At 35.7% G+C, this 57,671-nt stretch carries 60 protein-coding genes, 1 pseudogene and 1 riboswitch (1 of these 62 running past the window's edge); of the genes and pseudogenes, 31 read left to right on the forward strand and 30 right to left on the reverse strand.

Features of this window, described 5'->3' with window-relative positions; translation table 11 throughout:
* Positions 1–19: 19 nt before the first annotated feature.
* Together B2145_RS00530 and B2145_RS00535 are read right to left on the reverse strand one after the other, a co-directional pair.
* Positions 20–721: a hypothetical protein gene (locus B2145_RS00530; RefSeq protein WP_291097041.1), complete on the reverse strand. Its 702-nt coding sequence runs from the start codon at positions 719–721 to the stop codon at positions 20–22.
* Positions 718–3,813 (reverse strand): Eco57I restriction-modification methylase domain-containing protein, encoded by a 3,096-nt coding sequence (locus B2145_RS00535; RefSeq protein WP_291097043.1) that lies wholly within the window; start codon positions 3,811–3,813, stop codon positions 718–720. The genes B2145_RS00530 and B2145_RS00535 overlap by 4 nt, the downstream gene beginning before the upstream one ends.
* A 360-nt stretch (positions 3,814–4,173) precedes the next feature.
* On the opposite strand from B2145_RS00535, the gene B2145_RS00540 reads away from it, so the two are divergent.
* The 9 genes from B2145_RS00540 to B2145_RS00580 all read left to right on the forward strand — a co-directional run bounded on the left by B2145_RS00540 (position 4,174) and on the right by B2145_RS00580 (position 11,882).
* The gene (locus tag B2145_RS00540; RefSeq protein ID WP_291097045.1) at positions 4,174–4,734 is read left to right on the forward strand and encodes a DNA-3-methyladenine glycosylase I; all 561 of its coding nucleotides are present in this window, start codon (positions 4,174–4,176) and stop codon (positions 4,732–4,734) included.
* Positions 4,735–4,834: 100 nt separating this feature from the next.
* Positions 4,835–4,931, forward strand: a riboswitch (TPP riboswitch).
* 61 nt (positions 4,932–4,992) lie between these two features.
* Positions 4,993–5,199 carry a sulfur carrier protein ThiS gene (gene thiS / locus B2145_RS00545; RefSeq protein WP_291097047.1) on the forward strand — a complete coding sequence of 69 codons (207 nt, stop codon included), beginning with the start codon at positions 4,993–4,995 and terminating at the stop codon, positions 5,197–5,199.
* Between the two features lie 84 nt (positions 5,200–5,283).
* On the forward strand, positions 5,284–7,107 hold the full coding sequence (gene thiC / locus B2145_RS00550) for a phosphomethylpyrimidine synthase ThiC (protein WP_291097049.1): 1,824 nt from the start codon (positions 5,284–5,286) through the stop codon (positions 7,105–7,107).
* Positions 7,108–7,212: 105 nt separating this feature from the next.
* Positions 7,213–7,806 carry a thiamine phosphate synthase gene (locus B2145_RS00555; protein ID WP_291097051.1) on the forward strand — a complete coding sequence of 198 codons (594 nt, stop codon included), beginning with the start codon at positions 7,213–7,215 and terminating at the stop codon, positions 7,804–7,806.
* Positions 7,779–8,534 carry a hydroxymethylpyrimidine/phosphomethylpyrimidine kinase gene (locus B2145_RS00560; RefSeq protein ID WP_291097053.1) on the forward strand — a complete coding sequence of 252 codons (756 nt, stop codon included), beginning with the start codon at positions 7,779–7,781 and terminating at the stop codon, positions 8,532–8,534. Before B2145_RS00555 ends, B2145_RS00560 begins: the two co-directional genes overlap by 28 nt.
* The gene (locus B2145_RS00565) at positions 8,527–9,165 is read left to right on the forward strand and encodes a thiamine phosphate synthase (RefSeq protein WP_291097055.1); all 639 of its coding nucleotides are present in this window, start codon (positions 8,527–8,529) and stop codon (positions 9,163–9,165) included. The genes B2145_RS00560 and B2145_RS00565 overlap by 8 nt, the downstream gene beginning before the upstream one ends.
* Complete coding sequence (locus B2145_RS00570) at positions 9,152–9,922, forward strand: thiazole synthase (protein WP_291097057.1); 771 nt, start codon at positions 9,152–9,154, stop codon at positions 9,920–9,922. Before B2145_RS00565 ends, B2145_RS00570 begins: the two co-directional genes overlap by 14 nt.
* A gap of 107 nt (positions 9,923–10,029) precedes the next feature.
* Positions 10,030–11,160, forward strand: a complete 1,131-nt coding sequence (gene thiH / locus B2145_RS00575) for a 2-iminoacetate synthase ThiH (RefSeq protein WP_291097059.1) — start codon at positions 10,030–10,032, stop codon at positions 11,158–11,160.
* An 11-nt stretch (positions 11,161–11,171) separates the two neighbouring features.
* A complete protein-coding gene (locus B2145_RS00580) occupies positions 11,172–11,882 on the forward strand; it encodes a HesA/MoeB/ThiF family protein (RefSeq protein ID WP_291097061.1) in 711 nt (236 codons plus the stop codon).
* 3 nt (positions 11,883–11,885) lie between these two features.
* Here the strand turns inward: B2145_RS00580 and aat are convergent, their stop codons facing one another.
* Positions 11,886–12,524 carry a leucyl/phenylalanyl-tRNA--protein transferase gene (aat, locus tag B2145_RS00585; RefSeq protein ID WP_291097063.1) on the reverse strand — a complete coding sequence of 213 codons (639 nt, stop codon included), beginning with the start codon at positions 12,522–12,524 and terminating at the stop codon, positions 11,886–11,888.
* A 100-nt stretch (positions 12,525–12,624) separates the two neighbouring features.
* Between aat and B2145_RS00590 the strand changes: the two genes are divergently transcribed.
* Positions 12,625–13,362 (forward strand): phosphatase PAP2 family protein, encoded by a 738-nt coding sequence (locus B2145_RS00590; RefSeq protein WP_291097065.1) that lies wholly within the window; start codon positions 12,625–12,627, stop codon positions 13,360–13,362.
* A gap of 57 nt (positions 13,363–13,419) precedes the next feature.
* Here B2145_RS00590 and B2145_RS00595 read toward each other — a convergent pair whose 3' ends face one another.
* Together B2145_RS00595 and B2145_RS00600 are read right to left on the reverse strand one after the other, a co-directional pair.
* Positions 13,420–13,794, reverse strand: coding sequence for a DUF3127 domain-containing protein (locus tag B2145_RS00595; protein ID WP_291097067.1), 375 nt, complete (start codon positions 13,792–13,794; stop codon positions 13,420–13,422).
* Between the two features lie 34 nt (positions 13,795–13,828).
* The gene (locus tag B2145_RS00600; protein ID WP_291097069.1) at positions 13,829–14,707 is read right to left on the reverse strand and encodes a flavin reductase family protein; all 879 of its coding nucleotides are present in this window, start codon (positions 14,705–14,707) and stop codon (positions 13,829–13,831) included.
* A 280-nt stretch (positions 14,708–14,987) separates the two neighbouring features.
* Between B2145_RS00600 and B2145_RS00605 the strand changes: the two genes are divergently transcribed.
* Positions 14,988–16,142: a sensor histidine kinase gene (locus B2145_RS00605; protein ID WP_291097071.1), complete on the forward strand. Its 1,155-nt coding sequence runs from the start codon at positions 14,988–14,990 to the stop codon at positions 16,140–16,142.
* On the opposite strand, the gene B2145_RS00610 is transcribed toward B2145_RS00605, so the two are convergent.
* The 3 genes from B2145_RS00610 to greA all read right to left on the reverse strand — a co-directional run bounded on the left by B2145_RS00610 (position 16,134) and on the right by greA (position 18,321).
* Positions 16,134–17,306 (reverse strand): transglutaminase domain-containing protein, encoded by a 1,173-nt coding sequence (locus tag B2145_RS00610; protein ID WP_291097073.1) that lies wholly within the window; start codon positions 17,304–17,306, stop codon positions 16,134–16,136. The genes B2145_RS00605 and B2145_RS00610 overlap by 9 nt on opposite strands.
* A 94-nt stretch (positions 17,307–17,400) precedes the next feature.
* Positions 17,401–17,790, reverse strand: coding sequence for an HIT family protein (locus tag B2145_RS00615; RefSeq protein ID WP_291097075.1), 390 nt, complete (start codon positions 17,788–17,790; stop codon positions 17,401–17,403).
* A 54-nt stretch (positions 17,791–17,844) separates the two neighbouring features.
* Positions 17,845–18,321, reverse strand: coding sequence for a transcription elongation factor GreA (gene greA, locus B2145_RS00620; protein ID WP_291097257.1), 477 nt, complete (start codon positions 18,319–18,321; stop codon positions 17,845–17,847).
* Positions 18,322–18,486: 165 nt separating this feature from the next.
* Here greA and B2145_RS00625 point away from each other — a divergent pair, with 165 nt between their 5' ends.
* Both B2145_RS00625 and B2145_RS00630 read left to right on the forward strand, forming a co-directional pair.
* On the forward strand, positions 18,487–18,900 hold the full coding sequence (locus B2145_RS00625; RefSeq protein WP_291097077.1) for a Rieske (2Fe-2S) protein: 414 nt from the start codon (positions 18,487–18,489) through the stop codon (positions 18,898–18,900).
* Between the two features lie 11 nt (positions 18,901–18,911).
* Positions 18,912–19,139, forward strand: coding sequence for a hypothetical protein (locus B2145_RS00630; RefSeq protein ID WP_291097078.1), 228 nt, complete (start codon positions 18,912–18,914; stop codon positions 19,137–19,139).
* A gap of 40 nt (positions 19,140–19,179) precedes the next feature.
* On the opposite strand, the gene B2145_RS00635 is transcribed toward B2145_RS00630, so the two are convergent.
* From B2145_RS00635 to B2145_RS00660, 6 genes are all read right to left on the reverse strand, one after another.
* A complete protein-coding gene (locus tag B2145_RS00635) occupies positions 19,180–21,348 on the reverse strand; it encodes a TonB-dependent receptor (protein ID WP_291097079.1) in 2,169 nt (722 codons plus the stop codon).
* Positions 21,349–21,588: 240 nt separating this feature from the next.
* The gene (arfB, locus tag B2145_RS00640; RefSeq protein ID WP_291097080.1) at positions 21,589–21,990 is read right to left on the reverse strand and encodes an alternative ribosome rescue aminoacyl-tRNA hydrolase ArfB; all 402 of its coding nucleotides are present in this window, start codon (positions 21,988–21,990) and stop codon (positions 21,589–21,591) included.
* A gap of 2 nt (positions 21,991–21,992) precedes the next feature.
* The gene (locus tag B2145_RS00645) at positions 21,993–24,113 is read right to left on the reverse strand and encodes a DUF4301 family protein (protein ID WP_291097081.1); all 2,121 of its coding nucleotides are present in this window, start codon (positions 24,111–24,113) and stop codon (positions 21,993–21,995) included.
* A complete protein-coding gene (gene pnuC, locus B2145_RS00650) occupies positions 24,071–24,697 on the reverse strand; it encodes a nicotinamide riboside transporter PnuC (protein ID WP_291097082.1) in 627 nt (208 codons plus the stop codon). The genes B2145_RS00645 and pnuC overlap by 43 nt, the downstream gene beginning before the upstream one ends.
* 44 nt (positions 24,698–24,741) lie before the next feature.
* Complete coding sequence (locus B2145_RS00655) at positions 24,742–25,464, reverse strand: geranylgeranylglyceryl/heptaprenylglyceryl phosphate synthase (protein WP_291097084.1); 723 nt, start codon at positions 25,462–25,464, stop codon at positions 24,742–24,744.
* A gap of 60 nt (positions 25,465–25,524) precedes the next feature.
* Entirely contained in the window at positions 25,525–26,160 is a 636-nt protein-coding gene (locus B2145_RS00660; RefSeq protein ID WP_291097086.1) for a 4'-phosphopantetheinyl transferase family protein, read from the reverse strand.
* Between the two features lie 207 nt (positions 26,161–26,367).
* Between B2145_RS00660 and ahcY the strand changes: the two genes are divergently transcribed.
* Positions 26,368–27,684: an adenosylhomocysteinase gene (gene ahcY / locus B2145_RS00665; RefSeq protein ID WP_291097088.1), complete on the forward strand. Its 1,317-nt coding sequence runs from the start codon at positions 26,368–26,370 to the stop codon at positions 27,682–27,684.
* A 65-nt stretch (positions 27,685–27,749) separates the two neighbouring features.
* Here ahcY and B2145_RS00670 read toward each other — a convergent pair whose 3' ends face one another.
* Positions 27,750–27,995, reverse strand: coding sequence for an XRE family transcriptional regulator (locus B2145_RS00670; RefSeq protein ID WP_291097090.1), 246 nt, complete (start codon positions 27,993–27,995; stop codon positions 27,750–27,752).
* 297 nt (positions 27,996–28,292) lie between these two features.
* On the opposite strand from B2145_RS00670, the gene B2145_RS00675 reads away from it, so the two are divergent.
* Together B2145_RS00675 and B2145_RS00680 are read left to right on the forward strand one after the other, a co-directional pair.
* Positions 28,293–28,664, forward strand: coding sequence for an NINE protein (locus B2145_RS00675; RefSeq protein WP_291097092.1), 372 nt, complete (start codon positions 28,293–28,295; stop codon positions 28,662–28,664).
* Between the two features lie 159 nt (positions 28,665–28,823).
* Complete coding sequence (locus B2145_RS00680; protein WP_291097094.1) at positions 28,824–29,096, forward strand: hypothetical protein; 273 nt, start codon at positions 28,824–28,826, stop codon at positions 29,094–29,096.
* Between the two features lie 45 nt (positions 29,097–29,141).
* Here B2145_RS00680 and B2145_RS00685 read toward each other — a convergent pair whose 3' ends face one another.
* Together B2145_RS00685 and B2145_RS00690 are read right to left on the reverse strand one after the other, a co-directional pair.
* Complete coding sequence (locus B2145_RS00685; RefSeq protein WP_291097096.1) at positions 29,142–29,498, reverse strand: helix-turn-helix domain-containing protein; 357 nt, start codon at positions 29,496–29,498, stop codon at positions 29,142–29,144.
* A gap of 20 nt (positions 29,499–29,518) precedes the next feature.
* A complete protein-coding gene (locus B2145_RS00690) occupies positions 29,519–29,830 on the reverse strand; it encodes a type II toxin-antitoxin system HigB family toxin (RefSeq protein WP_291097098.1) in 312 nt (103 codons plus the stop codon).
* A 372-nt stretch (positions 29,831–30,202) separates the two neighbouring features.
* On the opposite strand from B2145_RS00690, the gene cysK reads away from it, so the two are divergent.
* Positions 30,203–31,114, forward strand: coding sequence for a cysteine synthase A (gene cysK / locus B2145_RS00695; protein ID WP_291097100.1), 912 nt, complete (start codon positions 30,203–30,205; stop codon positions 31,112–31,114).
* A gap of 251 nt (positions 31,115–31,365) precedes the next feature.
* Here cysK and rpmA read toward each other — a convergent pair whose 3' ends face one another.
* Together rpmA and rplU are read right to left on the reverse strand one after the other, a co-directional pair.
* On the reverse strand, positions 31,366–31,632 hold the full coding sequence (rpmA, locus tag B2145_RS00700) for a 50S ribosomal protein L27 (protein WP_035669638.1): 267 nt from the start codon (positions 31,630–31,632) through the stop codon (positions 31,366–31,368).
* A gap of 23 nt (positions 31,633–31,655) precedes the next feature.
* Complete coding sequence (gene rplU, locus B2145_RS00705; protein WP_290867283.1) at positions 31,656–32,081, reverse strand: 50S ribosomal protein L21; 426 nt, start codon at positions 32,079–32,081, stop codon at positions 31,656–31,658.
* A gap of 255 nt (positions 32,082–32,336) precedes the next feature.
* Here rplU and B2145_RS00710 point away from each other — a divergent pair, with 255 nt between their 5' ends.
* Entirely contained in the window at positions 32,337–33,662 is a 1,326-nt protein-coding gene (locus B2145_RS00710; RefSeq protein WP_291097106.1) for a M16 family metallopeptidase, read from the forward strand.
* A gap of 13 nt (positions 33,663–33,675) precedes the next feature.
* Positions 33,676–35,091: a M16 family metallopeptidase gene (locus tag B2145_RS00715; protein ID WP_291097108.1), complete on the forward strand. Its 1,416-nt coding sequence runs from the start codon at positions 33,676–33,678 to the stop codon at positions 35,089–35,091.
* Between the two features lie 111 nt (positions 35,092–35,202).
* Here the strand turns inward: B2145_RS00715 and B2145_RS00720 are convergent, their stop codons facing one another.
* Positions 35,203–36,069: a DMT family transporter gene (locus tag B2145_RS00720; RefSeq protein ID WP_291097110.1), complete on the reverse strand. Its 867-nt coding sequence runs from the start codon at positions 36,067–36,069 to the stop codon at positions 35,203–35,205.
* Positions 36,070–36,179: 110 nt separating this feature from the next.
* On the opposite strand from B2145_RS00720, the gene B2145_RS00725 reads away from it, so the two are divergent.
* On the forward strand, positions 36,180–36,557 hold the full coding sequence (locus B2145_RS00725) for a heavy-metal-associated domain-containing protein (protein ID WP_291097112.1): 378 nt from the start codon (positions 36,180–36,182) through the stop codon (positions 36,555–36,557).
* A gap of 48 nt (positions 36,558–36,605) precedes the next feature.
* On the opposite strand, the gene gldD is transcribed toward B2145_RS00725, so the two are convergent.
* From gldD to mutY, 4 genes are all read right to left on the reverse strand, one after another.
* The gene (gldD, locus tag B2145_RS00730; protein WP_291097114.1) at positions 36,606–37,169 is read right to left on the reverse strand and encodes a gliding motility lipoprotein GldD; all 564 of its coding nucleotides are present in this window, start codon (positions 37,167–37,169) and stop codon (positions 36,606–36,608) included.
* Between the two features lie 89 nt (positions 37,170–37,258).
* Positions 37,259–38,554: a gliding motility-associated protein GldE gene (locus B2145_RS00735; protein ID WP_291097116.1), complete on the reverse strand. Its 1,296-nt coding sequence runs from the start codon at positions 38,552–38,554 to the stop codon at positions 37,259–37,261.
* Between the two features lie 23 nt (positions 38,555–38,577).
* Positions 38,578–39,018 carry a single-stranded DNA-binding protein gene (locus tag B2145_RS00740; RefSeq protein ID WP_291097118.1) on the reverse strand — a complete coding sequence of 147 codons (441 nt, stop codon included), beginning with the start codon at positions 39,016–39,018 and terminating at the stop codon, positions 38,578–38,580.
* 47 nt (positions 39,019–39,065) lie between these two features.
* Complete coding sequence (mutY, locus tag B2145_RS00745; protein ID WP_291097120.1) at positions 39,066–40,100, reverse strand: A/G-specific adenine glycosylase; 1,035 nt, start codon at positions 40,098–40,100, stop codon at positions 39,066–39,068.
* A gap of 134 nt (positions 40,101–40,234) precedes the next feature.
* On the opposite strand from mutY, the gene B2145_RS00750 reads away from it, so the two are divergent.
* Complete coding sequence (locus B2145_RS00750; RefSeq protein WP_291097122.1) at positions 40,235–40,525, forward strand: HU family DNA-binding protein; 291 nt, start codon at positions 40,235–40,237, stop codon at positions 40,523–40,525.
* 394 nt (positions 40,526–40,919) lie between these two features.
* Entirely contained in the window at positions 40,920–42,464 is a 1,545-nt protein-coding gene (locus tag B2145_RS00755) for a ribonuclease E/G (protein WP_291097124.1), read from the forward strand.
* Positions 42,465–42,695: 231 nt separating this feature from the next.
* On the opposite strand, the gene B2145_RS00760 is transcribed toward B2145_RS00755, so the two are convergent.
* Positions 42,696–43,139 (reverse strand): nucleoside deaminase, encoded by a 444-nt coding sequence (locus B2145_RS00760; RefSeq protein ID WP_291097126.1) that lies wholly within the window; start codon positions 43,137–43,139, stop codon positions 42,696–42,698.
* A gap of 83 nt (positions 43,140–43,222) precedes the next feature.
* Between B2145_RS00760 and B2145_RS00765 the strand changes: the two genes are divergently transcribed.
* Both B2145_RS00765 and B2145_RS00770 read left to right on the forward strand, forming a co-directional pair.
* Positions 43,223–44,992 carry a 1-deoxy-D-xylulose-5-phosphate synthase gene (locus B2145_RS00765; protein ID WP_291097128.1) on the forward strand — a complete coding sequence of 590 codons (1,770 nt, stop codon included), beginning with the start codon at positions 43,223–43,225 and terminating at the stop codon, positions 44,990–44,992.
* 39 nt (positions 44,993–45,031) lie between these two features.
* The gene (locus B2145_RS00770; RefSeq protein WP_291097130.1) at positions 45,032–46,057 is read left to right on the forward strand and encodes a DUF3078 domain-containing protein; all 1,026 of its coding nucleotides are present in this window, start codon (positions 45,032–45,034) and stop codon (positions 46,055–46,057) included.
* A gap of 3 nt (positions 46,058–46,060) precedes the next feature.
* On the opposite strand, the gene B2145_RS00775 is transcribed toward B2145_RS00770, so the two are convergent.
* Both B2145_RS00775 and B2145_RS00780 read right to left on the reverse strand, forming a co-directional pair.
* Entirely contained in the window at positions 46,061–47,407 is a 1,347-nt protein-coding gene (locus tag B2145_RS00775; protein ID WP_291097132.1) for a deoxyguanosinetriphosphate triphosphohydrolase, read from the reverse strand.
* A 70-nt stretch (positions 47,408–47,477) separates the two neighbouring features.
* Positions 47,478–47,939, reverse strand: coding sequence for an Lrp/AsnC family transcriptional regulator (locus B2145_RS00780; protein ID WP_291097135.1), 462 nt, complete (start codon positions 47,937–47,939; stop codon positions 47,478–47,480).
* 157 nt (positions 47,940–48,096) lie between these two features.
* On the opposite strand from B2145_RS00780, the gene metE reads away from it, so the two are divergent.
* Positions 48,097–50,421: a 5-methyltetrahydropteroyltriglutamate--homocysteine S-methyltransferase gene (gene metE / locus B2145_RS00785; RefSeq protein WP_291097137.1), complete on the forward strand. Its 2,325-nt coding sequence runs from the start codon at positions 48,097–48,099 to the stop codon at positions 50,419–50,421.
* An 87-nt stretch (positions 50,422–50,508) separates the two neighbouring features.
* Here metE and B2145_RS00790 read toward each other — a convergent pair whose 3' ends face one another.
* From B2145_RS00790 to B2145_RS17750, 3 genes and pseudogenes are all read right to left on the reverse strand, one after another.
* Positions 50,509–50,988, reverse strand: a complete 480-nt coding sequence (locus tag B2145_RS00790; protein WP_291097139.1) for an RDD family protein — start codon at positions 50,986–50,988, stop codon at positions 50,509–50,511.
* Between the two features lie 377 nt (positions 50,989–51,365).
* Complete coding sequence (locus B2145_RS00795; protein ID WP_291097141.1) at positions 51,366–51,515, reverse strand: hypothetical protein; 150 nt, start codon at positions 51,513–51,515, stop codon at positions 51,366–51,368.
* A gap of 43 nt (positions 51,516–51,558) precedes the next feature.
* Positions 51,559–52,014, reverse strand: a pseudogene (locus tag B2145_RS17750) (transposase); the annotation flags it as partial.
* Positions 52,015–52,411: 397 nt separating this feature from the next.
* Here B2145_RS17750 and pstS (B2145_RS00810) point away from each other — a divergent pair.
* The 6 genes from pstS (B2145_RS00810) to pstS (B2145_RS00835) all read left to right on the forward strand — a co-directional run.
* On the forward strand, positions 52,412–53,539 hold the full coding sequence (pstS, locus tag B2145_RS00810) for a phosphate ABC transporter substrate-binding protein PstS (protein ID WP_291097147.1): 1,128 nt from the start codon (positions 52,412–52,414) through the stop codon (positions 53,537–53,539).
* 31 nt (positions 53,540–53,570) lie between these two features.
* A complete protein-coding gene (gene pstC / locus B2145_RS00815) occupies positions 53,571–54,422 on the forward strand; it encodes a phosphate ABC transporter permease subunit PstC (RefSeq protein WP_291097149.1) in 852 nt (283 codons plus the stop codon).
* A gap of 3 nt (positions 54,423–54,425) precedes the next feature.
* A complete protein-coding gene (gene pstA / locus B2145_RS00820; protein WP_291097151.1) occupies positions 54,426–55,322 on the forward strand; it encodes a phosphate ABC transporter permease PstA in 897 nt (298 codons plus the stop codon).
* Positions 55,323–55,328: 6 nt separating this feature from the next.
* Positions 55,329–56,111: a phosphate ABC transporter ATP-binding protein PstB gene (gene pstB, locus B2145_RS00825; protein ID WP_291097153.1), complete on the forward strand. Its 783-nt coding sequence runs from the start codon at positions 55,329–55,331 to the stop codon at positions 56,109–56,111.
* 24 nt (positions 56,112–56,135) lie between these two features.
* Positions 56,136–56,813, forward strand: a complete 678-nt coding sequence (locus B2145_RS00830) for a phosphate signaling complex PhoU family protein (protein WP_291097155.1) — start codon at positions 56,136–56,138, stop codon at positions 56,811–56,813.
* Positions 56,814–56,884: 71 nt separating this feature from the next.
* Positions 56,885–57,671 carry the 5' portion of a phosphate ABC transporter substrate-binding protein PstS gene (gene pstS, locus B2145_RS00835; protein ID WP_291097157.1) on the forward strand. It continues 290 nt past the right edge of the window, so the window shows 787 of its 1,077 coding nt (coding positions 1–787); its start codon is at positions 56,885–56,887; its stop codon lies beyond the right edge, outside the window.

A 57,671-nucleotide genomic window follows, 5' to 3' on the forward strand; every position in this document is an offset into this window, starting at 1 on the left:
ATTATATCGTTTTTACTACTTATTCTTTGTTTTTTTGATTTTTTTCATCAATAATGAGATTAGATAATTTAACTGTTACTTTTCTGATAATTAACTGTGCTTTTACACTTTCAGAAACACTAATCAATGCAATAGCAATATTAGTTACTTTTATCAGATGGTCATTTTCAAAAATTTCTACCGATTTATCTATGTCAGTAATTCCATTATTGTTTATAAAAATTGATTTGCAATCTATTTTGTCAATTTCTTCGGAAGCTAATTTTTCAGGTTTCAAAGATGAAAACAGATTAAACGCAACTGGAATAAGAAACAATATGATCGAAACAAAAAGGATTATATTAAAATAAACAATCGAAATTTCATTAGATGACGGATTTTGGGTAGGAATTATTATACTTGAAAAAAATGCTACAATTATTGTTAGTACCGAAAAACTGATATAATATGCGCTTAATGAATTTATCAAAAATGATTTATGAAAATCAACTCCCGATTTTTGTTTAAAAAATTCATAAGCAACAAGAGAAACTGTAATGTAAATCCCCATAAGTGAAACAAGTGAACTAATAATCAAATTAAAAAACTCGTATGTTTTTGAATAATGTTCAATTTTGAAATAATCAGTAACAAAAGGAGGAAAACAATAACAGACAAATCCACCCATAAGAATTATGAGAATTGGATAAATGATATATTTATAATTTAAAATTTTTATCATTTTTCCTCAACAATCTTAATTTCTTCCTCACTCAAACCATACAATTCATACACCATTGTATCAATATCTTTTTCGGTGGTTTCTATTTGAGATTTTAGGGTTTGTGCTTTGGTTTTGTTTTCTTCAAATAGATCCAGCCATTCGAACTCGTCTTTTTTGGTGAGTGGTGTTTGTCCCGCTGTTTTAATGGCTTTATTAAGTTCTGTAATGAAATCAGCAAATGATAATTCTCTCCAGTTTTCTAATTTTTTAGAGAGTTTTTCAAGTTTGTATTGACCTGAAAAGTACTTTGAGAATTTTCTATTTACTGATTGCAAATCTTTATTTAAGGTTAATATTTTATCGGCGTTTTCAATAAATGGAATTTGAGAATCAGGATTTATTTTTTTGATTGGAAACTTTCTCAAATCATTTAGAATTATTTTTGGAAATAATTTCCTAACCGATTTTGCCGTGTTTTTCACAAAGTAATAAGACAACAATTTGCAATTCAAAACCGCTAAAATATATTTTAAAGAAATGTTTGAGTTTGCTTTTTCAACAATTGCGATATTACTCCTATTGTATAAATAAACACCCTCATTATATGTTGCGATTAAACATTTTGGGTAATTCCCTGTAATTTCTCTGACTATAATTTTTTTACCATCAAACAAGTTGAATGTTCTTGGTGCTGCAAGGTGCTTTCCATATCTTAAATACAAACCAGACCAACTCGTAAAATACCTTCCGACATCTTTTCCGTCTAAATATTTATGTGTGTTATCATCAAATTTATAATCATAATCATAAGGTCTATTTACAACGTCTTCAGCAGATTGTTTAGGTTCTCCCTTGTCTTTTTCGTAGGCTTGTAAGCCTGCTTTAATATCCACAAGACTATCCAATATTTCTGAATTCTTAATGATTTTTTCATTCAATTCATCACTTTCATCATCTAAAAAAACTTTGAATTCGAATCCTTCATTTTTAGAAAATTCTATTTGTTTTTTGGAATGAGATAAATAGAATTCATTTCCATTGTTTAGCAATATTTCAACAGTATTTTCCTTTTTTGAACTTTCTTTTTCGGACAATAAAATTACCGTTTCAACATTTGCTGTTTCAAAAGAAAATCCAGCCAAATTGATTATTTGGTTTATTTTATTAGTTTCTAACAAAAACTTTCTCAATCCTTCGCCAGAATACATCATTAGCCAAGAATTTGGAATAATCAAACCATAAATTCCGTTGTCTTTTATAAGATGAACTGATTTTTCAATGAACAACAAGTAAGTGTTGATTTGATATTTTGCCGAAACATATTTCGATACAAAAAAATCTTTTTCCTCTTGAAGGAAATTATCTCTTGCAAAAACATAAGGAGGATTCCCAATTATTACATCAAAACCTCCTTTTTCAAATACTTCCGGAAATTGTTCCTTCCAGTCGAAAGCTTTGTCGCCGGCAATGACTTTGCTTTCTATGAGGGAGTTGCCGCATTTGATATTGTTGTTCAGGCTGGTGAGTTTACGTTTGGGTTGGGCAGTACGCAACCACAAAGAGAGTTTTGCAATCTCGATACTTTCCTCGTTGAGGTCAACACCATAGATGTTGTGTTCTAGGATTTGGTTTTCGATATCGGGAAAGACAAAGAAACCTCCAAAAAGCTGTTTGTTGAGTTCGTCAAGGTAGGCGTGTTCCCTAATCAGGAAATCCAAGGCTTGGTTCAGGAAAGCTCCCGAGCCACAAGCCGGATCACAAATGGTGAGTTCCAAGAGCCATTCGCGGTAGTCCTTGAGTTGCTGGTCCAGTTTTATAATGGTGGTGGCTTGACGGTTCTTGCGGCCTTTGGCATATTCTTCGTCAAGGATGCCCAGTTCCTGTTTTTTCTCGGTACAAAGTTTACCAATGGTATTATCAACTATGTATTTGGTAATGTATTTCGGTGTATAGAAAACCCCGTCTTTCTTGCGTTTGGTTTTTTGCTTGTCGAAATTGGTTCCTTCAATTTCGGCATTGACACTTTCGATTTCGTTTAGTGAATGCTCAAAAATGTGCCCTAAAATATTGACATCAACTTGGCTTTGGAAATCATAAGTTGATAATTTTTTGGTATGACGATACAGCAATTCATCTTCAATAATCACGGCATCCAGAATGGTATCGGGTTGAAACAAACCACCATTGTAAGCAAAAATTTCCTCTTTTTTGTCGGTGCCTTTTCGACCTATATCCAGAAAATTAAAATATTGTTTGTAGCGGTCGTAAAGAGGTACAATCATATCCAAATCTTCCAAGGCTTTCCACTCTTTTAGAATGGTATTGATGGAGTTTGGAGCCAGCAATCCGCGGTCTTCTGCAAACAGAATGAACAGAAAACGGTCAATAAGTTTCTGTGACTTTTTAAACAAGATAAGTTTTGAAGTTTTTTCGGTTAACTCCAACAACATTACATTATTTCGGTTTTGTTTGACCAAATCTCGGTATAATTCTCGTTTGAATAGCGAATAATCGGCATAGAATTTTTTGGTTATATTTTCTTCTTCCACAACGGAAGCTTCTTTTATCGCCAAAGGTTTATTAGCAAGGATATTGTCTTTGGACAAACAGAGATAAAAGAGTTCGAATTCGCTTTGAGTCAAAGTAAACAAATTGAATTCTTCAAAATCCACGGCATTGTTGATATAAAAACGTAATTTTTCGAAGTTTGAAGTAATAATATAGGTACAACTTTCGTGATTTGCTTTGTAATCAAAAGCTTGTTGGCGAATGCTTTCGAGGTCTTTGGTATTGGTTCCTTTGAGTTCTATAACAGCTATGGCTTTGCCTTCTTTTAGAATTGCACCATCGGTTTTTTTTGCTCCTTTTAGGTTTTTGAGTTCTGTGGTTAGGTTAAACTTTGGTGCGGGATTTAGGGTATAACCCAATATGTCAACGAAAAGTTCTCGTAAAAAACCCTCTTGAAATTGTTCTTCTTTGCTGTTGCGAATGTTTTCCTGAATAGTAAAATTGTGAAAATACTTGCTGTACTTTTTATAGGCTTTCAGCACTTGGTCTGAATCTTGTTGGCTCAAATATTTTTTGAGCACGGAAGCTTGGAATAACGACATTGGCAACACTTTTATTAGAGATTCTAAAAATACGCAATTAGAAATTGATGTAAGAATTTTGTTATTAACAACTTTATTGATAAATGCCTACATATAAAATTCGTTTAAACCTAGAATTAGGGATTTTTCCATCACTGAATTTAGAGATATTTAAAAATCGAATGTCTTATAGCTGTTACAGCTTTGCAAAAGTATTACTAGGATGAAGAGATATAATATGGCTTTTTTTATGTGATTTTAATAAGTTCAAATATAATAAGTTTTTGTTCTAAATTATTTAATTTTATTGAAAACGAAGGCTGTAGTTTTTAAGGGAGATTTGCTCTATTCTTCTATCTTTGAAAATAAAAACTTAATCTTATGGAAAGCAAAACAAGATGCAAATGGTGTTCAGGAATCGATATTTATGAAAAATACCATGACGAAGAATGGGGCGTTCCGGTTTATGATGACCAAAAGTTATTTGAATTTTTAATTCTAGAAACCTTTCAGGCAGGATTAAGTTGGATAACAATATTGCGAAAAAGAGAAAATTTCAGATTGGCTTTTAATGACTTTGACTATTCGAAAATAGCCGAATATTCAGAAGATAAAATTCAGGAATTGCTGCAAAATGCCGGAATTATTCGCAATCAATTGAAAGTTCGATCAGCAGTTTCGAATGCAATTGCATTTATGAAAGTTCAGGAAGAATTTAGCAGTTTCAGTGAATACATTTGGCAATTTACAGAAGGGAAACCAATCACTAATAATCCAAAAACGATAAAAGATGTTCCAGCAACAACTCCACTTTCTGACGCTATTAGCAAGGATTTGAAAAAACGCGGATTTAAATTTGTGGGTTCCACGGTAGTTTATGCACACATGCAAGCCACTGGAATGGTAGATGACCACGTGGAAGATTGCTGGAGAAAAGAATAGTTTACAGCGGTTCGTTTTCAAAATAGAGGAGAATAAAAACTGCCATTAAAAAAAATTTGGAAATTTAGGTCCAACATATAAAATAATAAATTACTTTTGTTCTGCACTTTAGGGGTGTCTACAAACCGTAGGCTGAGATTTTACCCTCTGAACCTGACGCAGTTCATACTGCCGTAGGAAAAAGTAAGATGACTTCATTGTATCCGCATACGTTTGAGCCATTCCTAAAGTAGTATTACATACTAAATCTAAAAAGGAATGGAACTTAAAATCAACAATCAAACCAAACAATTTGCTCCTGAAAGCCTAACGGTTCAGGCACTACTCGATTTGGAAATTCCCAACAAACAAAACGGCATCGCCGTGGCCATTAACAATACCGTTATTCCAAAACCTAACTGGAATACCCATCTTCTCAACGAAAATGACGAAATCTTGATTATCTCTGCCACCCAAGGCGGATGATATTCGCTCTGTAGTCGAAGTTTTCAAAGATTCCGTTAAACGACAAACATTAAAAATACATAACTAATAACAATTCAACACAAAATGACTAACGAAGAAAAAATATCCAGAACCCCTTTTCCAAATTCGAAAAAAATATATGTGGAAGGAGAAATTTACCCGATAAAAGTAGCCATGCGAGAAATTTCACTGGCAGACACTAAATTATCCAATGGTAGAATAGAAAAAAACCCAGCTATAGCCGTCTATGACACTTCCGGCCCTTTTACTGATCCAGATATCGAAATCGACATCCGAAAAGGATTGCCTCGCCTGCGCGAACAATGGATTTTAGACAGAAATGACGTTGAAATTCTAACAGAAATCTCCTCTGATTATGGAAAAAAAAGACTGAACGACGAGAACCTAAATGAATTGCGTTTTGAATATTTACACCAACCCATGCGTGCCAAAAAAGGGGCGAATGTATCTCAATTGTATTATGCCAAACAAGGCATCATCACGCCCGAAATGGAATATATCGCCATTCGCGAAAACCAGCGCATTGAACAACTGAATGACCAAACTAAGGCGATGCAATGTCAACACGCCGGAAACAGTTTTGGAGCCAATACGCCAAAATCTAAAATTACGCCTGAATTTGTATGTAGTGAAGTCGCCTGCGGACGCGCGATTATTCCAAATAACATCAACCATCCCGAAAGCGAGCCAATGATTGTTGGCCGCAATTTCTTGGTAAAAATCAATGCCAACATCGGAAACAGCGCGATAACATCCACTATCGAAGAAGAAGTAGAAAAAGCAGTTTGGGCGTGTCGTTGGGGCGCTGACACCATAATGGATTTGTCAACGGGTAAAAACATCCATGAAACCAGAGAATGGATTATTAGAAATTCTCCCGTGCCTATTGGAACAGTACCCATTTACCAAGCTTTAGAAAAAGTAAATGGCATTGCCGAAGATTTAACTTGGGAAGTGTATCGTGACACCTTAATCGAGCAAGCCGAACAAGGCGTTTCCTATTTTACCATTCACGCAGGCGTTTTATTGCGTTACATCCATTTGACTGCCGATCGTGTTACCGGAATTGTATCGCGTGGCGGTTCAATTATGGCAAAATGGTGTTTGTTTCACCACAAAGAAAACTTCCTGTACACTCATTTCGAGGATATTTGTGAAATCATGAAACAATATGATGTAGCCTTTTCTTTAGGAGACGGATTACGTCCCGGTTCTATCGCTGATGCCAATGATGCCGCTCAGTTTGCCGAATTGGAAACCCTAGGGGAACTGACAAAAATAGCTTGGAAACATGATGTTCAAGTTTTTATTGAAGGACCAGGTCACGTACCGATGCACATGATTAAAGAAAACATGGACAAACAATTGGAGCACTGCTCTGAGGCTCCTTTTTATACTTTAGGCCCACTAACAACTGACATCGCGCCCGGTTACGACCATATTACTTCTGCCATCGGGGCAGCAATGATTGGCTGGTATGGCTGTGCGATGCTGTGTTATGTTACCCCAAAAGAGCATTTAGGTTTACCCAATAAAAAAGACGTAAAAGATGGCGTGATCACTTATAAGATTTCGGCTCATGCCGCTGATTTGGCCAAAGGGCATCCAGGTGCACAATACCGCGACAATGCGTTGAGTAAAGCCCGTTTTGAATTCCGTTGGGAAGACCAATTCAACTTGTCGTTAGATCCAGACACCGCCCGTGAATTCCACGATGAAACCCTACCGGCAGAGGGAGCCAAAGTCGCGCATTTTTGCTCGATGTGTGGGCCAAAATTCTGCTCGATGAAAATATCTCAAGAAATTCGCGACGTTGCCGAGGCCGAAAGAGGCATGAAAGAGAAGTCGGAAGAATTTGTAGAACAAGGAAAAGAGATTTATAGTTAAAAGAATATAGAAGAAAGAACATAGATAATAGAAGAAGAGATGATAGACTAAACTAAATCTATCAGTCTATTATCTATTCGTCTCTCATCTTTTATCTAAACTAATATGATAGTAATCACAATTCCGATGGCTTATGAAACCAACACAATTCATTCTCTTTTTGAGAATGGATTGGAGTTGCTTCATATTCGAAAACCTGATTTTTCAGAAGAAGAAATGAAAGCGTTTTTACGGAAAATAGGATCGGAATATAAAAATCGTTTGGTTTTGCATCAGCACCATCAGTTGGCGGAAGCTTTCGGAATTAACCGAATTCATTTTACTGAAAAAATGCGAAACGAAACATCAGAAGAAAAATTAAAATTTTGGAAAGAAAAAAGCTTTCATTTATCAACTTCAATTCACAAAATGGAGGATTTTAATTCCCTGGAAAATGTATTTGAATATGCTTTTTTGAGTCCGGTTTTTCCAAGTATTTCCAAGGAAAACTATTTGCCAAAATATGATATTCCAGTCGAAATAAAAAAGAGAAGCAATTTCACGACACGTTTGGTGGCCTTGGGAGGAATTTCTTCCGAAAACATCCATCAAGTTTTAACATTCGGTTTTGATGACGTGGCACTTTTAGGCACCATTTGGAACAGCAACAAACCAATAGAAAATTTCAAACAATGTCAGCAAATCGTCCTTTCGTATTAACAATAGCCGGTTTTGACCCAACGGGAGGCGCAGGTGTTCTGGCGGATGTGAAAACATTCGAGCAACATCGCGTCTGTGGTTTTGCCATCAATACGGGCAACACCATACAAACCGAAACTGCGTTTTACGAAATACAGTGGACTGATTTGAATTTTGTTTTGCGGTCAGTGGACACATTGCTTAAAAACTATACTGTCAAAGTTGTAAAAATCGGGATTGTTCCTTCGCTAGATTATCTAAAGGAAATTGTTTTCGCCATAAAAAAACTTTCCCCAGAAACCAAAATCGTCTGGGACACCGTTTTGAAATCGACCACCGAATTCGATTTTATGAACATCGAAAATCAATCTGTTTTGATTGCTGTTTTGAAAAACATCGATTTGATTACGCCCAATTATAATGAAATTTCACGACTGTCATCGATAAAAAACACTCCTGACGCGATTGCCCAAGACTTGTCAAAATATTGTGCCGTTTTACTTAAAGGAGGTCATAATCCGGAAGAAATCGGTGTTGATTATTTATATACCATGAAAGAAATTTTCAGGCTTGCGCCAAAAAACACTAAATGTTACGAAAAACACGGCTCGGGTTGCGTGCTGTCATCATCCATTACCGCCAATATCGCTTTGGGACAAGACCTGAAAACGGCTTGCGCCAATGCCAAAAATTATATTGAAAGTTACTTCAATTCCAACCCCACATTAATCGGATATCACTATGTATAAAAAGTTGCAATATATTTCTCAGGGAGATACGGCAGATGAACAGTTGCACAATATTCGCCAGGCTTTGGACAATGGTTGCAATTGGATACAACTGCGTTTCAAAAGCAACAATTCTCTTGCTGTTTTCACCTTGGCGGAAGCCGTAAAAATAGTATGCGATGAATACCGCGCCAATTTCATAGTTAATGACAATGTCCTTTTGGCACAACAAGTCGCGGCAGACGGCGTGCATTTAGGTTTGAGCGATATGAAAATTGAGGAAGCCCGCCTGATTTTAGGGGAAACAAAAATCATTGGCGCTACGGCAAACACTTTTGAAGATGTTGTCCAAGCTGTGGCAGAAAACTGTAATTATATTGGTCTGGGGCCATTTCAGTTTACGGAAACCAAGCAAAATTTAAGTCCAATTATAGGAATTGAAGGCTATGCAACTATCATCGAAAAAATGAAAATTCAAAATATCGAAATCCCCGTTTACGCAATTGGAGGCATCACATTGGAAGATGTTGACTCTCTTATGAAAACAGGAATTCACGGCATTGCTGTTTCGGGTTTGATTACACGAAGCAAAAATCCAACCCAACTTATCACTCAACTCAACAAAAAATTATATACAAATGTCAGAATTTAAAATAGGAGACAAAACGTTTCACTCCCGACTATTTCTAGGAACGGGAAAATTTGGTTCTAACTTCCAAATGGAAGAAGCTATTTTAGCTTCGGGAAGCGAATTAGTCACGGTAGCTCTAAAACGCATCGATTTAGAAACCGAAACCGATGCGATTTTGTCGCATCTAAAACATCCGTCAATTAATTTATTGCCCAATACTTCTGGCGCACGAAATGCCAAGGAAGCCATTTTTGCCGCACAATTGGCTCGAGAAGCATTGGAGACCAATTGGCTCAAACTTGAAATTCATCCCGATCCAAAATATTTGATGCCCGATGCCATAGAAACCTTGAAAGCAACCGAAGCATTGGCCAAGCTGGGTTTTATAGTTTTGCCTTACATTCATGCTGATCCCGTTTTATGCAAACGTTTGGAAGATGCAGGAACATCGGCAGTAATGCCTTTGGGTTCCCCAATTGGCAGCAACAAGGGATTGAAAACTATCGATTTTTTAGAAATTATTATCGAGCAAAGCAAAGTTCCGGTGATTATCGATGCGGGGATTGGCGCGCCATCTGATGCCGCAAAAGCGATGGAACTCGGGGCAGATGCTGTTTTGGTAAACACCGCCATCGCCGTAGCCGGAAATCCGAAATTGATGGCGGAAGCTTTCAAAGAGGCCGTAATCGCAGGACGAAAAGCCTATGAAGCTCGATTGGCACATCGGGTAAACCATGCGATTGCATCGAGTCCGTTGACGGCTTTTTTATATGAGTAATTTAACCACGAAGACACTAAGAAAAGCACAAAGTTCACAAAATTTTATACACTTTTATGGCAAAAACCTTTATGGTTTTGCGTCTTTGTGGCAAAAAAAATGAAAAAATGAAAACATTTAAATCGGTTTTTGAAAATTATGATTGGGAAACCATTCAAACCAAAATATACCAAACCACCGCAGCCGAAGTAGAACGGGCGTTAGCCAAAAGCAAACGGACTCTTGATGATTTTCTGGCCTTAATTTCACCGGCAGCCCAACCCTATTTGGAACCCATGGCGCAACTATGCCATGAACTGACCAAAAAACGATTTGGCAAAACCATCCAGATGTATGTTCCTCTGTATTTGAGTAACGAATGCCAAAATATTTGCACCTATTGTGGTTTTAGTTTGGACAACAAAATCAAACGAAAAACGCTTACCGAAAGCGAAATTACGCTAGAAGTCGAAGTCTTAAAAAAAGCAGGTTTTGATCACGTTTTGTTGGTAACGGGTGAAGCCCACCTTATCGTAAACATTCAGTATTTTTTAAAAGCAGTCCAGCAAATAAAAAAAGATTTTGCCACCATTTCGATAGAAGTACAACCACTTTCCACCGAAGAATACCAACAATTGCACGAGGCCGGCGTTTATTCGGTTATGGTATATCAGGAAACGTATCATCGCGATGTTTATAAACAGTATCATCCAAAAGGGAAAAAATCAAATTTTGATTTTCGCTTGGAAACTCCGGATCGAATAGGAACGGCAGGCATTCACAAAATTGGTTTGGGTGTTTTATTGGGATTGGAAGATTGGCGCACCGATAGTTTTTTCAATGCCCTACATTTAGATTATTTGCAAAAAACCTATTGGCAAAGTAAATATTCCGTTTCTTTCCCACGATTACGCCCCGCAGAGGGAATCATCGAACCCAACTTTATTATGGACGATAAAGATTTGACCCAACTTATTTGCGCCTATCGTCTGTGGAATGAAGACCTGGAGATTTCCATTTCGACACGGGAGAATGAGAAATTCCGAAATAATATTATTCCAATTGGTGTCACGAGTATGAGTGCCGGTTCTAAAACTAACCCTGGCGGTTATGTTGTTGACCCGCAATCATTGGAACAATTTGAAATCAGTGATGACCGTTCGGCTGCCGAGATTGCAAAAATAATTTCGAGTAAAGGCTACGAACCCGTTTGGAAAGATTGGGACAGGAGTTACACGGTTGTAGATTATCGATTTTAAATTGCAGAAACATGAGTATTATTCAAGATTTTTTACGTTATAACCGTCAGATGATGCTGCCAGAAATTGGCAATTCGGGACAAGACAAGCTCAAAAAAGCCAAGGTTCTGGTGGTTGGAGCCGGCGGACTGGGATGTCCTGTTTTGCAATATATAGCTACGGCAGGAGTAGGAACCATAGGCATTGTCGATTTTGACAAAGTAGAATTGCACAACCTGCACCGCCAAATTTTATATACCGAGAATCATGTTGGCAAAGCCAAAGCCACTACGGCAAAATCAGTATTGGAAACTTTAAATCCTTTGGTTGACTTTATTGCTTTTGAAGAAAAATTAACTGCTAAAAACGCAGCCCAGATCATACAAAATTTTGATGTAATAGTGGACGGTTGCGATAATTTTGAGACGCGTTATTTGGTAAACGACACTTGCGTGGCACTAGGAAAATCATTGATTTATGGCAGTATCTTGAAATTTGAAGGACAAATGGCGGTTTTCAATCACAGGGGAAATAAAAATCTCCGTGACTTATTTCCCGAACCTCCGAACCCAAAAGATGTTCCCAACTGTAATATGAATGGAGTTATGGGTACCCTTCCGGGGATTATTGGCACCATGATGGCGCATGAAACTTTGAAACTGATTATGGATTTGCCAACCCTAGAAAATGAATTAGTGCTTTTTAATACTTTAGATTGGAGTTTTACGAAGTTGAAGTTTTGAAAACTATTTGCTTTTCAGAATCTTCATGAATTCCTCTCTGTCAATTTCACGGCAACCCAAACTTTCCAGATGTTCGTTATATACCTGGCAGTCCAGTAATTTATAATTGGCTGCCTTTAATTGGTTTGCCAAAGCAATAAAGGCTACTTTTGAAGCATTCGAAACCTTAGAAAACATGCTTTCGCCACAGAAAATGTGACCCAAATCGATGCCATATAAACCTCCGACTAATTCATCGTTTTGCCAAACCTCGACCGATTTTGCAATTCCTGACTCATGCAATTTACAATAGGCTTCAATCATGTCATTGGTAATCCAGGTGCCGTTTTGACCTTCGCGTTTTATCTTTCGACAATTCGAAATTACTTCCCTGAAATTCTGGTTAAAAGTCACCTTGAAGATGTTTCGATTAATGATGTTTCGCATACTTTTTGAAACAACTAATTCGTCGAGAAACAGTACCATTCTGGGATTGGGCGACCACCATAAAATGGGATCATCTTCTTCAAACCAAGGAAATATTCCGCTTTTGTAAGCCAGCAGCAAACGCTCTGGAGACAAGTCGCCGCCAACAGCCAAAATCCCTTCGGAATTAGCTCGAGAAACAGGAGGAAAAAATAATTCTTTGGATAAATAATACATGGTTTTCGAACAAAAGTATAAATGTTTACTTGTAAATTTGGCGAAGCTAATTTACATTTTAAAATTCAATCCTATAAATTTTAAAAAAATCAAAAATACTATGAAAACCAAACTCTTAACGCTTCTATTTTCTTCGTTGGTTTTCTTGGGAAATGCCCAATCAAAAGACAGCATTTCTTCGATAAAAAATCAAGACAAAATCTCCTATAAAAAATTCATAGTTCCAGTAGCCCTTATAACCGCAGGAACCTTGATTTTAAACACAAATCTCAATAAAGATTTACAAGTAAACGCGAGAAACTTTTTTGGCAATAGTTTTCATACTTCGGCCGATAACTATCTTCAATTTGTTCCCGTTGCTCAAATTTATTTGGGAAAATCTTTGGGATTCAAACCCAAAAACGATTTTCAACATCAAACCATCAATATTGTGATTGCCAATGCAATTATGGGAACCGTAGTCTTTGCCTTGAAGAACACTGTTGGTGAAGAAAGACCGGATCATTCGGATAATTTAAGTTTTCCTTCTGGTCATACAGCAACGGCTTTTACCAATGCAGCCCTTTTATTTTATGAATTCAAAGATTCTAATTTATGGTATGCCAGCAGCGGTTTTTTGTTTGCAACAGCAACAGGAGCGCTCCGAATTGCTAATAACAAACATTACACTTCCGATGTTCTTGCCGGTGCTGGAATAGGAATGGCAACGGGAATTATTGTTTCGTATTGGAATCCATTCAAATCAATGACTTTTGGTAAGAACAAAAAAACAACGGCTTTTGTTTACCCACAAATTGGGAATCAGATTGGGATGGGAGCAATTGTCAAACTCAATTAATTTCGTGAAAATCCAAAAAAAAGCCTTGAAAATTTCAAGGCTTTTTTTGACTTATTTTTAGAAAGGCAAGTCATCCGGTTCGTCTTCGTTCAGGCTAGTTGCTGGCGGAAATGCTGCTGCAGCCGGCATTGGCGGTACTTGACCTGAAGCTTCTGCTTGTACTTTCGCAATTCTCCAACCTTGGATGGTATTGAAATAAACGGTCTCCCCTTGTGGGTTAATCCATTCTCTACCTCTTAAATTAATGTCGATTTTCACGGCATCTCCAACTTGGAAGTTATTCAACAAATCACATTTATCTTGAACAAACTGTACCAAAATACTTTGTGGATATTGTTCATCAGTTGTAACAACAACATCTCTTTTTTTGAAACCTGCTGATCCAACCTCTTTGGTTTGATCGATCATTTTGATTTTTCCTGTAACTTCCATCTTCTTTTATTTATTTTTATTGTTGAATTTATGTTTAAATTTCTTTGGCTAGAAGCAGTTTCCAAGCGGAAATAGCATCATTTTCATTCAGGTAATCTTTGGCCTTCAAATGTATTTTTTTGACATCATCAGAACTTAAAACCCCTTTCACGGCAAAATTTTGTTTTACAAATATATCAATTTCTTCATTAGTAGGCAAACTATTGATGTTGCCTAATTTCCCCAAATCATTCCCATCAAAAACTTCGCTTTTCTTGATGAAATCGGGAATTACATCTACTCCTATTCCCAAAGTCTGCAAAGGTTTTTCGACTTCGAATAATCCCATTTTGGCTCTCGAATACCAATCACCACCCAAACGAGAAACCAAATCTATTTTTTCGGGGTCAATAGTCCCGTTTTCATCAAGAATATTTTCATTGATATGGATTTTCACCACTTCACAAATGATTAAATTCCCTGCGCCACCATTATTCCCCAAAGGAATAATTTCATTAACCTTGCATTCCAACTGTACCGGACTTTCGACAACGCGATACGGTTTTACAATATCTGACGGTATTTGCGTCAACCCCGATTTCAGGAATTCGTTTATTCCTTCAGGATAATCGGTACTTGACAACGACATTTGTTGCACAATGTCAAAATTTACCACGTTAATTACCACTTCGCGAGTGGCTTCACAATTAATTAAAGTGTGTTTCGAACTATTGTCTTTAACTCGCTGCACCGGCGAAAAAACAAGTATGGGCGGATTAAAACTAAAGAGATTAAAGAAACTGAACGGGGACAAATTCGGCTTTCCGTTTTTGCCCAAAGTGCTAGCAAATGCTATTGGTCGCGGCGCAACGGCTCCTTGTAAATAGTCTTGCAATTTTGCTGGCGAAAGGTCTTTTGGTTCAATACTAATCATACTAATTCCGTTTAAACAAAAATAGGAAATTAGCAATAAGAATGTAGAATATTGGCAAAGAATTTGTCATAAAAACAACTTCCCTAGCCCTGTCCCGATAGCTATCGGGAGAAGTGGAAATCCTTTTTTGAGGCTTCCAGCCTTTAAAAGGCTGGAAGCTTCAAAAAATATTGAAACGGACAGCAGGAAATAGCTCCTAAAATTCCTTTGAATAAATTCAAAAAATAAACACAATCTTAGTTCCAATATTTCGTTATATTTATGCCTCAAAAATAAATTTATGCAGTTTTCTGAAACAAGAAATACAAGCCGTTGGATTATCGTTTTTGCTTCCTTTTTAATTATTTCACTGATTCTTTGGAACACCTACACTTTTTTCCAAATTTTCAAAAATGAAGAGCGCTTGAAAATGAACCTTTGGGCCAATGCACAAAAAACGCTCATAAATGCCGGAGAAAATACCGATGTGGAACTACCGCTACAAATTTTCAGCAACAACACTTCGATTCCCATCGTGCTTACCGAGAATGACAGCATCATAAATACGGTCAATATTGACGAGGAAATTGTAAAAAACAAACGAAGAGCAAGGGCGTTTTTGGTCAATCTAAAAAACGAAAACGAGCCCATTGTAATAGAATATGTTCCGGGGAAATTTCAGAAATTATATTATGGGAATTCGGCTTTACTGAATAAACTTAAATATTATCCCGTCGCTTTATTGCTCATTATTGTTCTGTTTGCCGGACTGGTTTATAATTTTTACAGAAGCACCAAAATGGCAATCCAAAACAAACTTTGGGCCGGAATGGCGAAGGAAACGGCACACCAAATAGGCACGCCCCTTTCGTCATTAATAGGCTGGGTCGAACTCCTGAAATCCGAAAATGTTGACGAAAGTATCACCGTCGAAATTGAAAGGGATATTGAACGCTTGAAAACCATTACGGATCGCTTTTCGAAAATAGGTTCAGAACCAAAACTGGAAAGCAAAGATATTATTGAAGAAACGCTTCAATCGTATGACTATTTGCAATCCCGATTTTCAAAACAAGTCGAGTTTTCTTTCAAAGCACCGAAGTCCCCTATTATGGTTTTGCTCAATCCCACTTTGCACGGCTGGACGATAGAAAACTTGGTGAAAAATGCCATTGACGCGATGAAAGGAAGAGGAAAATTGGCCGTCTCCATTGAAGAGGATGGAGGATCCGTGAAAATAAAAGTTTCGGATACGGGATATGGAATTCCAAAAAAACAATTCAAAACCGTGTTTGAACCTGGATTTACAACCAAAAAACGCGGCTGGGGTTTAGGCCTTTCACTGACAAAAAGAATTGTGGAAGAATACCACAAAGGAACCATAAAAGTGCTGAATTCCGAAATTGGAAAAGGAACAACGATGCAGGTCAGTTTTAAGAAAAGTAAATTAGTTTAACGGAATCCCAAACCAAGAAACTTTGGTAAACATTGATTTTCTGCTAATTTTTGATTTGCTTAAATATTCTCTTACAAATGATTCGTGCTCCTCTACTTGCCGTATGGTTTCCATCAGTCCTTTTCTAATAGAATTTACATTTGATAAATTACCTTTATCTACTTTTCCCAAATTGTTTAATAATTCAAGGCTGTCAAGCAATTTACTCTTGGGATCATCTATCATTCTTTTCAATTCTTCATCAGGCACATTGGGTTTGAATTGCTTATTCCGAAAATTTATGTATTCATTTAATTCTCTTATTCCCTCATTATATAAATTTACTATATGATTAAAATCGTCATTTTCTTTAATCTGCTTGTAGTATTCAATCTCACTTTTTTTATGTGAAAGTCTGTCAAAAATCATGACATTTTTAACTCCATTTTTTTCTATTCTTTCGGCTGAGCCAATTAACTTATCCATTTCGGATAATTTCTCGTATTTTAAAATTTCACTTTCAAAATCAAACTGTTTTTTTGTTTTATCGGTTTGGGTTTTTCCGTTATAAAACTCCTGATTGGTTATGGGATAATTTAAAAATTGCCACAAATAATCAAATGGCATATGTGAAGATATTATTTTACTGGGTTCGGTTTTAAAATAATAATCATTTATTTTCTTGACAAACACGCCATTATTTATAGATCCCGAACCCCAGGTGGGGTCGAATAAATACCACTTACTATCAATTTTAGCGGCACACCAAGCATGCGATAAGGCAGCTATTTTTCCGTTTTGCTTCGTATAACCCTCAATAATATAGGATTTTATTCCAACTTTATTTGAAATTTCATTAAAAACCTCGGCATAATGAATACATACGCCCTTCTTTGTTTTTAATGTATTTACAATTTTTTCTTGGGTGGTTTGATTTAAATTTACGGCAAACATATTCTTTACATCATAACTAATGTTTGATGCTGTCCAATAAAAAACAGCACGAATTTTGTCGTTTTCCGTTTTAAAATTAGAATTTATATAATTGGCAATAGCATCAGTAGAAATGGTTGAATTCTGCGGAATAGCTGCCATTTTTTTATCCATTAAAGCGAATCCAATATTGGCTTGACCAAAACTTAAAATGGAAAAAAGTAAAGTAAAAGTTAAGAAAGTGTTTTTCATTTTATATAGGAAATCATACATTAAAATGGAATGGTTTTCACCCATTTCATTTCTAAACGAAAACCATTCCAATTTGTTTTATTTTAAAAAAAAATTATAAATTGGCTTGAATGCTTTTGGCCAAAGTTTCGAATTCTTCTTTGGTCATGGAGACTTTCTTCTGAAAACGCATTTCGTCCATTTCGTTTAAAGGAATCAAATGAACGTGTGCATGAGGCACTTCAAGACCAATGACTGCCATTCCTATTCTTTTACAAGTAACCGTTTTTTCGAGTGCAATGGCAATTTTCTTGGAAAACTGCATCAGTCCAAGATATAGGTCGTCTTCAATGTCAAAAATCTTGTCGATTTCCTGTTTTGGAACGCACAAAGTGTGTCCTTTAGCATTTGGGTTTACATCCAAAAAAGCCAAGAAATTATTGTCCTCGGCTATTTTATAGCAAGGAATTTCTCCTTTTATGATTTTTGTGAAAATAGAACTCATAATTTTAGATAATAGATAAAAGATTAAAAGAGGATAGACAGTTAAACAATGGCCTTAATCTCTACTGATTTCCAAAATTTCAAATTTCAAAACACCATTTGGCACAGTAATTTCGGCAACATCCCCTACTTTTTTACCAAGTAATCCCTTGCCAATAGGTGAAGTTACTGAGATTTTTCCTGTTTTTAAATCGGCTTCGCTTTCGGCTACCAGCGTATATTTCATTTCCATACCGTTGGCTTGGTTCTTGATTTTTACATTCGATAAAACCAATACTTTAGAAACATCAAGTTGTGTTTCGTCAATTAATCTAGCGTTAGAATGCACATCTTCCAGTTTGGCAATCCTCATTTCCAGCATTCCTTGTGCTTCTTTGGCAGCATCGTACTCGGCATTCTCGGATAAATCGCCTTTATCCCTTGCTTCTGCTATATCAGCGGACGCTTTTGGACGCATCACACTTTTTAAATAATCTAATTCTTCTCTTAATTTTTTTAATCCTTCAGCTGTATAATAAGATACTTTCGTCATAACTTCATCATTTATATAAAATAGAAAAAATCCCATCAGGACGGGATTTCTTTCCACAAAGATATTGTTTTTAATTTTTAATTCACAATTTAATGCCAATCATATATAATTCAAAGTTAAATAAATTAAATTTGTTTCAACAATTCTTTTAATATATTTCAAATAATGAAAAAGTATTTTCTACTATTGATTGCTATTCCTTTGTTTTTTGGCTGTAGCACCAATAATTTTAACAACAATAATCCCTATTTGCCCAATTACACATTTACCATAGATGTCAATATGAATTTACCATCCTATTCTAATCTTCAATATCCAAGTAATGCAGTTTATTATCCTAGTCAGGGCGTTCGAGGTCTTTTTATTTTCAATACAGGAAGCGGTTATAATGCGTTTGATGCTGCTTGTCCTAATCAAGCTTTGGGCGCTTGTTCAACGATGACTATAAAAGGCATTAATGTTGTTTGCCCTTGTGACAGCAAGGAATATAGCTTGTTTACAGGTCAAGGTGGTTTGCAATATCCTTTGAAACAATATCGGGTTGAAGTCAACGGAAATGTACTCAGAGTGTATAATTAATCTTTAAAAAGATGAAAGCAATTTGGTTTAGAAAATCAGGTATAATCTTCATTCCAACATCGTTTATTGGAATTTTGCTGTACCAGTTTACTCTGGCATTTTGCGTGAATGTATTTGTTGCAATTGATCGAAATTCTCATTCCAATTCTGATACACTTTATGGAATTTTCCCTTTTGTGGCGGGTGCTTTCACCATTTTGTTTTGGATTGCATCCAATACCTGTGAAGAAAAGAAATAAAAAACTCCGAAAGGTTTTGAAACTTTCGGAGTTATAAAATCTAAAACTTCAAGGTCAATCCTGCCAAAAAATTGATTCCTGCCTGTGGATAATAATAAGGATAAACATCCCACATATAGCCATTTGAAATATATTTTTTATCCAAAATATTATTGACTAATCCTGTTACAATAATTGATTTAAAAATCGATTTTGGCTTAATTTCATATGCGACATTCAAATCATTCACGAAATAACTGGCCAATTTTGCGGCCGGCAATTCAATATTATTCAAATATTGTTCCCCAACGAATTTTTGCAAGAGTGAAATTTGTAAACTTTCAATCGGTTTGTATACCAAAATATTTCCTGCAATAATCGAAGGTGAATACGCAATGGTTGTCGTTCCATAATTCTGACCAGCAACGGCCAAATCACTATTTTTATTGCTACTCAAGGTAAAATTAGGCCTAATAATAAACTTTTCTGATAATGCAATCGTGGCATCAACTTCCAATCCTAAACGGTAACTTTTATCGCTATTGGAACGAATTGGATTTCCCACATCATCCAAATTTCCAGTTAAAATCAACTGGTCTTTGTAGGCCATATAATAAATATTGGAATTGAATTTTACTTTCTCGGCAACATATCTCCAGCCCAATTCAAAGTCATTTAATTTTTCTGGTTTGACATTTCCGCTTTCATAGTCGGTTCTATTCGGTTCCCGATTGGCTCTTGCATAGGAAAGATACAAGATGTTATTCTCATTCATATTATAATTCAAACCTGCCTTTGGATTGAAAAAATTAAAATTATCATTTACCAAACCTGTTTCTGGACTATCGGCTTTATAATGCACATTTCGAAGCTGCAAATCTCCAAACAAACTGATTTTCGTACTGATTTGATAATTGGCTTTTGCAAAAACATTTCCGTCGGTTTTAGTTGCAAAATTATCGTAGTAGTGGTCTCCCAATTCACTTTGAGATGCAAAACGCGCCCAAATTACTTCGCCAAAATGCGTACCTTCGTATTTATTATAACCTCCACCAAAAATCATATCCAGTTTTTCGTCCTTATAATTGGCCGAAAATGTGGTTCCGTAAAAATCATTGTCCAACCATTTTTGGCGAATTAAATCGGTAGTAGTTTCGATGCCTACGTTGAGCATTCCATAATCTGAAAAAGCTTGATTATTCAGGTATTCTTCATAATATCCTTTGCCTTTTGTGTAATGAAAAGCCAAATTAGTATTCCAAGTTTTGGACACTTTTTCGTTCCAATGTAATTGATAATTGTCCTGCTGATAATTATCGGTTTCATTGTCATAAAATTGTGTGTTGCCGTTTAGGTCGGTATACATTCCCGCAAAATTAAAAGTTCTGTCGGCTGCCAATGTTTCGGAATCTACACCATACCAAGATTGATACGTTTTTTCTTTTCCTCCAAAAGCCAAGGCTTTGATTAATGTGGTTTTACCCACGTAAGTTCCTTGAAGAAAATAGGATTTCATATCAGAACTGGCTCTGTCTACATACCCATCAGATTTTAAAGCAGACAAACGACCCGCGATTTCAAAATGGTCATTCATCAAACCCGTGCTGAATTTTACCGTGTGTTTTTGGGTATTAAAACTCCCGAAAGAATTAGAAATTTCACCATTGCTCACTTTAGAATAACTATCGGTAAGCATATTTAGGCTTGCGCCAAAAGCTCCCGCCCCGTTTGTGGAAGTTCCCACACCGCGCTGCAACTGCAAACTTTCGACTGAAGAAGCAAAATCAGGCATATCGACAAAATAAGTTCCGCTACTTTCCGAGTCGTTGTACGGAATACCGTTAATGGTAACATTTACCCGAGTGGCATCGCTTCCGCGAACGCGAATTCCGGTGTAGCCTACTCCATTTCCGGCATCGGAAGTGGTGACAACTGACGGCAAATAGTTCATCAAAATGGGAATATCCTGTCCCAAGTTTCGGAACTTGATTTCTTTTTTGTCTAAATTACTGAAGCTAACGGGCGTTTTTGTAGTTACACGAACCGCCGAAACCAAAACTTCATCGAGTTGATTAACTTTGGTCGTGTCTTTGACTTGAGAATAAACAGAAAAAGAGAAAAGAAAAAAGAGAAAAGAAAATAGACTAAAAAAATTAAATCTTTGAGTCTTTGTGCCTTTACTTCGTCCGTTCGCTGTCGCTCGGGTGTGGCTAGAAAAAATAGTGTTCATCCGTAAATAGTTTTACGAATAAAAGGGGGAATTATTCTTTTGTTAAATTAAAAAATGATTGGTTCAGACTTTTCAGATGACGTGCATATCATCTTATTATCCATTTCCCTTAGCAACATTACTCGCTCAGGTTCATTGGGTATAATCTCAGCTCGCTATTAAGAGCACCCCTTTGAGACGTGACAAAGGTACTTTTTTTGTTTAAAGTTCCAAGTCTAAAATCTAAAGGTTTTTGCAAAACTAAAAATCAGGTTTTCTGCGGGATTTCTTGATTTCAGACAAATTCTTTTTGTCTTTAATTCGCTTTCTGATGACTGATTTTGGGATTTTTGTGGCTTTCCTTATTTTTGGAACCACGAGTCCGGCGGTAATTATGTCTAAAAAACGCTTGGTTACAATCGCTTTATTTTTAAGTTGACTTCTGTCTTCATCACAGTTTAAAATCAGAATTTGTTCCGATGTCAATCGCGAAGACAGTTTCGTTTCCAGCCTCACTTTTTCCTCTTCTGACAATGCTTGGGAATTTTTCACATCAAAAGACAAAACCACTTTCGAGGAAACCTTGTTCACATTTTGACCGCCTGCGCCACTGCTTCGAACGGCCTTAAACTGTAATTCGGATATTATTTTTGCTGTGTCCAAAGTTATTGTGGTTGATGTGCGGGTTTCAATAAATCATTTACGTTTTTTACGGGATTAAAGGTAAACAATGGCACTTCAACAAAAACAGTGATCCATTTTGCCATTGCACCATTCCATAAACCCGGCAATTCATACCCTTTTAAAGGCTGCCCATTTTTATTTTTTTCAACGATAAAACCACTATTATGATCAATAAAATGAGTCAAGTCGAATTTTTCGTTTTTATAGTTTCGTATCCCACAAACCAAATCTACGGGATTGAAATGAGTGGCTTTGTTTAGAATATCGGCTTGATTCGGATTTTGCAAATCTATTTGCGAGGTTTCTACAATTTGCAATGAAGTATTCCCTTTTGAATCGCGAATCCAAAATGGCCCACCGCCGGTTTCGCTTTCATTTTTCACCATTCCGCAAATTCGAATCGGTCGATCTAGAATATTTTTTAAGTAGCTGATTTTATCCTGTAAACTGTATTTCGAAAAATCGGCAATTACTTCCATATTCAATTTATTTTTGACGAAAGTGATGATTTCCTCCATATCATCTTCCTTTGTTTTTTCAATTTCATTCAAATGCTTGAAAACTTGTTGTTGTAATTCAATCAAAATCCCTGCCAATGCTTTTTTGTACAATGCTATTTTTTCGATATTATTTTGAATTACATTGTCAATATTTTTTATGAAAATAATGTCGGCATCCAGATTATTTAGATTTTCAATCAGTGCACCGTGTCCTCCTGGTCTGAAAACTAATTTTTCTTTTTCATCCCTAAACGGTTTATTTGCCAAATCGACAGCAATGGCATCTGTGGCTTTATTTTGATACGAATAACTTATGCTTATGATAGTTCCAGATTCTTTTTCAACCTTATTTTTTACCCCATTTATGATATTTTCAAATTGATTTTGATGCTCTTCAGAAACAGTAAAATGCAAATGAGAATTCCCGTTTGAACTCGAATAATAGGCACATTCATATAAATGTTCCTCAACGGCAGTTGCAATATGGTCGCTATATTTATGAAATGGAAGAATCCCTTTGGGTTTATTGGCAAAATCAAAATAATCGGATGACAAAAGAAATTTTATGAAATAGTAGTTTTTATAATCCCTTTCCAATGAATTAAAATTTGGGAATACTTCCTTCAGTTTTTTGTCAATCTCCTCGAAAAAAGGAAATTTTTCCAAACCAACAATAAATATTGATAGTTCACTATCTTTTTTCCTATTGATGTAGGCATTGATGCTTTCGTGTTCAACATCAAATTCGCTCAAAAACGTACTCAAAAACTTAAACATTCTGCTGGCAGCTCCTGAAGCTGGAACGAATTTTTTTAACTTTAAATGTGATTTGTTGGCATCAAAAAAATCAGCTTTTAGATGAAAGTCGTTTTCTGATAGTTTCAAAATTCCGTTAGGTACCGTTGCCGGTTCTACCAAAATAGTCTTGGAAATTCCATTTTTAAAAAAATTTAATTGTTTTTGGATATTTTCCAATGAAATTCCGTGTTCATAAATCTGCGCAAAATCAAGTGAAGAAAATTCCATTTTTTTGGATACCGCCAAATCATTAATAATAGCAATCGCTTTGTTTAATCGTAAATTTTCATCTCCGGAAAGCGTAATAAAGGGTTTGTTGTTATCGATTAATGCCTGTTTAAAAACCGCAAAAACCGATTCTCTGCCTTCGGCTTTGTCTCTCAAATCATCTTTTTCCCAAGGAACATCAATATCGGTCAGAAAAAACAAATCGTATTTATGTTCACGGGCTGCTTCGTCCAATAGAGGGTCACAAAAATTGTAATACGCTTCGGAAAATACTTTGGTTACCAATAAATTGGTGTCGCAAAAAAGGTGTTTATTGGCGATCGAAAGAGAGTCATTTTCCAGCTTGGTTTGACCATAAGCAATAGGTAGCATATCGTCTACATCGCAAATTTGTCCCGTTTTTTCCCATTTTTCCTGAAGATAATCGCGAGCAAATTCAGGAACCCAAGCCGTTTTGAAATGTTCGGCGAGTTGCTTTGCCAATGTGGTTTTCCCGGTAGATTCCGGACCAAAAAGGGCAATTTTTATGATTTCTATTGCCCCGGCGTTTGGGAGCTGTTTAAGATTTTCTTCCATTCTAAATAAGCCGAAATAGCTAAAATTGTAAAAATTAAATACTGTAATGACAACATTCCCAGTCCGCGATAGGCATATAATGGGGTAATAATTAAATCGCCAAAAATCCAAAGCGTCCAATTTTCAATTTTTTTCTTGGCCATATACCACATTCCCGTGAAAAATATTCCCGAAGCAAAGATATCGACATAATTGTCTTTTTTTATTTCGTAATCAAAGAAATTATATATACCGAAAACTACAAAAATTGTAACAAAAAACAATACGATTCCTATTATTTTTTCTCTATTGTTGGTTCTTGTGATTATAAGATTATCCGTTTCATTGCCTTTTCGTGCCCAATTGTACCAACCATAAATACTCATTATGGTAAAATATCCGTTAATCATCATATCTCCAAGATAGCCGGCAATATAAAGTAAATAGGTCGTAATTATTGTGGCAATCAAACCTGTAGGATATACCCAAATATTTTCTTTTTTGGCAAACCAAACGCTCAAAATTCCGAAAACAAAAGCGGAAAATTCTAATATAATTTGGATTGTCGAAACATCTTTATAAGCATTCAGGAAAAATTCTATCATTTGAGATTTACGATTTACGGCAGAGACATTGCAATGCAACGTCTTTACATATTCTGATTAAAAAAATCAATATCATTTTCAAAAGCGGTTCCTATGACTACCAAATCGGCACCAGAATCGTAGGCTTTTTGAATTCCTTGCAAATCTACAATTCCGCCACCAACAATTAATGGAATCTTGATATTTTCAGCAACCAATCGAATCATTTCTAACGGAACGGCTTGTTTCGCACCACTTCCGGCTTCGAGATAAATCAATTTATTGCCCAACATTTCGCCGGCTTGTGCAGTTGCCAATGCCAAGTCGAGATTATTTCTGTCCAAAGGGGGTGTTTTGCTTATTCGTTCTACCGCAGTTTCAGTGCCGCTTTCTATGAGCATATATCCTGTTGAAATGATTTCAAGATTTGTTTTTCTAAGAATTGGCGCTGCTTTCACCTGATGTTCTATTAAATAATCGGGGTTTCGTCCTGAGATTAGGGAAAGAAATAAAATCGCATCGGCTTTATCTGAAATTTGGGATGGATTTCCGGGGAAAAGAACAATTGGCAAATCGCAATTTTGTTTTATTTCCAAAATTAATTCATCTAAAATATTAGTTTCTACAAGGCTTCCGCCAATGAAAATGTGAGTTGCCGGTGATTGATTGATTTTTGAAATCAGGTTATCCAGATCTTCCCAAACTATTTTGTCGGGATCGAGAAGAATAGCGAGAAGTTTATAGTTTTCTACTTTTGATTTTAAGATGTGTTTGTAGATGTTTGTCATTTTTGGCACACGCCTCTCGACTGCGCTCGAGGTGACAGACGCGGTTTTTTTTAATTAATATTATTTCTCAAAGGCGTAAACCAAAATGTATTCTTCTATTTCTTCGAAATGTATTGAAAATTTGTGTTTCACATTTTCCATTTCAAGAATTGCGGTTGTTTTTTTGTCTTCGATTTCAAATATGTTTACTTGAATATGGTCTTTAAAACTGATTCCTTTTTCGTTTCGTATTTTGAAAATTGATTCTTTGACTCCCCATTTTACGGTTAGTTTTTTGATATAATCCAGATTATCAAAGCTTTTTAGCCGACTCAATTCTTTTTCGTTAACAAATTTATCGGCAATTCGAATTATCTTTTCTCTTTGCATTTCGATATCGATTCCCACTTTTTGTTCACTGATTATTATCGCAGAAAAATTAAAGGAATGCGTGATAGAAATAAATTTCCCGTCTTTGAGATGTGGTTTACCCGATTCATCATAATATAAATCGAAATCATTGTAACCGGCTTCCTGCAACAATTTCCGAATACTGAGAAACCCACGTTGATGCAATTCGGATTTCATGGTATTAAGCCTATTCCTGTTAATGTCGTTGAGCACCACTTGGCCGAACAAATCCTCGAAAGTTTCGGTTATTTCCCAAACGAGGATTTTTGTTGATGAATTGAAGTTTATGGTTTTGAATAATGGCATTTAAATAACGTGGTTTTTAGCCCCGATAGCAGCGGAAATCCTTTTCTTTTTTTTCTTTAAAAAAAAAAAAGATTGCAACGAATAGCGGGAAATAGCTCCTGAAAATATTTATTTTATTGATTTATATATATTTAAGGGAATACTTTTTAATTAATAACTTATTACGTAATTTTGCACCGAAATTTTATAATTACAAATATACTATAAATGAGTACTACAACTGCGCCTTTTTTGGCTTACAAAGTTAAAGACATTTCTCTAGCGGCCTGGGGAAGAAAAGAAATTGAACTAGCGGAAGCTGAAATGCCGGGATTAATGGCGCTTCGTGCTGAATACAAAGACGAACAACCTCTTGCTGGTGCTCGTATCGCGGGATGTTTGCACATGACAATCCAGACTGCGGTTTTGATTGAAACATTGATCGCTCTTGGCGCTGAAGTGACTTGGAGTTCTTGTAATATTTTTTCTACTCAAGATCAGGCTGCCGCAGCGATTGCTGCCGCAGGAATTCAGGTTTATGCTTGGAAAGGTTTGAATGAAGTAGATTTTGACTGGTGTATTGAGCAAACATTATTCTTTGGTGAAGACAAAAAACCATTGAATATGATTTTGGATGACGGTGGAGATTTGACCAATATGGTGATTGACCGTTTCCCGGAATTGGTTGCCGGAATTAAAGGATTGTCTGAAGAAACTACAACTGGTGTTCATAGATTGTACGAAAGAGTGAAAAACGGAACATTGCCAATGCCTGCAATTAACGTGAATGACTCGGTTACTAAATCGAAATTTGACAACAAATACGGTTGTAAAGAAAGTGCTGTTGATGCGATTCGTCGTGCAACTGACTTGATGCTTGCCGGAAAAAGAGTGATTGTTTGTGGTTATGGTGATGTGGGTAAAGGAACTGCAGCTTCTTTTAGAGGTGCCGGTTCTATTGTTACCGTTACCGAAATTGACCCAATTTGTGCGCTTCAAGCCGCAATGGACGGTTATGAAGTTAAAAAACTGGACACTGTTATCGCCACTGCCGATATTATCATTACCACTACCGGAAATAAAGATATCGTTCTTGGAAGTCATTTCGAAAAAATGAAAGACAAAACTATCGTTTGTAACATTGGCCATTTTGACAACGAAATTGATATGGCTTGGTTGAACAAAAACCACGGTGCATCAAAAATTGAAATCAAACCACAAGTGGACAAATATGCCATTGCCGGAAAAGACATTATCATCTTGGCCGAAGGTCGTTTGGTAAACCTTGGTTGCGCCATGGGTCACCCAAGTTTTGTAATGAGTAACTCGTTTACCAACCAAACTTTGGCTCAAATCGAATTGTGGAAAAACAGCGCGGCATATAACAATGACGTGTATATGTTACCCAAACATTTGGATGAAAAAGTGGCTATGTTGCACTTGGCTAAATTAGGTGTAGAATTGGAAACTTTACGTGAAGATCAAGCGGAATATATTGGAGTTCCCGTTGAAGGACCTTTTAAACCGGAGTATTACAGATATTAGTATTAAGAATTTAGTATTAAGAATTAAGATTGAACCCTTGCAGAAATGTGAGGGTTTTTTGATTTTTAATCCTTAACAGTTATACTTAAATTTTCAATCAAATAACTAGGCTTAATTTTAAGAGCAAATGATATTTTGGATAATAAATTAATGGTCATACCTTGTTTATTATCAAACAGTCTTCTTATCGTCTTTTCATCACATTTTGCCGCTTTTGCAAATGCAAGCTTATTACCATTGAATTTTTCCAAGAATAATTTATATATTCTTTTAGTTATTTCCAATTGTATTTCATCAAGCTCACTTTGCATAAAACAAAGGAAAACAACAGAGTCAAAAAAAATTTCAAATACACGCGGCTTTTTAGCCGAAAAAATTTATATTTGATTGAATTTTTAAAATAAAACGACCGTTTACGGTTTCCCGTAAAGAAATTAAAAATCAGTAAAATACATTTGTGGTCAGTTCACATAAAAAACGTACTTGAAAATAGAATTTTTCATAATTGCTTGCATCATTACAACATAATTAAAGTGAAGTCAGAAACACTAAAAAACGAGGAGTTACTGAAAATCCTTAAGAGTAAGAATAAACTAATTTAATGAAATATGAAATCAAAATTAACAGCTTATTTGCTATGGTTCTTTTTAGGGTTTTGGGGCGCACACAAATTTTATCTTAACAAAACTGGAATGGGAATACTTTATCTTTTTACATTCGGGATTTTTGGAGTAGGATGGTTTATTGATTTATTCACTCTTGGCGGACAAGTTGACACTTACAATGCATTATTTGGAAGGCAATTTGGAAGCTCAAACCAAAATGTAAACACTAATCATATTGTTGTAAATGCTCCTGATAGTAATAAAAATAATTCTAAAAGTATTTCTAATCAACTCCATAAACTTCACGATTTAAAAGAAAAAGGAATATTAAGCGAAGAAGAGTATACTGCACAAAAGTCAAAAATTTTGAGTTAGTCAAATTTTAAAAACCTTCGAAGTCTTCCAACTTCTTAAACAATATAAAACCTTAAAGCTCCTAACCATTATAAGTCTAGAGTTTTTTTAAACAATCAAGCCCTTAGCAATATACTGAAATATTTTATATCTTTGTATCTTAATTGATTACTTATCAAAATGACTACACTTACTGTAAACATAAAAGACATTTCTCAAATTGCAATCATCAAAAAAATTTTGAAAGCTTTTGATGTGGAAGTAATTGAGCAAAATAATGAAATTACAAATCCAGAGATAATCCAAAGGTTAGAGAAGCACCACAAAAACTTTCGGAAACCTGCGTATAGAGAAGAAAACTACACCAAAGTAGATGCCAAAAATATATGGCAAAATAACTCTCCTTCCAAAACATCACAAAACATCAAAACTCCTAGCCTTTCAAAAGACTAGGAGCTTTTTTAAACAAAAAAATCAAACAATAAAATGCTTGATTATTTAAGCAGTATGCAAAAACACTTCGGCAGGAATCTTAAAATAATCTTTTAGCCTTTGAGCCATTTTCAAAGTAATCTCTCTTTTGCCAGACAATACTGCCGAAACGTGTCCTTTTGTACCTATTAACGGTTCTAAATCTTTGTTTTTCATCCCCATTTCTTTCATTTTTATTTTGATAACCTCCAACGCATCGAGTTCGGGCATTGGGTAATGTTTGTCTTCAAAATCTTTTATCAAAACAAGCAAAACGCCCAACTCGTCATCTTCGGGCGTATCGGGTTCTGCGTGAAAAATTTCCATTGCTCGCAAACAAGCAATTTTATGTTCTTCTTCGGTTTTTATCACTTTCCAAGTCATCGTTTGTAGTTTTTTAATTATTATGAATTTTCATCAAACTCAATTGTTTCAACATTTATTTTGTCATATTCTTTATGCGTTCCAAACCAAATCGTATAACAAGCTTTGCGCCTAAAGTTAAACGAAACCACCAATCGAAAATCGTTTCCTTTGATGTTAAAAACTACTCTTTGATTGTTTACTAAACTTGCATTTCTGTAAACTTCTTTAAGTTCGTTAAAATTGTCAAAATCTATTTTAGAAACTTCGTGATACCAAGTCAATAATTGGTTTTTTGCAATCGGATATTTTTCGGTATAATATATAACTGTATTTCTGCTAATTATATTCATTTATCAAAGATACATAAATTGTATTCAATTTGCAAACTTTAAATTTAAAAATTAATTTTCAATAAATTAGAAATGTTTATATCCCAATAGTGAAGAAGGAATGAGAAACAAAAAAACCAATCTCGAAGATTTGTCTTCAGTTCATAGCTGAAAAATAAAACCCATCAATTTCATCTCTCGGATATGTCTTAATTCGGTCGCAGACTTATAAGTCCGCAAGAAATAAGATTATTAATCAACTTCCTCGAGAAATTATACGAATTTAGAGGCTGAATTAAATTTGTTTTTTAAATTTGTTAGCATACATTATGGGCACGAATTGTAAATCGAACCATCGGAAAACATAAAAAAATTAATAGAAAAACAAAAATAATGAGAGCAAAAAGCATTCTGGAAACTATTGGAAACACTCCAGTGGTTCAAATCAACAAGTTGTTCGGGAACGGCAAAGAAGTATGGATTAAATTAGAAAAATCAAATCCGGGAAGCAGCATAAAAGATAGAATTGCGTTGGCAATGATAGAAGACGCCGAAAGTAAAGGATTATTGAATTCCAATAGTGTAATTATTGAGCCTACTTCCGGAAACACGGGAATAGGATTGGCCTTAGTCGCAGCCGTCAAAGGATATAAAGTTATTCTGGTAATGCCAGATTCCATGAGTGTAGAACGCAGAAAATTGATGGAAATTTATGGTGCTGAATTTGTGCTTACTCCGCGCGAAAAAGGAATGAAAGGAGCGATTGAAAAAGCTGCCGAATTGACTTTAGAAATTCCAAACGCCTGGTCTCCAAAACAGTTTGACAATCCGGCAAACGTAGAAGTGCATGAAAGAACAACTGCACAAGAAATTATTTTAGATTTCCCTGATGGCTTAGATTATATTATTACAGGTGTAGGAACAGGCGGCCACATTACGGGCATAGCAAAAGTTTTGAAAGCTAAATTTCCTAATTTAAAAGTAATTGCTGTTGAGCCTGAATTGTCTCCGGTATTAAGCGGCGGAAATCCAGGGCCACATCCTTTGCAAGGAATTGGAGCAGGCTTTATTCCGTCCATTTACCGAAGCGACTTAATTGACGAAGTGATACAAGTAAGTAAAGACGAGTCTTTTGAATATACCAGAAGAATAGCAAAGGAGGAAGGCATTCTTGTAGGAATTTCAACTGGCGCCTCTTTAGCGGCGGTTGCTAAAAAGCTAAAAACAATTCCTGACGGAGCAGTTGTTTTGACATTTAATTACGACACTGGCGAGAGATATTTGTCTATTGAAGGATTATTTTAAAAACCATATCATAAAGCGTGTAAATAAAAACCTGATGGTGTAGATATATTTACTCCATTTCAAAAATATCAAGACCTGACACCTTTCAAAAACCTGTCAGGTCTAATTATTAAAAATAATATGAAAACCCTTGTAGAGACGAACTGCAGTGCGTCTCTACGACAACAGCCAATCGACAATTAATTCCCAAAAACAAAAAAAACCCGTCTCGATAAATCGGGACGGGTTTTTCTAATAATTGAGAAAATCAATTATGCTTCAACTTCGAATGGAAGGATGGAAACATAAGATTTGTTATCTCTTTTCTTTTGGAAGAAAACAACTCCATCTACTCTTGCGTGTAGTGTGTGATCTTTACTAATGTAAACGTTTTCACCTGGATTATGTTTTGAACCTCTTTGTCTTACGATGATGTTCCCTGCAATAGCAGCTTGTCCACCAAAAATCTTAACGCCTAAACGTTTTGATTCGGATTCTCTACCATTCTTGGAACTACCGACACCTTTCTTGTGAGCCATGACGTATTAGTTTTATTTTGTTATTATTCTTGTGTCTCTTCTTTTTTAGCCTTTGGAGCTTTTTTTACTTTTGGAGCTGCTACTTCTTCAGTCGCCACTTCAACAGTTTCTTTTTTGGCAGCTGCTTTTTTAGGAGCCGATGCTGTAATACCTTCGATTACAATTTGAGTAAGATACTGACGGTGTCCGTTTCTCTTTTTGTAACCTTTTCTTCTTTTCTTTTTGAAAACGATTACTTTATCTCCTTTTAAGTGTTGTAACACTTTGGCTTCTACTGAAGCACCTTCTATAGCTGGGGCGCCTATTGTGATTGTACCGTTGTCGTCTAACAAATAAACTTTGTCGAAAGAAACTTTAGTTCCTTCTTCATTTGCCAAACGGTGAACGTAAACCTTTAGGTCTTTGCTAACTTTGAATTGTTGCCCTGCTATCTCTACGATTGCATACATAACAAATTGTTTTATAAATTTTTAAGGTTGCAAATATACAATTAAATATTTATCCTGCAATTAGTTCCTCCAAAAAAATAATTGAATTGTTTTACCCCAAGATTTTCAATGGTTAAAAGGCGTTATTTCCGATGAAAATCGTTAAATTTTTACCAAAATTAGATTGACACCTTATTCGTAATTAAAAAAAGGTATTTTTGATGTTACAATAATTTTAGTTTTATTACCTATTGTAAATAAAATTTATTAATCCTTATGAAAAAATCAATAATGGTGTTAAGTACTGCGTTTATGCTTGGAGGAGTTGCTTCTGCCCAAAAAGTGGCTTTCGAAGAATATAATTTAGACAATGGCATGCATGTTGTTTTGCACAACGATCCTTCGGCACCAGTGGTGGTAACCTCCGTGATGTATCACGTGGGTTCGAAAGACGAAAATCCAGAAAGAACTGGTTTTGCACATTTTTTTGAACATTTATTGTTTGAAGGAACTGAAAACATCAAACGTGGCGAATGGTTCAAAATCGTAACTTCGAATGGAGGAATAAACAATGCCAACACTTCGGATGACCGAACTTATTATTATGAAGTATTTCCCTCGAATAACCTAGAATTGGGACTTTGGATGGAATCAGAAAGATTAATGCATCCCGTCATCAATCAAATTGGAGTTGACACCCAAAACGAAGTCGTGAAAGAAGAAAAAAGAACCAGTTTCGACAACCGCCCTTATGGAAATATCCTTACGGTTGTAAAAGAAAACATGTTCAAAAACCATCCGTACCGCTGGTCAACCATTGGCTCCATGAAAGATTTAGACGCCGCCACCCTGGAGGAATTTAAAGCTTTCAACAAAAAATTCTACACACCAAACAATGCTGTTTTAGTGGTCGCCGGCGATTTTAAAAAAACCCAAGCCAAGGAATGGATTCAAAAATATTTTGGCCCCATCAAAAAAGGTGCAACTTTAACAAAACCAATATTTGTTGAAGAACCGATAACACAAACTATCAAAGCAAAATATCAAGACCCAAATATTCAAATCCCGATGTTGTTGGCTTCTTACAGAACCCCTTCGATGAAAACCAGAGATGCCAGAGTATTAGAAATGATTTCTTCCTTATTAAGTGACGGAAAAAGTTCTATATTGTATAAAAAAATTGTTGATGATAAAAAAATGGCGCTACAAATTGGCGCATTTACATACAATCAAGAAGATTATGGAATGTATATTTTATATGGTTTACCAATGGGAATGCACACTTCCGAAGACTTACTGAAAGAAATTGATACGGAAATCGTGAAAATTCAAACGGATTTGATTTCTGAGAAAGATTATCAAAAACTACAAAATATGGTTGACAATCAATTTGTGAACAACAATGCAAATTTGGAGGGAATTGCCGAAAACTTGGCAAAATACTATTTGCTTTATGGCGATATCAATTTAATTAATACTGAGATTGACTTATATCACTCCATTACACGAGAAGAAATTAGGGAAGTGGCGAAAAAATACTTAAACCCAAATCAAAGATTGCTTTTGGATTATGTTCCTTCAACAGATCAAGCTCAAAACTAAGACCTTCTTAATCATGAAAAAAACAAGTATTCTATTATTCATTTTGTTCGTAACAGGAATTATGCAAGCACAAGACCGTCCGCAACCCAAACCTGGAAATGCTCCAGTGGTAAATATCAAAAAACCCCAAATGTTTGTTTTGGCAAATGGATTGAAGGTAATGATTGTTGAAAATCACAAACTGCCAAGAGTTACTTTTAATCTTACTTTAGACAATGCCCCTTTTGTCGAAGGAAACATAAAGGGAGTGGACGAATTGAGCAGCAGTTTAATTGGAAATGGATCTAAAAAAATAGCGAAAGATACTTTTAATGAAGAGATAGACTTTTTAGGTGCCGATGTCAACTTTAGTTCACATGGCGCTTCTGCCAGTTCCCTTTCTAAATATGCCGGACGAATATTGGAATTGATGGCAGATGGCGCTTTACATCCCAATTTTACCCAAGTAGAATTCGACAAAGAAAAATCTAAACTGTTAGAAGGATTAAAATCCCAGGAAAAAAGCGTCCCTGCAATTGCCAATAGAGTTGTTGATGTTTTAGCCTTCGGAAAAAATAATCCATCTGGCGAATATATATCCGAGGAAACCATAAAAAACATAACCCTTGCTGACATTAAAACCAATTATCAGAACTATTTTGTGCCTGAAAACGCCTATTTGGTAATCATTGGAGATATAAAATATACGGCGGTAAAACCTATTGTTGAAAAATTATTTAGCAAATGGGAAAAAAGAAGCACTCCAAAGCTGACTTATGCCGCACCGGAAAATGTCAACTTTACCCAAATTAATTTCGTGGATATGCCAAATGCCGTGCAGTCGGAAATTTCATTGGTAAACACCGTACATCTAAAAATGAGTGATCCTGATTTTTTTCCGGCGGTAATAGCAACTTACATTCTCGGCGGGGACTTCAATAGTTATTTAAACATGAATTTAAGAGAAGAACATGGCTGGACTTATGGTGCAAATGCAATCATTGGTGCCGGCAAATATGTAACAAAACTAAAATCAGCATCGGCTGTCAGAAATGCGGTTACTGACAGTGCCGTTGTCGAATTTATTAAGGAAATTAAAAAAATCAGAACCGAGAAAGTTAGCGAAGAAGTGCTTAATAATGTAAAGGCAGGTTACATCGGACGATTTGTAATGCAGGTTCAAAAGCCCCAAGCAGTGGCGCGATATGCCTTAAATATTGAAACAGAAGGTCTTCCCGAAAATTTTTATGAAAATTACATCAAAACCATTAATGCCGTAACAGCTGAAGATGTACAACGTGCCGCAAACAAATATTTTATGTTGGACAACACCCGAATTGTAATTGCGGGAAAAGGATCAGAAGTGATTCCAGGTTTGGAAAGGCTAAAAATCCCAATATTTTATTTTGATAAATATGGAAACCCAGCAGAGAAACCTGTCGTAAAGTAAAAATCGCTTCTTTTTAAAAAACAAAAACATCTGAAAAAGGCTGCCTATACAATAGACAGCCTTTGTTGTTTATAAATATCCGTAAAATTCACCAGAATATTTTTCTGAGCACTATTTCTTGGCAGACAAATACACTCCAATTAAAATGATAAAAGCACCCAAAAACTGAACTGGTGTAAGCAATTCATTGTCCAACAATCCCCAAAAAAAAGCTACTATTGGGATTAAATAAGTTACCGAAGTGGCGAAAACCGGCGATGAAATTTGGATGATTTTAAAAAAAATAATATTGGCAATTCCCGTCCCCAACACCCCTAAAATTAGAATAAATAAAACCGAGTGCTGCACCTTTTCGATAGGAATCACTTCAAAGAAACCAGAGAAAAACAAAATGAAAAGCGCTGGCAAAAGTAGAATAGTAAAATTGCCGGTTGTGATGCTCAATGGACTCAAATTTGATAAATGTTTCTTGATTAAATTAACATTGACAGCATAACAAACTGATGCAATGATAACCAGAATAGTATAATAATAGTTTTGATCGGGGTGATTTATGGCTCCATTAAAAACCAAAAGCAAACTACCTCCAAGTCCAATGAAAACGCCCCAAATTTGATTTTTTTTGAAACTTATCCCAAAAGCAAAAATGCCAAAAACCAATGTGTTCAATGGTGTCAAAGAATTGAGAATGGCTGTTATGGAACTATCTATTTGTGTTTCGGCAATGGCAAAAAGATAAGCCGGAATAAAGGTTCCCAACAAGGCCGTCAAGGCAATATATCTCCATTGGTGTTGCGGGATTTTTGCCAAACTTTTGAAACCTATCCCCAACAAAAAAATAGCGGCAAATATGATTCGCAACGAACCTAATTGCATCGGCGTTAATCCAACTAACCCCTTCTTTATTAATATAAATGAACTTCCCCAAATCAAGGCAAGAGTCATCAAGTAAACCCATTTCAACTGTTTTGAATTCATAAACCAAAATTTTGGCTCAAAATTGTAATAATTTTATGAATTACCGTTCCTTTTTTTTATTAATTTTGTCGCCAACAACAAGATAATTAATCTATTAAAATCCAATAATAATGAATTTCACAAAATCAATATTGACAATAACCCTTGCAAGCCTCTTGTTTGTGGGTTGTAAAGAAAAAACTAGTGAAAATGTTTCGGAATCTGCAACAGAAACTAATGCCCCACAAGCAAAAAAGGAAATTGCAGCTGCCAATCTTCAAACGGCGAGTTTTACCATAGAAGGAATGACTTGCGCAATAGGTTGTGCCAAAACAATAGAGGAAGAATTAAACGGACTTGACGGAGTAGAAACTGCAACGGTAGATTTTGAAAAAAAATTAGCAACTGTATCCTTTGACAAAACCATACTAACTCCCGAAAGTCTCACCAAAGTAGTTGAGGCAACCGCGGACGGTAAAACATACAAGGTTTCAAATATGAAGTCATAATCGAAACTATTTCATTTTATAAAAAGCATCTGTTTATCAGACGCTTTTTTATTTCCACCTCAAGGTCTCCATCAATCTCTGCATGTCATTTTTAACGTAACTTGCAGCGGGCATAATAGAATCAAAATTGGGTTTTGCATAGAAATAAACTGATCCCGTTACAAAATGTCTAACACTGTCAGTTACATAAAACTGCGAGTTGGTGGCCGCATTGCCGTCGACTTGGTAGAACATACCATACACTTTTTTGGCGGGATTCAAATACGGTTGTTCTAATATGTTATCGGCTTTTATGACGTGTTCGTATGTCAACTTTTGGGCATCTCTCAACAAATTATCGATGTTCTTGTTTACCGGTTTATAAGTAAGATAAATGGTGGCTTTCATTTTTGGATACGAAATGGTAAACCCACAGTCTTTCTCTCCTTTGATAACAGCTTCAGAATTCATTTCGAACCCAAAAGGACATTGGTTTTCGAAATTTATGTATTTCGCCTCGGGATAATCTAATCTGAGGTAACTTGATGGCTTTGGCAAAACATCATCCTTGCAACTAAAAACAGAAGAAAACACTACAGAAAGTACAGAAAAAGCTATTATTTTTTTTAACATTTGTATTCTGAATTTATTTGATCTTCTAAAAAATTTAAAGGCACCTATTCCAGCATTACTTCCCCTCCTTTGGAGGGGCTAAGGGAGGATTATTCAATGGTGACTTTTATTTGTTTTATGCGTTTTTTGTCTACTGCTTCTATCGAAAATATGCAGTTTTTAAATGAAATTTTTTGATCTTTTTTCGGAAAATTACCTAAAATCTCAAGGATAAACCCCGCCAATGTTTCGGCCTCCCCTTTCTTCATTTCGAATAATTCTTCTTTAACATCGATAATTCTATAGAAATCCTTGAGGTTTATTTTACCTTCAAAAAGGTAATTTTTATCGTCTATTTTAGAAAAATTAACGTTTTCGCCATCAAATTCATCACTTATATCCCCCACAATTTCTTCGATAACATCCTCCAGAGAAACCAGCCCCGAAGTACCTCCGTATTCATCCACCACAATGGCCAGATGGCTTTTCATGCTTTGAAAATCCTTGAGCAAATTGTCGATTTTTTTGTTTTCGGGAACAAAAAACGGCTCCCGTATCAAGGTCTTCCAGTCAAAATCCTCCTTGTCTATATGCCGAAGCAAATCTTTTACAAATAAAACGCCCTCTATATGGTCTATATTGTCTCGATATACAGGAATTCTGGAATAGCCCTTTTCAATTATTTTCGAATAAATAACCGCAAAAGACTCTTCTATTTCCAATGCAAAAATATCCATTCTCGGACTCATCACCTGCTTGGTATCAGTGTTTCCGAAAGTAACGATTCCTTCCAATATTTTTTGCTCTTCAGATGAAGTTTCTTCGGTATCTGTAAGTTCCAGTGCCTGCGACAATTGATTGACAGAAAAACTAGTTTTTTGTTTTCCCAATTTGTTGTGTAAGTATATGGTGACTTTGCGCATGGGCAAACTTATTGGCGAAAGCAATTTGTCGAGTCCCACAATAGGGTAAGCAATCAACTTGGCAAACTTGACGTTATTTCTGCTGGCATATACTTTGGGTAAAACTTCACCAAACAACAAGATTAAAAAGGTGACCACTATCACTTCAATGATAAATTTTAAAACAGGCGAAGTGACCGCGGAGAATAAATTTTTACCTACAAATGAAAATAAGATTACCACTCCAATGTTAATAAAATTGTTAGCTACAAGAAGTGTGGCCAGTAATTTTTTGGGTTTTTCTAAAAGTTCCGAAATGATTTTCCCCTTCGAAGGGTGGCCTCGCAAAGTGTCGTCTATGTCTTTTTGTGACAACGAAAACAGTGCCACTTCGGCGCCAGAAACTAATGCAGAACAAAATAGCAATGCAAATATTCCGATGAAACCAAATACTAAATTAGTATCTAGAGTATATACAAAATTAAAACTGGGCTCTGGGTCCAAATTAAAATAGATTAGTTAAACAATCAAAACGGCAGGTCATTCACTGGCAAACCGTTGTTTTCCGGGTCAAAGTTAGTATTTTTTACAAGTTCAGGATTGTGAATTTGTTTGATATTTTCGCTTCCTTTCTTGGTTGACAAAAAAGTAAACTCGGTAACTTGAATTTCGGTGGTATATTTTGCAGAACCGTCTTCTGCCTGCCATTGGCGGGATTTAATACGTCCTTCTATGTATATTTTATCTCCTTTTGAAAGGTATTTTTCACATATTTCGGCTGCTTTGTTGCGTACAACCAAATTATGCCATTCTGTAGAAGTGATTTTTTCGTTGGTCGTTTTATTGGTATACACTTCATTTGTTGCCAATTGAAATCTTCCAATACAATTGCCACCATCGAAATAATGCATTTTTATATCGTCTCCAAGATGACCTATTAACATAACCTTATTTAACGTTCCGCTCATTGCAATTAGTTGGCATTTGTACCAAAGGTACATATTTTAAAAAATATTTAATTCATTTCGATAAAATTAAAAATCACAATCGGGAAAGGAAACGATTTTAAAGTCGTGGCATCCATACCATTTTCGATAGTTCCTTTTACTTTTACTTTCCAAAACTTGATATGTAAATGTTGATGGGATAGTTTATGTATTACGCTTTTCCCATTGCATTCGTCCACACTTATTAATTCGTTGTTTTTAAAAAATTCGTCTTGAATGCTTGTGGAAATATAATCAAAATCTTTTTCGGCATCGGTTTCAATCAAGGGAAATTCGTATAGATTTTGCCAGATTCCTTTGGCAATCCGCTTCTGTATTATGGTATTTTCGTTATCATCAGAAACAACCAAATAATTAAAAAACCGATTCCTGACCTTTAATTTTTTGGAATTAACCGGCAACTGGTCTACCTTCTTTTTTTGCAAAGCAGCGCAACTTGAGTTGAATACACAAATCCCGCAATTTGGACTTTTAGGGACACATTGCAAGGCACCAAACTCCATAATGGCTTGGTTAAACAGTGCTGGATTATCTTTTGGCATTAATTCAAATGCTAAAGCGGCGAACTCCTTTTTGGCGGAAGCCGCAGCAATATCGGTTTCCATGTCAAAATAGCGTGACAAAATCCGAAAAACATTTCCGTCGACAACAGGAACAGGTTCATTATAGGAAAAAGAAGCAATTGCCGCCGCGGTATATTCTCCAACTCCTTTTAATTTTAGCAAGTCCTTATATGTATTAGGAAACACGCCGGATAATTCTGAAGCTACATATTGAGCGGTTTTATGCAAATTACGGGCACGGGAATAGTATCCCAAACCCTGCCAAAGTTTCAAAACCTGCTCTTCATCGGCTTTCGCCAAATCAAAAACAGTTGGAAAAGCGGCCATAAAAGAAAGAAAATACGGAGTTCCCTGGGCTACTCGAGTCTGTTGAAGGATAATTTCAGAGAGCCAAATTGGGTAAGGATTGGTGGTATTTCTCCATGGCAAATCCCGCTTATTTTGTAAATACCATTGAGTTAATGAGTTAGTAAAATTCATATTTAATTTTTGATTAACAAAAGTAAAAGTTTATGTTATTAAAATTTAATGAATTAGCTTGAATAATTGTTTTTTAAATTCATATATTTGCAACCTCAAAAAAATAGTACACCATTTATAAATTACGAAAGAAAATGACGAAAGCAGATATCGTAGCAAAAATCTCGGAAAAATTAGGTCTTGAAAAAGGAGATGTTCAAGCGACAGTGGAGACCTTTATGACCGAAGTAAAAACCTCATTAGAAACTGGAGACAATGTTTATTTAAGAGGATTTGGAAGCTTTATTGTGAAAACAAGAGCTGAAAAAACAGGAAGAAATATTTCAAAAAATACCACGATCAAAATTCCAGCACACAATATTCCAGCATTCAAACCTGCAAAAGTGTTTGTTGAAGGAGTAAAAGTTAATAACGAAGCAAAATAACAAAATTTATTAATCACAAAATCACCAACTATGCCAAGTGGTAAAAAAAGAAAGAGACATAAGGTAGCAACGCACAAACGTAAAAAAAGAGCGAGAGCTAACCGTCATAAAAAGAAAAAGTAGTTTTAAACTACTTTTTTCTTTTTAATCGTTCATTGAAATCGAAAAAAGATGAAAGAGAAAAGAAAATAGAACATAGACGTAATAAGTCTATTCTCTTTAATCTATTCTCTACTAATCTTCTTTCCCCGGGTTCAATACCTGTTAAAATTATTGTTTAATCCATCCTTACAATTTTATTTAAGATTATAGATTGCAGATTTCAGATTCAATCGCATTCTAAAATCTAAAATCTAAAATCTAAAATTGAAAAGTTCGGATAAAAATTTACAACGTGAATAAAGAATTAATCATTAGATCTAGTTCCGAAGCCGTAGATTTTGCCTTATTAAAAGATGGAAAACTAATTGAATTACACAAAGAAGAAGAAAAAAGCAACTTCCAGGTTGGTGATATTTTTATTGCCAAAATAAGGAAACCCGTTGCTGGACTTAATGCCGCTTTTGTAAATGTAGGCTTCGAAAAAGACGCCTTTTTACATTATCACGATTTAGGACCCAATCTTACTTCCCAACTGAAATTCATAAAACTTGTAAGCGCAGGTAAAACAAAAGATTTCTCCCTAAAAAACTTTCAGTTTGAAAAAGAGATTGATAAAGATGGCTCGATAACAAACATTATCAATGCCAATCAATCCATTTTAGTACAAGTCGTTAAAGAACCAATATCTACCAAAGGACCAAGAATCAGCGCCGAGCTTTCTCTTGCCGGAAGATTTATTGTTCTCGTTCCCTTCTCTGACCGTGTTTCCATTTCACAAAAGATAGAAGACAAGAAAGAAAAGGATCGTCTAAAACGATTAGTACAATCCATCAAACCAAAAGGATTTGGTGTTATTGTTCGCACAGTAGCCGAAGGCAAAAATACAGCCGAATTAGAAAAAGATTTGCAGAACCTGCTAAGCAGATGGACTGCAATGTGTAAAAAATTACCAACCGCTCATCATCCGTCAAAAGTATTAGGAGAGCTCAATAGAGCTTCATCAATATTAAGAGACGTCTTCAACGATACCTTCAGTGGTATTCAAATAGATGATGAAGAGTTGTACAACCAAACCAAGGACTATTTACAAGAAATAGCTCCTTCAAAAACATCGATTGTTAAGTTTTATCAATCAAAAGACACGCCAATTTTCGAAAAATACAACATAGAGAGACAAATCAAGACCTCCTTTGGAAAAACAGTTTCGATGAGTAAAGGTGCTTATCTTATTATCGAACACACTGAAGCTTTACACGTCATAGACGTCAACAGCGGAAACCGTTCCAATAAAGCATCCAACCAAGAAGACACTGCCTTGGAAGTCAACATGATTGCCGCAGCCGAAATCGCCAGACAATTACGTCTTCGTGATATGGGCGGGATAATCGTAATTGATTTTATCGATATGGGAAATCCCGAAAATCGAAAAGTCTTGTTCGACTTCCTCAGGGAAGAAATGAGCGATGATAAAGCAAAACACAAAATCTTGCCGCCGAGTAAATTTGGATTAGTCCAAATCACAAGACAAAGAGTAAGACCGGAAGTCAACATTAAAACTAGAGAAGAAGATCCAAACAATATTGAAGGCGAAATTGAAGCGCCAATTCAAATCATTGACAAAATCGCCTTAGATCTAGAAAACATATTAAAAACTCACAATGATGTTGTGCTCAATGTACATCCATTTGTGGCCGCATACCTTACCAAAGGTTTTCCATCAATACGTTCAAAATGGTTTTTTGAACATAAAAAATGGGTGAAAATCATACCGCGTGACGCTTACACGTATTTAGAATATCATTTTTACGATAAAAAGAAGAATGTTATTATTGAATAAAACAAAAACCGCCTTTCTCCCGATAGCTATCGGGAAGATTGGCGGTTTTTTTGTGCGTCATTGCGAAATTTCTCGAAGCAATCTGTAATTTATGATTAATTTTTTTTAGGAGCTATTTCCAGCTATCCGTTGCAATCTTTTTTTAAACCTATAAGGTTTTGGAAACCTTATAGGTTTAAAAAAAAAAGGATTTCCACTGCTATCTGGGCTAGGGCAATCGCTTATCAAAAATCACTTTCTCTTCTTCGCAAAAAAAGTCTTCATCAATTCCGAGGCTTCATTTGCTAAAACACCACGAACAACTGTAGTTTTTGGGTGCAATTGCGTTCCCATTTTCTCGAAACCACGATTTTCATCACTCGCACCAAAAACAATTTTTGAAATTTGGCTCCAGTACAAAGCTCCCGCACACATCTGGCAAGGTTCAACGGTGACATACAACGTGCAACCCACTAAATATTTGCCTCCAAGAAAATTGGCAGCAGCCGTAATGGCTTGCATTTCGGCATGAGCGGTCACATCATTAAGCATTTCGGTAAGATTATGACCTCGGGCAATGATTGTATTGTCGATGACGATTACGGCACCAACAGGGATTTCGTCTTTTTCAAAAGCCCTTTCCGCTTCTTGCAAAGCTTTTTTCATAAAATATTCGTCGGTGAAAATGTTTTCCATAAGCTCCTTAACCCCTAAAGGGGAATTATTAAGTTAAACACAAAAATAGAAAACAAAATCGTAAATTCGCTTTTTATAAAATAATGAAAAGTAATTTACTTCAACATATCAATTCTCCAACAGATTTACGCCAACTCAAAGAAGCTCAACTTCCTCAAGTGGCCCAAGAATTACGCGATTTTATTATTGACATTGTTTCTGTGAAAGAAGGTCATCTCGGCGCCAGCCTTGGCGTTGTTGAACTCACGATTGCTTTGCATTATGTATTCAACACACCCGAGGATTTGTTGATTTGGGACGTGGGTCATCAAGCCTATGGCCATAAAATATTGACCGGAAGAAGAGAAAATTTTCATACCAACAGACAATTGGGAGGTATTTCTGGCTTTCCAAAAAGAAGCGAAAGCATTTACGATGCTTTTGGTGTAGGTCATTCCTCCACCTCTATTTCTGCGGCTTTGGGAATGGCGATTGCCTCTAACTTAAAAGGTGAATTTGAAAAACACCATATTGCCGTAATTGGCGATGCTTCGATCGCTTCGGGAATGGCATTCGAAGGATTAAATCACGCTGGCGTTACCGATGCTAATTTATTGGTGATTCTCAATGACAATGCCATCGGGATTGACCCAAGTGTTGGGGCACTGAAAAACTATCTCACTGCCGTGAAAGAAGGGAAAAATCCGAAGCAGAACAATATGATTAAGTCCTTAAACTTTGATTATTCCGGACCCATTGACGGCAACGACATTTTTGCAGTCATCAAGGAATTGAAGCGACTTAAAAAAGTAAAAGGGCCAAAGTTTCTTCACATCATTACCACAAAGGGAAAAGGACTACAACAGGCCGAAGAAGACCAGGTAAAATACCACGCACCAGGAAAATTTGATGCAACTACGGGCGAAATACATTTAAAATCCGAAGAAAATCTTCCTCCAAAATACCAAGATGTTTTTGGCTTGACCCTTTTGGATTTGGCTAAAAAAAATGAAAAAATCATAGGAATTACACCTGCAATGCCTTCTGGAAGTTCGCTGAAATTCATGATGGAAGCTTTCCCAAAACGGGCGATTGATGTGGGTATTGCCGAGCAACACGCCGTGACACTTTCGGCAGGAATGGCTACGCAAGGCATGATTGTTTTTTGTAATATTTATTCCACATTTTTGCAAAGAGCGTATGACCAAGTCATTCACGATGTGGCTTTACAAAACTTACCGGTGATTTTTTGTTTGGACAGAGCAGGTTTAGTTGGCGAAGATGGCGCGACGCATCACGGCGTTTTCGATTTGGCTTATTTGCGTTGCATTCCGAATATGGTTGTTTATGCCCCTTTGAATGAAATTGCGTTGCGAAATATTCTGTACACCGCACAATTGGGATTGAATCATCCTATTTCGATTCGCTACCCTCGTGGTCGTGGCTTAATTGTAGATTGGCAAAAACCATACGAAAAAATCGAAATCGGAAAAGCATATTGTCTCAAAAAAGGCTCAAACGTAGCAGTTTTATCCAACGGCACAATTGGAAACAATGTTACTTTGGCTTTAGCCAAAATGCATCATCCGGAAACCATTGCGCATTATGATTTTGCCTTTGTAAAACCTTTGGACGAGAATTTATTGCATACTGTTTTTTCGACATTTGAAAACATAATTACCATTGAAGACGGCGTCATAAAAGGTGGTTTTGGAAGTGCCATTCTTGAATTTTCATCTCAAAATAATTACACTTCGAAGGTAAAAACCCTCGGAATTCCTGATGAATTTATTAAACAAGGAACTATTGATGAACAACAACAATATTGCAAAATTGACGTTAAAAGCTTAGAAAACATTTTTTTAAGCTATTGAAAAGAATTATTTTAGCACTTTCAAACTTAATACTCCCTAATGAAATTACTACACTATACCTTACTCCTCTTTTTACTGACAATTTCTATACATAGTTTTTCTCAAGAGACAATAAAGCCTATAATAGTAGAACTTAAACCCATAACAACACTTGTAAAAATACCTATAACAATAGCAGCAAAAAAACAACCAATAATACCGCCAATTTCTTTATCTCATTGGATAAAGATAAACACGGTTGGTTTTGACCTGAACGAAATCACTTTTTCAAATTGGAATGCCGGTGGTGTAAGTTCTGTTTCAGGATTAGTAAAGGGCAATTTTACAAGAATTTACAATCTTGACAAAAGCAAATGGTTCAACGAACTGATAGTTCGATATGGCGTCAACAAACAAGACGGTTTAGCGATAAAAAAGTCAGATGACGCTATTCGATTTACTTCAACTTTTGGCTATAGAAAAGACACCTTGTCAAATTGGTATCATTCTGTTAAATTCAATTTCAACACGCAATTTACCAACGGTTATAATTATCCAAACACCAGTTCGCCAATTTCAAAACCTTTTGCGCCAGCCTATACTTTCCTTGGAATCGGAGCTGAATATTTCAATAAAGAAAAGAAAATCAATGTTTACATTTCGCCTTTGACAATGAAAAACACTTTGGTTTTAGACCAGACTTTGGCCAATCAAGGTGCTTTTGGTGTTGCCAAAGCCATATATGACTTGGATGGAAATCTAATTTTGGAAGGTGAAAAATCAAAAACTGAACTTGGTTTTTTGGTTACCAACTTTTATAAAAAAGAAGTCTTAAAAAACATTGTTTTGGAAAACCGATTAAGCCTATATTCAGATTACATCCATAATTTCGGAAATATTGATGTTGACTGGGAATTAAAGTTTGACTTGATTGTAAATCAATTTGTCAAAGCAAATATAGGGACACATATTATTTATGATGATGACATAAAAACCAAAAAGGAAATTAACGGCGAACAAGTTACTTTAGGCCCAAAAATTCAACTAAAACAGCTTCTGGGTGTGGGTTTAGCATATGCTTTTTAAAAATCAGCTTGTTTTTCTGCCATTGATGGTTTCATATAATTCCAATGCATTCCCATCCGTCAAAAGGGATACATAATGGCAAATGTGCAATAGTCTTTTATACAAATCATCTTTATCCTCAAGGAATTTTTCGGGCAGCATCTTCAACAATAATTTATCATAATTTGAAGAGTTGCCATCAAACTTATTGTTAAATGCAGTGATGAATTTATCCAACAAAGTTTGAATAATTTGGTAACCCACAATCTCTTTCTCAATCACCTCGCGACTTTGGTAAATATTTTTGACACTCAACTTAATGATATCGTCCATTTGGACTTTATATTTGCTCTTGTCTGTCAAAGCAAAAGGAAATCTTCCTTGTAAAATGGCGTCTTCATTCTCGATAAAAACCTTCACGGCGTCGTTTATTAAACTACCAATAGCCAAAGCTCTCAAATAACTTATTCTGTCCTCTTTTGTGGTTAATGTTTTGTATTTTGAGGTATCAATACTGTCTTTTACCAGTTTTATCAAATATTCCAATGCAAAATCTTCGGAAACCAAGCCCAAATTTATGCCATCTTCAAAATCGATAATCGTGTAGCAAATATCATCGGCGGCTTCGACCAAATAAGCCAAAGGATGCCTTTCGAAACCTATGTCGTTTCCGTTTTTATTTGAAATCATCCCCAATTCCAAAGCCACATCTTCGAAGAATTTTTTATCCGATTGAAAGAAACCGTATTTCTTGTCGGCAATGTTTTGAGTTGGTTTTTTGGGCAAACTTTCCTTTGGATATTTCATGAATGCGCCTAAAGTTGCATACGAAATTCGCAATCCGCCCTCAATTCCGGGACGACTTGCCGTGAGTACCGAAAATCCATTGGCGTTCCCTTCAAAATCAATTAAATCCTGCCATTCTTTATCCGATAATTGGTCTTTGTATTGCTGTCCTTTTCCAATGGAAAAATATTCACCAATGGCTTTTTCGCCAGAATGACCGAAAGGCGGATTCCCGATGTCGTGTGCCAAGGATGCCGCGGCAACAATTGCCCCGAAATCATTCGCTTGAAAACCATGAACTTCCTTCAAATGAGGATGTTTTTCAATGATTTTCTTGCCAACCAATCTCCCTATGGAACGCCCAACGACAGAAACTTCCAGGCTATGCGTCAATCGAGTGTGAACAAAATCAGTTTTCGAAAGCGGAATAACCTGCGTTTTGTCCTGCAAACTTCTAAAAGCCGACGAGAAAATGATTCGGTCATAATCAACCTCGAAACCGAGGCGTGTGTCGTCTTGTTCTATTCGTAATCTTTTGCTGGTGTCGCCTTGACGGCGTAGCGATAAAAGTTGTTCCCAGTTCATTGGATTGAAGATTTTGGATTTGGATTCAAAGATAAAATAAAACTGATGTGTTTTATAAAGAAAAATCAAATCAAATAGCCAATGCAGTACTGTTCTTGATTTCTCCCATCACAAAAACGCTATGCGTATTGCCAATGTTTTCGATAGTGGATAGCTTGTTCATCACAAAATCTTGATAACTGGGCATATCTTCGACCAAAATTTTCAACATAAAGTCATAATCGCCTGCAATGTTATAGCATTCGATGATTTCTGGGAGTGCCACGATGTCTTTTACAAAATTACTCCCCACATTTTTGGCGTGTTCTTTGAGTCGAACATTACAAAAAACCGTCATTCCAAGATTGAGTTTTTTCTTGTCTAATAAAGCCACATATTTCATAATATAACCATCGCGTTCCAGTCTTTTGATACGCTCATAAACCGGCGTAACCGTCAGGAATAATTTACTGGCCAGCTCTTTTGTATTGATATTGGAGTTGTCTTGCAGGTGTTTTAAGATCTGTAAATCGATGTTGTCAATATTTTCCATAGTTTTTTTTACTGTTAAAATTCAATTCTAAATCTCTATTTCATACAAATTACTGTAAAAATTATCAAATACAAATCATTTTACTAAAACAATGCGCTTATTTAAGTTTAAAATTCCATTACAATACATTTGTACAGTAAAAAACACTTTAAACGATATGAAAACAAACAATCTAGGTTACCCTCGAATTGGCAGCAACAGAGAACTTAAAAAAGCGAGCGAATTATACTGGGCTGGGGAAATTGCTGCCGATGAACTTTTGACAGTTGGAAAAAACATTCGTAAAGAAAATTGGCAACTGCAAGCTGAAACAGGAATAGATTTAATTCCTTCCAACGATTTTTCTTTCTACGATCAGGTTTTAGATTTAACTCTTACTTTGGGAGCAATTCCAAAACGTTATAGCGAAATTGCTAAAACAAACTCCCCCTTGGATTTGTATTTTGCAATGGCAAGAGGTTCGCAAAAAGAAGGACAAGACGTAGTGGCAATGGAAATGACCAAATGGTTTGACACCAATTACCACTATATAGTTCCCGAATTTACAAAAAACCAAAATTTCGAATTGTTTTCAACCAAAATAATCGATGAATTTAAAGAAGCGAATGATTTAGGAATTGTCACAAAACCAGTTTTAATTGGGCCTATTTCGTATTTACTTTTAGGAAAAGAAAAAGAAGAAGGTTTTCATAGAATTGACCTTATCGAAAAATTATTGCCTGTATATTTTGAAATCCTAAGCGCATTACAAACCGAAGGAGCCCAATGGATTCAGCTAGACGAACCCTTTTTAGCCTTGAACTTGACCGACAAAGAACGCAATACTATTACCTACGTTTACAATCAAATCAACAAAAATTTCCCTTCTTTAAAAATAATTTTGGCTAATTATTTTGACTGTTTTGGAGAGAATCTTGACACCGCTTTAGCTTTACCAGTCAATACTTTGCATTTAGATTTGGTACGTTGCTCTTCTCAATTGGATGATATTTTGGAATCAGGAAAATTAGCTCCTAACGTAAACCTTTCTCTTGGAGTTGTTGATGGAAGAAACATCTGGAAAAATGATTTCAAAAAATCTTTAGCTACCATCAAAAAAGCAACTGATGCTTTAGGTAAAGACAGAATTCTGATTGCTCCGTCTTGCTCACTTATTCACAGTCCGTGCGATTTAGATTTAGAAACCAATGATGCTACATTGACTCCCGAAATCAAACAATGGCTGGCTTTTGCCAAACAAAAAATTGAAGAAATAGTATTGCTGCAAAATTTTGCCTTGGGTGAAATAAGTTTGGTTGATTCTGTTTCTTTTCAACAAAATACGGTTGCCAATGAACGCCGTAAAACCTCAAAATTAATTCATGATGATGCCGTGAAAAATCGTGTGGCAAGCATTACAAAAAGTGATGATGAAAGAGAAAATTCATTTGCCATTCGAAGAAAAAAACAAATTAAGGCTTTAAACCTTCCTTTGTTTCCAACCACAACAATCGGTTCTTTTCCACAAACAACTGAAGTGCGAAGTTGGAGAGCCAAATTCAAAAAAGGAGAATTGAGTCAACAACAATATGACGCTTTACTCCAAAAAGAAACCACAGAAACCATTCGTTTTCAAGAAGAAACAGGAATCGATGTTTTGGTTCACGGAGAATTTGAACGCAACGATATGGTAGAATATTTCGGAGAACAATTGGACGGATTTACCTTTACCAAAAACGGTTGGGTGCAAAGTTATGGTAGCCGCTGTGTGAAACCTCCAGTAATTTATGGTGATGTTTCCAGACCAAATCCAATGACTGTAAAATGGGCTGAATTTGCACAGTCGCTTACGCCAAAATGGGTAAAAGGAATGCTTACTGGACCTGTAACCATCTTACAATGGTCATTTGTTCGTAACGATCAACCACGTTCTGAAACTTGTACGCAAATCGCTTTGGCGATACGTGATGAAGTAGTGGATTTAGAAAAAGCAGGAATCAAAATCATTCAAATTGATGAACCCGCCATTCGTGAAGGATTGCCTTTGCGTAAAGAAGAATGGGCAAACTATTTGAATTGGGCGATAAAAGCGTTTCGAATTTCAGCCAGTGGTGTAAAAGATGACACACAAATTCACACGCATATGTGCTATAGCGAATTCAACGATATTATTCAAAATATTGCCGATATGGATGCTGATGTAATCACAATTGAATGTTCGCGTTCGCAAATGGAATTATTGGACGTTTTTGCCGATTTTAAATACCCGAACGAAATAGGCCCTGGTGTTTATGACATTCATTCACCACGAGTTCCATCACGAAATGAAATGGTACAATTATTAGAAAAAGCCTCATCTGTTGTCCCAATTGATCAACTTTGGGTAAATCCTGATTGCGGTTTAAAAACCAGACATTGGGACGAAACTAAAAAAGCTTTAATAGAAATGGTCGCTGCTGCAAAAGAAATGCGAGTTGCCGTTGAGAACATTGCAACGGTTTAATATCAATAATTTATAACTAAAAATCCTTAGTAAATTGAGTGATTTACTAAGGATTAATTTTTTAAATCTTTATTGTTTCAAATTCCGTCAAGGAAATAAAACAACACCCTTTTTTTTATTGAAATCGTGTTTTCGCACGACATAAGTATTAGAAAATAAATCGTGCAATCCTCTGACGTTAGTTCCCAAAAAAGTTAGACATTCAAAAGGAATAAAACGACTTAAGGTTCGTTTCATGACGGCATTGAAACCGGGTTTTGAACCGTCTTTTGTAACCACGATTGTTTTTGAAAAATATTTGGCGAAAGTTCTTGAAAAATACATTTCAGTCAAAAAGTAGTAAAAAAATAGTATTACAAGCCAAAAAAATAATTTTTCGTAAGTTGTTGTAGATTCAGCCCAATTAGATAATGCATAAATACCTGTTATTTCACCTATGATAATAACTGTCGTTCCAATGCTGATCCAAATGACATATACAATCAAAAAATCGAGGATGAAATTCAGCAAACGTTGCTCCCGTGAAGCCACCAAATCATCCGTGACAGTGAATTTTTTATTTTCCATTTTGAAGATATTTTGATTAATAAAAAGAAGTATTCATAGCAATAACCACCTCAAATATAGTGAATTATTTTTAAAATGGCGCAACGAATTTTGTTGTGGTTTTTTGTTTTCAAGGTTAATGTTTGTGCATACAGATTGTAAATTCGCTTGGTTTAGTTTTATCTTATTAATTCGCTTTGAATTTTTAAATATTTGTATTTTTCTATTTCCAAATTTTCAATAAACTGTCTTTTAGATTGTCAATATTTTGTTTTAGCCCAATCCATTTATTACGATATATTTTATTTCCTTTATCATAATCATGTTTTAATTCCCTCAAAAGGTCAACTCCAAATAAATCTATTTGCCTTTCAACGGAGTAAAGCAATTCCTAAACTTCAGGGTCTAATGATTTTTATTTTTATTAAGTCCAGTAGTTTTGGGGCATAGGATTCTAAAAAACAATACGAAGGAGTGACTTTCTTAAATGCTCTATCATCTTCCAGAAACAGTTTAATTTCATTCTGTAAATCAAATTCGTTTTTCATTTCAATTGCTTTTATTTGTTTTTATAACTCTCGTTTGCGGACACAGTTGAGAACCGTGAAACCAACCCATAGTTGATTTTCCAACGGTTGCGACGTTTCTAAAAACCTTGTTTCTACTAATTCTTTTGTTTTTACATACTCTAATTGGAGTTGAGTCGACAAATGAAACACAAGTACAACTATCCAAACGATAGGTTTTTGCAAAAATTGTCATTGGCAAAAGCACGCTTTTCATTTGCTCTAAAAATCAATTGTAAGATACTGTATTTGAAAAATCCTTTTATGTATGTTTTTGCACATAAAAGATATAAAAGTGTTTAAAATAACGGAAATCACTTAAGTGAAATAATAAATAAATGGTAATTACTTCCGCCTTCGACATTGTTGGTGGTCGTTTTGATGGTTTACCCATAAGAAAAGGTTGGTTAGTTTTATCAAAATTTGCACAAAATTCATCAACAATACAAAAAATATCAGTAATTTTATCAAAGCAAATCACAAGGTAAAAATTTAGTTAATTATTTGTAATTCAACATGTTAAAAAACACACTGACTTTTGTCATTTTTTGCTAATTTTTCATCAAACATTATTAATCGAGTTCAGGTTATTCGTTTGACCAGCAACTCTAACCTCAAATTGAGAACTGCAATTAAATAGAATTATACAAAACCATTTTAATTTATGCTTTTTATCTCATTGATTATCAATGACAAATGATGACAAAGGGAACAATGATAACCTAATTTTAATAGATTAATGATTAGATAATATTAACTTAACATCAGAGTGGAATAATTGATGTTCTTTTGCCATTGAAAATAAGAAACACTTATAATCGGAACCAAACGTTGATTATTCAGGTTTTTTAAGTAAAAAGAAATAAAATAAATTTTTAATGAAATCTAATTCAAATTTAAAACAATCTAAAATGAAAAAGTTATTATTTTTTGGGGCTATATCTATTGGACTTATGTCTTTTAATAACGCCAACATTGTTAATCCTCCTAAAACTGCCAATGCTAACAAAAACAACACTTCTATCGAAGTTGATGGTATCAGCCTTTCTGCTGCTGGTTCTACCTTTGCTGGACCTATTTACAAAGCGGCATTCAGTAAATACTTAAGTAAAACAGGAGTTACTGTTTCTTATGGTTTAACTGGATCAGGTGCTGGAATTCGCAGCCTAAAAGATAAAGTAGTAGATTTTTGTGGTAGTGATGCCTTTTTATCTGATGCTGAAATGAAAGAAATGTCTCCTGTAGTGCATATTCCTACTTGTAGTGGCGCTGTAGATGTTGCTTTTAACATCCCTGGAGTTAAATCAATTAAATTGACTCCTGCTTTGCTTACTAAAATTTTTATGGGACAAGTTACCAATTGGAATAATCCAGAACTTAAAAAAATTAATGCTGGTGTAAAATTCCCTGATTTAGCCATAACAGTGGTTTATCGTTCTGATGGTAGTGGAACAACTGCAATATTCAGTGATTATATGAGTAAAATCAGCAAAGAATGGAGTGATAAAATTGGTGCTGGAAAATCTTTAAAATGGCCAGTAGGTATGGGTGCTAAAGGTAATCCTGGTGTTGCTGGAATTATTGGTTCAACTTCTGGTTCAATTGGATACATTGGTTCTGAATATGCAGAAATTAGAGATATTTCTTTCGCATCTATTCAAAACAAAGCCGGTAATTTCATCGCTCCTACAATCGAAGCCGTAAGTGCTGCCGGTAAAAGTGAAATTCCTGCTGATACTAGAGTAATGGAAACTAACTCTTCTGCTCCTAAAGCATATCCTATCAGTGGTTTTACTTGGATTATTCTTTATAAAAATCAAGATTACAATGGTCGTACATTCGAACAAGCTCAAGCTACCTTGAAACTTATTGATTGGATGTTAAACCCAGAAGTTCAGGCAATGGCAAAACAATTAAATTATGCTCCACTACCTGCAAAAGTTGTGAAAATGGCAAAAGGTATATTGAGAACTGTAACTTACAAAGGGAAAGTACTCTTAAAATAAAACATTAAATTATTAACATTAAGGACATTAGATGAATAGTGAAAAAATAACTAAAAACATATTATTTATTGCATCCCTCACTTTAATCCTGCTAGTAAGCGGAATGGTTCTCACTTTAGTTAGTGGGGCCATTCCTGTTTTTGAAAAGTTTGGATTTCAGTTTATTTTTTCCGGCAAATGGGATCCAACGGAAGGCAGAGAAGAATATGGAGCACTTCCCTTTATAGTGGGTACAGTCATTACTTCTGTACTCGCTTTACTTATTTGTATTCCTTTTGCCTTTTCAACATCTTTGTTTATTGGGGAATATTACAAAGGAACTATCGTTGCGAAAATTATTGGAACAATGATCGATTTACTGGCTGGAATTCCATCTATTGTTTACGGACTTTGGGGATTTTACTATTTACGCCCATTGCTTATTAGTATGGGAAATGAAGCCCAGGGGTTTGGTATATTTACCTCCAGTATCATCTTGGCCATTATGATTATTCCATACGCCACTTCCATTAGCACTGAAATTATCTCGTTAGTTCCCAATCATCTTAAAGAAGCAGCCTATTCACTAGGGGCAACACGTATGGAGGTGGTTTTTAACGTTACGATTCCAGCAGCCCGATCAGGTATTATTGCGAGTTACATTTTGGCTTTGGGGCGTGCCCTTGGAGAAACTATGGCGGTAACTATGCTGATTGGAAATTCTAACCTTATTCCAACCGGAATATTTAGTTTGGGTAACACTATGGCCAGTGTTATTGCCAATCAATTTGGTGAAGCAGATGGTTTAAAACTAAGTGCCTTAATTGCCATTGGACTCCTTTTGTTTGTTGTCACAGGACTTATCAACGGAATTGGTAAACTCATTATAAAGAAATTTGCATAAACCATGTTGAAACTACTAAAATTGGATACATCATCCTCAAAAGGAAAGGAAAGCGAAAGAGTTATAAAAAATAAACTCTTTCAGGTTTTGGTTATTATTTTTGCCGTTATTGCTACGACCCCTATTCTCCTCATTCTTTACCAACTCATCCGTAAAGGAATTAGACAAATCAATTTCGATTTTTTCACTAAAGTGGCTCCCGACTCTTGGGATGCCATGACCGCAATCAATAGCGGAAATGTTATTCCCGGAGGAATCCTCAATGGTATCGGGGGAACGCTAATCATGGTTACTGTAGCCAGCATTATTGCCATCCCCTTAGGACTTTTAATTGGAATTTTTTTATATGAAAATGGGAATAAACGTTATGCCAACATCGTCCGCGATGTTTCAGATATTCTTCAGGGAGCCCCTTCTATTGTTTTAGGTGTTATTTCGTATATCTGGGTGGTAAAACACATTACCCATGGATTTTCAGCCTTAGCGGGAAGTGTTTCGCTCTCCATTATGATGCTACCACTGATTATCCGTTCTACAGAAGAAACTTTCAAAATGATTCCTGTTTCCATTAAAGAAGCCGGTCTGGCATTAGGGGTTCCTTATCACAAAATTATTTTAAGGGTATTAATACCCACAGGTTTAAGCGGGCTTTCAACAGGTATTCTTCTTGCCCTTTCGAGGGTAATAGGCGAAACTGCCCCTCTGATGATGACCGCATTGGGAAATCCTTCTTTAAGTTTTAATCTAAATAAACCTGTTGATGCAGTACCTCTACTCATCTGGCAGTTTTATAACGATCCCAATATGGTTGACCTGATTTGGAGCTCATCATTATTTTTGGTAGCTTTGGTTCTAGTTCTTAATTTAATATCAAAACGAATTACTTCAAAAAGAAAATAAGCAAATATGTCCACATCCATTATAGAAATAAAAAAACCCGTTCTTAGAGTTCAGAATCTTTACGTATCCTACGATACGAATAAATACGCGGTATCCAATGTAAGTGCTGATATTAAGAAAAATCATATTACTGCCATTATGGGCCCTTCGGGTTGCGGAAAAAGTACTTTACTTAGGGCGTTTAACAGGATGCACGAACTATATCCTCACATTTCTACTAAGGGAAAAATATTCCTGAACGATGAAGATATTTACAAGATTTCGGCAATTGAATTAAGACGAAAAATAGGAATGGTTTTTCAAAGTCCAAACCCTTTCCCAAGCATGAGTATATATGAAAATGTCATTGCAGGTTATAAGCTCAATGGCATCCGTCTAAAGAAATCCCAAAGAGACGAAATTGTTGAAAAATCCTTAAAAGACGTGGCCCTTTGGACTGAAGTAAAAGACTCTCTGCATAAAAGAGGTAATTTCTTGTCCGGCGGGCAGCAACAACGGCTTTGTATCGCCCGAGCCCTAGCCCTTAAACCGGATGTGATTCTGCTCGATGAACCCACTTCGGCTTTAGATCCTGTGGCAACCTCAAAAATCGAGGAACTGCTGGTAAAATTGAAAAAGGATTACTCCATTGTTTTGGTAACACACAATATGGCCCAGGCCGCTCGTTTGTCGGACTATTCCATGTTTATGTATTTGGGAGAATTGGTTGAATACGGAAAAACAAAAGACATGTTCACCAACCCATCGGATAAAAGAACCGAAGAGTACTTAATGGGTAAATTTGGCTGATTTGTATTTTTTAAAAAAATAATTATGAGTGCTACAAAAGACAAGGCAATTGAAAAAATACTGAGTGAATTTGATAAAGCATCAAAACTCACTCTGAAACAAATGGAACTCCTTCAAAAAGTAATTGCCTCTAAAGATAAGGGAATTCCTTCTGAAACATTACAACAATTGAGGAAGAATGAAAAGAAGTTAGATGCTTTTGAGCTGAAGATCAGCGACAGAATCATAAATGCCATGGTGCTTTATGGCCCAGTGGCTTCGGAACTCAGACACCTGATGGCTTGTTACCGGATGATTATTAGCCTTGAACGGATAGGAGACCTAGTCATTAAAACAATGAATTCTGTACTGAAACTGAATGACAGCCGACTTCTTTTATTGAATTTGGAAGACATTAACAAAATGTCGGATTTAGCCTTTGAAATGGTTTCAAAAGCCACACTTTCATTTATAAACAACGAGAAAGAAGCAGCCATTTGGGTGATTCAAAATGATATTGTGGTAGACAAATTGAACCGCCATATTGCACGTAATTCGATCTTGGCCGAAGAAAGTCATAAGATCCTTGTCGATTATTCAGAGACAAGAAACATCATTTCCAGCATAGAACGCATGGCAGACCATGCCATCCATATTGCAGAAGCCTCTATTTTTGCCTCTGTAGGAAAGGATGTCCGACATAAAGTGGACCTGCTAACTTAGCCTGCACAAAAAGTTAAGAATAAAAACCTTAATTTTAATAAAATCAATTTTTAATTTAAAAACAATAAAAAATGAAAAAGTTATTATTCTTAGCAGTCCTTGCAGTTGGAGCGATGTCTTGTAAAAACAACAAGAGTACTGACTCCACAAACAACAACACTGTGGAAGCTTCAACAATAAGCCTTACTTCAGCTGGTTCTACCTTTGCCGGGCCTTTTTACAAAACAGCTTTCAGTAAATACTTGAATGAAGCAGGAGTGTCGATTTCTTATGGTTTAACTGGGTCTGGTGCCGGTATCCGTAGCCTAAAAGACAAAGTAGTTGATTTTTGTGGTAGTGATGCTTTTTTATCTGACGCTGAAATGACCGAAATGAAAGCTGCCACAGTTCACATTCCTACTTGCAGTGGCGCTGTGGATATCGCCTATAACTTACCTAGTCTTGAATCAATCAAGTTAACTCCTGAGTTGCTTTCCAAAATTTTTATGGGAAAAATCACTAAATGGAACGATCCTGAACTTAAAAAATCGAATTCTGATGTAAACTTTCCTGATTTAGCTATCACAGTGGTATACCGTTCTGACGGAAGTGGAACAACTGCTATATTCAGTGATTATATGAGTAAAATCAGCAAAGAATGGAATGATAAAATCGGTACAGGGAAATCTCTAAAATGGCCAACGGGTATGGGTGCTAAAGGAAATCCTGGTGTAGCCGGAACCATCAGTGCGACTGCTGGGTCAATCGGATACATTGGTTCTGATTATGCATTTGCCCAAAAAATTTCTTTTGCATTGATTCAAAATAAAGCCGGTAATTTCATCGCTCCTACAATTGAAGCCGTAAGCGCTGCCGGTC

Origin of the sequence: Flavobacterium sp. UBA5153 (assembly GCA_002413745.1) — a bacterium.
In the GTDB taxonomy this organism is placed as follows: Bacteria; Bacteroidota; Bacteroidia; order Flavobacteriales; family Flavobacteriaceae; genus Flavobacterium.

Coding starts and splice junctions, on each gene's coding strand:
- B2145_RS00530 (WP_291097041.1), bottom strand. CDS start 721: ATGATAAAAATTTTAAATTATAAATATATCATTTATCCAATTCTCATA.
- B2145_RS00535 (WP_291097043.1), bottom strand. CDS start 3,813: ATGTCGTTATTCCAAGCTTCCGTGCTCAAAAAATATTTGAGCCAACAA.
- B2145_RS00540 (WP_291097045.1), top strand. CDS start 4,174: ATGGAAAGCAAAACAAGATGCAAATGGTGTTCAGGAATCGATATTTAT.
- thiS (WP_291097047.1), top strand. CDS start 4,993: ATGGAACTTAAAATCAACAATCAAACCAAACAATTTGCTCCTGAAAGC.
- thiC (WP_291097049.1), top strand. CDS start 5,284: ATGACTAACGAAGAAAAAATATCCAGAACCCCTTTTCCAAATTCGAAA.
- B2145_RS00555 (WP_291097051.1), top strand. CDS start 7,213: ATGATAGTAATCACAATTCCGATGGCTTATGAAACCAACACAATTCAT.
- B2145_RS00560 (WP_291097053.1), top strand. CDS start 7,779: ATGTCAGCAAATCGTCCTTTCGTATTAACAATAGCCGGTTTTGACCCA.
- B2145_RS00565 (WP_291097055.1), top strand. CDS start 8,527: ATGTATAAAAAGTTGCAATATATTTCTCAGGGAGATACGGCAGATGAA.
- B2145_RS00570 (WP_291097057.1), top strand. CDS start 9,152: ATGTCAGAATTTAAAATAGGAGACAAAACGTTTCACTCCCGACTATTT.
- thiH (WP_291097059.1), top strand. CDS start 10,030: ATGAAAACATTTAAATCGGTTTTTGAAAATTATGATTGGGAAACCATT.
- B2145_RS00580 (WP_291097061.1), top strand. CDS start 11,172: ATGAGTATTATTCAAGATTTTTTACGTTATAACCGTCAGATGATGCTG.
- aat (WP_291097063.1), bottom strand. CDS start 12,524: ATGTATTATTTATCCAAAGAATTATTTTTTCCTCCTGTTTCTCGAGCT.
- B2145_RS00590 (WP_291097065.1), top strand. CDS start 12,625: ATGAAAACCAAACTCTTAACGCTTCTATTTTCTTCGTTGGTTTTCTTG.
- B2145_RS00595 (WP_291097067.1), bottom strand. CDS start 13,794: ATGGAAGTTACAGGAAAAATCAAAATGATCGATCAAACCAAAGAGGTT.
- B2145_RS00600 (WP_291097069.1), bottom strand. CDS start 14,707: ATGATTAGTATTGAACCAAAAGACCTTTCGCCAGCAAAATTGCAAGAC.
- B2145_RS00605 (WP_291097071.1), top strand. CDS start 14,988: ATGCAGTTTTCTGAAACAAGAAATACAAGCCGTTGGATTATCGTTTTT.
- B2145_RS00610 (WP_291097073.1), bottom strand. CDS start 17,306: ATGAAAAACACTTTCTTAACTTTTACTTTACTTTTTTCCATTTTAAGT.
- B2145_RS00615 (WP_291097075.1), bottom strand. CDS start 17,790: ATGAGTTCTATTTTCACAAAAATCATAAAAGGAGAAATTCCTTGCTAT.
- greA (WP_291097257.1), bottom strand. CDS start 18,321: ATGACGAAAGTATCTTATTATACAGCTGAAGGATTAAAAAAATTAAGA.
- B2145_RS00625 (WP_291097077.1), top strand. CDS start 18,487: ATGAAAAAGTATTTTCTACTATTGATTGCTATTCCTTTGTTTTTTGGC.
- B2145_RS00630 (WP_291097078.1), top strand. CDS start 18,912: ATGAAAGCAATTTGGTTTAGAAAATCAGGTATAATCTTCATTCCAACA.
- B2145_RS00635 (WP_291097079.1), bottom strand. CDS start 21,348: ATGAACACTATTTTTTCTAGCCACACCCGAGCGACAGCGAACGGACGA.
- B2145_RS00645 (WP_291097081.1), bottom strand. CDS start 24,113: ATGGAAGAAAATCTTAAACAGCTCCCAAACGCCGGGGCAATAGAAATC.
- pnuC (WP_291097082.1), bottom strand. CDS start 24,697: ATGATAGAATTTTTCCTGAATGCTTATAAAGATGTTTCGACAATCCAA.
- B2145_RS00655 (WP_291097084.1), bottom strand. CDS start 25,464: ATGACAAACATCTACAAACACATCTTAAAATCAAAAGTAGAAAACTAT.
- B2145_RS00660 (WP_291097086.1), bottom strand. CDS start 26,160: ATGCCATTATTCAAAACCATAAACTTCAATTCATCAACAAAAATCCTC.
- ahcY (WP_291097088.1), top strand. CDS start 26,368: ATGAGTACTACAACTGCGCCTTTTTTGGCTTACAAAGTTAAAGACATT.
- B2145_RS00670 (WP_291097090.1), bottom strand. CDS start 27,995: ATGCAAAGTGAGCTTGATGAAATACAATTGGAAATAACTAAAAGAATA.
- B2145_RS00675 (WP_291097092.1), top strand. CDS start 28,293: ATGAAATCAAAATTAACAGCTTATTTGCTATGGTTCTTTTTAGGGTTT.
- B2145_RS00680 (WP_291097094.1), top strand. CDS start 28,824: ATGACTACACTTACTGTAAACATAAAAGACATTTCTCAAATTGCAATC.
- B2145_RS00685 (WP_291097096.1), bottom strand. CDS start 29,498: ATGACTTGGAAAGTGATAAAAACCGAAGAAGAACATAAAATTGCTTGT.
- B2145_RS00690 (WP_291097098.1), bottom strand. CDS start 29,830: ATGAATATAATTAGCAGAAATACAGTTATATATTATACCGAAAAATAT.
- cysK (WP_291097100.1), top strand. CDS start 30,203: ATGAGAGCAAAAAGCATTCTGGAAACTATTGGAAACACTCCAGTGGTT.
- rpmA (WP_035669638.1), bottom strand. CDS start 31,632: ATGGCTCACAAGAAAGGTGTCGGTAGTTCCAAGAATGGTAGAGAATCC.
- rplU (WP_290867283.1), bottom strand. CDS start 32,081: ATGTATGCAATCGTAGAGATAGCAGGGCAACAATTCAAAGTTAGCAAA.
- B2145_RS00710 (WP_291097106.1), top strand. CDS start 32,337: ATGAAAAAATCAATAATGGTGTTAAGTACTGCGTTTATGCTTGGAGGA.
- B2145_RS00715 (WP_291097108.1), top strand. CDS start 33,676: ATGAAAAAAACAAGTATTCTATTATTCATTTTGTTCGTAACAGGAATT.
- B2145_RS00720 (WP_291097110.1), bottom strand. CDS start 36,069: ATGAATTCAAAACAGTTGAAATGGGTTTACTTGATGACTCTTGCCTTG.
- B2145_RS00725 (WP_291097112.1), top strand. CDS start 36,180: ATGAATTTCACAAAATCAATATTGACAATAACCCTTGCAAGCCTCTTG.
- gldD (WP_291097114.1), bottom strand. CDS start 37,169: ATGTTAAAAAAAATAATAGCTTTTTCTGTACTTTCTGTAGTGTTTTCT.
- B2145_RS00740 (WP_291097118.1), bottom strand. CDS start 39,018: ATGAGCGGAACGTTAAATAAGGTTATGTTAATAGGTCATCTTGGAGAC.
- mutY (WP_291097120.1), bottom strand. CDS start 40,100: ATGAATTTTACTAACTCATTAACTCAATGGTATTTACAAAATAAGCGG.
- B2145_RS00750 (WP_291097122.1), top strand. CDS start 40,235: ATGACGAAAGCAGATATCGTAGCAAAAATCTCGGAAAAATTAGGTCTT.
- B2145_RS00760 (WP_291097126.1), bottom strand. CDS start 43,139: ATGGAAAACATTTTCACCGACGAATATTTTATGAAAAAAGCTTTGCAA.
- B2145_RS00765 (WP_291097128.1), top strand. CDS start 43,223: ATGAAAAGTAATTTACTTCAACATATCAATTCTCCAACAGATTTACGC.
- B2145_RS00770 (WP_291097130.1), top strand. CDS start 45,032: ATGAAATTACTACACTATACCTTACTCCTCTTTTTACTGACAATTTCT.
- B2145_RS00775 (WP_291097132.1), bottom strand. CDS start 47,407: ATGAACTGGGAACAACTTTTATCGCTACGCCGTCAAGGCGACACCAGC.
- B2145_RS00780 (WP_291097135.1), bottom strand. CDS start 47,939: ATGGAAAATATTGACAACATCGATTTACAGATCTTAAAACACCTGCAA.
- metE (WP_291097137.1), top strand. CDS start 48,097: ATGAAAACAAACAATCTAGGTTACCCTCGAATTGGCAGCAACAGAGAA.
- B2145_RS00790 (WP_291097139.1), bottom strand. CDS start 50,988: ATGGAAAATAAAAAATTCACTGTCACGGATGATTTGGTGGCTTCACGG.
- B2145_RS00795 (WP_291097141.1), bottom strand. CDS start 51,515: ATGAAAAACGAATTTGATTTACAGAATGAAATTAAACTGTTTCTGGAA.
- pstS (WP_291097147.1), top strand. CDS start 52,412: ATGAAATCTAATTCAAATTTAAAACAATCTAAAATGAAAAAGTTATTA.
- pstC (WP_291097149.1), top strand. CDS start 53,571: ATGAATAGTGAAAAAATAACTAAAAACATATTATTTATTGCATCCCTC.
- pstA (WP_291097151.1), top strand. CDS start 54,426: ATGTTGAAACTACTAAAATTGGATACATCATCCTCAAAAGGAAAGGAA.
- pstB (WP_291097153.1), top strand. CDS start 55,329: ATGTCCACATCCATTATAGAAATAAAAAAACCCGTTCTTAGAGTTCAG.
- B2145_RS00830 (WP_291097155.1), top strand. CDS start 56,136: ATGAGTGCTACAAAAGACAAGGCAATTGAAAAAATACTGAGTGAATTT.